Below are 57,341 nucleotides of genomic sequence, written 5' to 3' on the forward strand. Positions count from 1 at the left end.
AAGGCAGCGACTATCCCGACCCCACGGGCGCAAGGGACGAATACACCTATCACGTCAATGGCACAGCCCGCAGCATCAAACTCAATCCGACCGACACCCGCAGCATCCGGCAACGCATATCCGACAACCACAACAATCTCGGCAGCAATTTCTCCGACCGCGCCGATGAAGCCAACAAAAAAATGTTCGGGCACAATGCCAAGCTCGACCGCTGGGGCAACAGCATGGAGTTTGTCAACGGCATCGCCGCCGGCGCGCTTAACCCCTTTATCAGCGTGGGCGAAGCCTTGGGCATAGGCGACATACTGTACGGAACGCGCTATACCATAGACGAAGCCGCGATGCGCAACATCGCCCCCTTGCCCGCCGAGGGCAAATTCGCCGTCATCGGCGGCTTGGGCAGCGTGGCGGGCTTTGAAAAAAATACGCGCGAAGCCGTTGACCGGTGGATACAGGAAAACCCCAATGCCGCCGAAACCGTCGAAGCCGTCTTCAACGTTGCCGCCGCCGCCAAAGTCGCGAAGTTGGCAAAGGCGGCAAAACCGGGGAAAGCAGCGGTTAGCGGGGATTTTTCTGCTGCATACAATACAAGAACAACTAGAAAAGTTACTACAGAAACAGAGGGGTTAAATAGAATCAGACAGAACCAGAAAAATAGTAATATACATGAGAAAAATTATGGAAGAGATAATCCTAATCATATTAATGTTTTATCTGGAAATTCTATACAACATATACTGTATGGAGATGAAGCAGGAGGTGGGCATCTTTTTCCTGGCAAACCTGGTAAGACAACATTCCCCCAACATTGGTCAGCCAGTAAAATAACTCATGAAATTAGTGATATCGTTACATCCCCAAAAACGCAATGGTATGCACAGACTGGAACAGGCGGCAAATATATTGCTAAAGGAAGACCAGCCAGGTGGGTATCATATGAAACGAGAGATGGAATTCGTATCAGAACAGTTTATGAACCTGCAACAGGAAAAGTGGTAACTGCATTCCCCGATAGAACCTCTAATCCCAAATATAACCCTGTAAAATAATGAGTATTTGAAAGATGAAAACATTAGACGAACGAATAAAGAATTTAGGAAAATCTCTTGAAGATAGAATTGACGCTAATCTAATTGATGCCACACTAGAGTACATTACTTTTTCAGAACGTTTGCTAGCTTTTGAAACGCTATGTGATTATATTGAAGATTTCAATATCCAGCTTACGGAAAAAGAATCCCAAGAAATCTCTTTTATTAATAAGGAATTTGGAATTGAAAGTACATCAGATTAATAAATATTAGGTCGGTTTAAAAACCCAACAATCAAAAAGTCGTCTGAAACTGCTTTTAATTTTCAGACGGTATTTCCTTCATTTGAAACAGGATATTGAAAACTAAGTTCTTCAAAAATCCTACACCTGCTCCTTCCACGGCAGCACCTTGGTCAAAAAGGCAGACGGCTACAAAGCCATCGCCCGTATCCGGGCCGGCGAGAGCGTCCTTTCCAAGGACGAGGCAAGCGGAAAAACAGGATACAAACCCGTTACTGCCCGATACGGCAATCCGTATCGGGAAACCGTTTACATTAAAGTTTCAGACGGCATCGGCAACAGCCAAACCCTGATTTCCAACCTCATCTATCCGTTTTATTCGGACGGCAAATGGGTTAAAGCGGAAGATTTGAAAGCGGGAAGCAGGCTGTATTCCGAAAGCGGCAGAACCCAAACCGTCCGCAACATCATTGTCAAACCAAAACCACTCAAAGCCTACAATCTGACCGTTGCCGACTGGCATACTTACTTCGTCAAGGGCAATCAGGCGGAAACGGAAGGGGTTTGGGTTCATAATTCTTGTCCTCCCAAAAGAGCTCCCGAATACCATGCAGGAACTGTATCTGAATCTAATTTTTTAAATGCAGCTGAGAAATGGCTAGGGAAAAACTATCAGTCGTATCCAAATGGTCGATATGTATCACAAGATGGAATGCGGCAGGTACGATATGGTTATCATGAAACAAATTCATCTACGTATTATGGTCATTTTGAATCATATGACAAACCTAATGGACGTGTAATAGAAAATAGTACGGTAACAATTATTCGGGATTGAAGAATGATGAGTGTAAAAGAATTATTCAAAGTCATCTTAGATGAAAATAAAGATTTTCCTATTAGAACGATTCATCGTACCCCGATGGGGATACTTCCCAAACCTGTTGCTTTAAGTATTGTTCAATATGAAAATGATCCGGGATTTTATTTGTTTTATTTGAATGAAGTCGGTCAGGAACAAACGGATACTTATCATGACACATTAGATTCGGCATTTGAACAGGCGGAGTTTGAATTTGGAATTAGCAAAGAGGAATGGATGCAAAGTCCTTAGACGGCAAAATCAAGATGCCGCTTTATTTTTCAGACGGCGTTTCCGTCAATAAAAAAGGCGGTATTGGAGTCCAAACCAGCCTATGCCTTGCCGGAATAGGGATGAAAGGTTTAAGAAAAAATGATTACAGTCGAACATTTAGAGCATTATTTGGGTGAAATCGAAAGCGGTATAAAATGCTTGGATCGACGTTATCATCTCAGCGTTTCCGTCTTCCCATTACAACCATATAAAGGGGTAACTACTTTTTCTACTTTAGGCTTGAATCGATATGACTTGAACTATAAAAGTAGGTTTGAATTAATTTTTACCTGTTCTGAAGAATGGAATAAAGAAAATATTGCAGCTTTTCTATCAGGAGTGGCTGAATATTTGATTGACAATAGACAACCTATTTTAAGAGGTGAAATTATTCAATTACCCAGAGTAATTATCGAAGGTAGCAAAATGGATGCACTGTATGTTTCCGCTCCATTTTATTTCGACGATGATTTTCAGGTCTGTTATGGAGAACACTACAATATCGTTTTCCCTTTGCTTGTCCCGTTGTATAAACAGGAAGCCGAATTGGTAGAAAAGAAAGGTTGGAATGCTTTTGAACGGTTCTTGCTGGATAATGAAGTTGGCAACCTTTCGGATATGAATAGGAAACCGTTTACTTGGTAAGGGCTTTCTTAAATTTGATTAAAGGTCGTCTGAAATTAAGCTTGTTTTTCAGACGATCTTTCCTTCATTTATTGAATCAAAAGGCGGCATTGTTAAAACAAGTTTAGGAGATTAAACATGGCATCATATGTTTCCATAAAAGGATGGATTGAATGCTCTGACGATGATATAAAAATCATCCAAGAAAACATTAATAATTTTTGGAATAATTGTCCCTTCAATATCGAAGAGAAAGAATCTGCAAAAATATATAAAAATGGGTGGGTTTTCCCGACAAATAGTTTTAATTGGAGCAGCTATATTTTTTTTGGTGCATGCGTGAAATCTTATTTCATTATTTATTTTGAAAAATGTATTAAAACAATAATGGAATTGGATATTGAAATATCAGGTTTTTTTGAATTAGATTATTATGAAGATAGTTATAAAGTAAATTGGAAAATAAATAATGGCAATTTAATACAAACAACTGATTAAATGGACAAATATAAGTTAGATTGGACACCCAAACCTAACAACTGTCTGAAACTCAATTTAGTTTTCAGACGACCTTTCCCCGTATCGGCAGACTATGAATTTACAGCTATCGGGAAATTTAGGATAGAGAAAATTCCATACGCGAAGCCGTTGACCAGTGGATACGGGAAAACCCCAATGCCGCCGAAACCATCGGAGCCGACGCCAAAGCCGCGAAGTTGGCAAAAACGGTAAAACTGGGGAGATAAAAGCCAATGGCAGGAAAGTAAATGTGAGAATGGACAGTACGGATGGTAGACCTACTTTAGAAATCCAGCAGGGCAATAAGAAAACAAAAATCAGATATGGAAAATGATGATGAAGATTAAACCATTACAATTTTCTAACAATAATCACAGATTTTATGTGGACAAAATTTGTGTTACCGAACAAGATGTGAACATTTTGGCATCCGACCGAAATTATGAATTAAATATTGAAATATTTATCGACAATATAATTCATTTTCAAATAACGGATGAATCTTATAAAGTAAAATTTTCAGAATATTTATTCGAAAATAAAACAGAAAATAATTCGGATGGGAATCCTACTGCAAATTATTTTTTCGAGATAATAGACGACGGTTATATGGACTGGTTGAAAGAAGAAAGTTTTGATTTTTTTGAAAAGAAATATTATAAGGCTTATATTTTCTTTTTTAGCGATTCTGTAATAGAAGTTATCAGCTCGACAGAACCTGTATTTTATTCAAAATAACAAATTATCAAACAAAGCTCTGATTAAAAACCCAACAATCAAAATGCCGTCTGAAGCGGTATTCGACTTTCAGACGGCATTTTGATGAATGAAACAGGATATTGAGAACTAAGTTCTTCAAAAATCCTACACCTGCTCCTTCCACGGCAGCACCTTGGTCAAAACGGCAGACGGCTACAAAGCTATTGCCCGTATCCGAGCCGGAGACCGCGTCTTTGCCAAAGATGAAACCAGTGGAAAAACGGGATACAAACCCGTTACCGCCCGATACGGTAATCCGTACCAAGAAACCGTTTACATTGAAGTTTCAGACGGCATCGGCAACAACCAAACCCTGATTTCCAACCGCATCCACCCGTTTTATTCGGACGGCAAATGGATTAAGGCGGAAGATTTGAAAGCGGGAAGCAGGCTGTTTGCCGAAAGCGGCAGAACCCAAACCGTCCGCAACATCGTTGTCAAACCAACACCGCTCAAAGCCTACAACCTGACCGTTGCCGATTGGCATACTTACTTCGTCAAGGGCAGTCAGGCGGAAACGGAAGGGGTTTGGGTTCATAATGCGTGTCCGTATGGAGAAAAATATAGGACAGAAGTTGGTTCTTATACTAATACTCATGAAAGTGGTCGAACTTATTCTGGAAATGGCACAAGACAACGTTCCCAAATCTCTGGAGCAAGAGAAGCTAGGGTTAATAATGACCCTCATATAGCTACAGATTTTACTCCTGCCAAAAATAATCGAGAGGCATTCAAAGATGAATCTAGAAGAATTGACGCTCACGGTGGTTCCAAAAGTACCAATAATTACAATCGAATTGAAAGCCCGGGGAGAAAATACCGAAAACAAGATGGAGATTAAAAATGATTGTTGACGAAAAATCTACTTCAGATGTACTGAAACAATATCAAGAACTAGGGTTTGATTTGACAAAACCTATGATAATAGAGTTTTTTATAGGAGGTTCTCAAAAGAATCTGCAATCAATAGAAAGCCGACTCATTTCTTATCGGCAAGATTTTCAAATCAGTATTGAACAAGATGAATTCGGAGAAATGTGGACTTGCTATTGTTCCGTCAATATCGTCCCTTCCCTTGAAAACATTTTAGCTATTGAAACTACGTTATTTGGTATTGCACAAAAAAATGATTGTAATTATGAAGGTTTTGGTTCGTATGGGAACTAACAAAAAGTGTAGGTTGGGTTGAAAAAACCATATTCCCATTAAAGATTAGGGGATGTCTATGGAAATAAAATTCAATACTTTGGGGGTTATCCTGAATGGGGTCAATCCTGAAGAAAAATTCATAAAAATTATTGATGACCAGGAAAATACCGGTGGATTTCTGATACTGTTATCTTCAAATGACAAATTCTCATCATTTGACAGTTACGATGACTGGGTCGAAAACTTAGAAATATTAAAAGAATACCTGCAAGAATCTCATTGGATAATAAAGTGGACCGGATAGTCGGCAAACGTAGTCCGTCTGAAACACTTTTACTTTTCAGACGGACTTTCTATCAATGGGAACAAGGCGTTTTGTCTCAATCTGGTCTATGATTATTCGATACGATGATGGGAAGCTAAGAAAAATATGATTAATCATATTGAAAAATATATAGGCACTATTTCTCATGGCTCGAAAAGCGATTCGGGAAGTCAGTACAAATTAAATATCGCAGCTATTCCCTCTTCCCCTGACAGGGATTTAAAAACTTATATTACTTTAGGGTTAAGCAAACATGATCTGAATTATAAAAGCAGATTTGAAATACTTTTCGTATGTTCTTTAAAATATGATGAAAATCAGATTTTTCCATTTTTAAGATGGTTGGCAGAAACCATCATTGAGAACAAAAAAATCCTTCTTCGAGGATAGGTTGTTTATTTGCCTGGAAGCATTGTTGATTCAACAAAAATGGACGCTCTGTATGTTTCCGCCCCATTTTATTTCGACGATGATTTCCAGGTCTGTTATGGCGAACACTACAATATCGTTTTCCCTTTGCTTGTCCCGTTGTATAAACAGGAAGCCAAATTGGTGGAAAAGAAAGGTTGGAATGCTTTTGAACGGTTCTTGCTGGATAATGAAGTTGGCAACCTTTCGGATATGAATAGGAAACCGTTTGCTTGGTAAATACCTTCTTCAAACGGTCAATGCCGTCTGAAAAACCTTGTTTCAGGTTTCAGGCGACCTTTGAAAACAGGCTAAAAAGCATGGATTACAACCAAACTGTTTTATCTCACTTGCAAAAATTTTGGAAACATCATGATATTAAAGGATTTACTTGGACTTTAGGAAGGATTGTTGAAGAACTTCCCGATTTCCAAGTTTTCCAAGTGATTCCTAATCATGCAGATGAGCCCTGGGTTTATGTCAGCTCTGGGATAGGCTCATTTTTAGGACGGGAGTTTTTTATCGTCAGCCCGTTTGAAACGCCCGAACATATTGAGACCTTGGCAATGCTTGCATCGGCAAGTATGTATTATCCCGATCGATTTCAATTAGGGAAAACGGTCAATATCGGCAGACCGTGGGTTGAGCAATCATCCTTCCGGCATTTTCTGATTTCTCTGCCTTATCCTTATGGGCAAGAGTTGGAATATATGGATAATGTCCGATTTTTCCGGTTATTGCCAATTACTCATCAAGAGAGGCTTTTTCTAGATACTCATTCGGTAGAAGAATTGGAAACGAAATTCGATGAAGCGGGTATTGATTATTTAGATATAAATCGTGCGAGTACTGTCTGACAGGCCGGATGAAAATTCGGCAATCCGATGCCGTCTGAAACGATATTCGTCTTTCAGGCGGCATTTTTGTATTTAAAGCCGGGTAACGCTCAATACGCCTTTGACGTCGCCGAGGCTGGCGAGGACGCGCGGGAGGTCGTTGACTTGTTTGACTTCGAGCGTGAACCTCATGCTGGCTTCCAAGTCACGGGACTGGGTTTGCACGGCGGTAACGTTGAGTTTGTGGCGGGCGAGCGCGTCGGATACGTCGCGTAAAAGGCCCGATCGGTCTTGGGCGCGGATTTCGATATCGACGGCAAACACTTGCCCTTCCTGCAATGCCGCCCAGCTTGCGTCCAACACTTTTTCAGGCGCTTGTTCGGCGAGGTGTTGGAAAGACGGGCAGGTTTTGCGGTGGACGGAAATGCCGCGCTCGCGGGTAACGAAGCCCACAATATCGTCGGGCGGCGCGGGTTTGCAGCATTTGGCAAGCGTAGTCATCAGGCCATCTTCGCCGTCAATGAGCACACCTGTTTTGCCGCCTTTTTTGATTTTGGACTGTTTGACGATGGTAGTTTCGCTGACGGGCGCGGGCGGCGGTTCGTTCAGCGTGCCGCAGGCTTTCTGGATGGCGCGGTTGGAAATTTCGCCTTGTCCGACGGCGGTGTAGAGGTCTTCGGGCTTTTTGTAGCCGAGGTTTTCGGCAAGCTCTTGCAGGTTGGGCTTGGGCGTGAGTTTGGCAAGCTGTTTGTCGAGTTGGACGCGACCCTCTTCGCGCACGGTGTCGGCGTTTTGCTGGCGGATGTAGGCGCGGATTTTGCCGATTGCCTTGCTGGATTTGACCCAGCCTTCGTAGAGCCAGTTGACAGAAGGGTGCCCTTCTTTGGCGGTAATGATTTCGACGCGCTGTCCGTTTTCGAGCGGGGTGGACAGCGGCACGATTTGCCCTTCGACTTTCGCGCCGCGGCAACGGTCTCCGATGCTGCTGTGCAGGGCGTAGGCGAAGTCGATGGGGGTCGCTCCCGTAGGCAGGGAGAGGACTTTGCCATGCGGGGTCAAAACATAAATCGTGTCGTTGAACAGCTCGGTTTTGAAGGCGGCGGCGAGGTCTTCCTTGCCGCTTTCCGCCATGTTTTCACGCCAGTCCAAGAGTTGGCGCAACCAGGCGATTTTTTGTTCGTAGGCGGAATCGCCTTTGCCGCCCTCTTTGTAACGCCAGTGGGCGGCGACACCGAATTCGTTGAATTGGTGCATATCGAAGGTGCGGATTTGCACTTCCACGCCTTTGTCTTCCGGGCCGACGATGACGGTGTGCAAACTTTTATAGCCGTTGCCTTTGGGGTTGGCGATGTAGTCGTCGAACTCTCCCGGAATCGGCTGCCAGAGGCTGTGGACGATACCCAGCGTGGTGTAACACTCGGGAATGGTATCGACCAGAATCCGCACGGCGCGGATGTCGAACAAGCCGTCGAAGCTGAGCTTTTTCTTCACCATTTTTTTGTAAATGGAGTAGATGTGCTTTGGTCTTCCGGCAACTTCAAAATGAATATTGTATTTTTTCAGTTCCGTACGCAGGATATTGAGGAAGTTTTCGATGTATTCGAGGCGTTCGGTGCGTTTTTCGTCCAAAAGCAGGGCGATTTCGCGGTATTTTTCCGGCTCTTGATGACGGAAGCCCAAATCTTCGAGCTGCCATTTGAGTTGCCACACGCCCAAACGGTTGGCGAGCGGGGCAAAAATGTCGAGGGTTTCTTTGGCAACGGCGCGTTTTTCGGGGCTGTCGGGGGCGTTGCTTAAAAATTGCAGGGTGCGCGTACGCATCGCCAGTTTGATTAACACGACGCGGATGTCGGTAACCATCGCCAGCAGCATTTTCCGCATAGTTTCGGCCTGCTGGGCGCGTTCTTCGGGCGTGGCGAGGCTGTCCACGCGGGCGAAGTGGGTGAGCTTTTGTACTTCGTCCACACCTTTGACCAATTCGGCGACGGTGCTGTTGCAGCGTTCGGAAACCAATAGGTTCCAATCGGGGGCGTAGCGTCCGATGTCGGCAAGCAGGGTGGCGGCGACGGCATCGGGCAGCAGGTCGAGTTCATTGACCATCTGCGCCGCGCCGAGGAAGTGGTCGGGCAACGGCTCGCCGTACGGCGTGGCGGAATCGGCGGGATAATGTTCTTCCGCCAGCGAACGGGCGGCTAAGACCAGTTTTTTATCGTTGTCCGGCAGCGCGGCGCAGTAGCTGTCGAACCATTCGCGCAATTCTTGCGGGGTCGCGCTTTGCGTGTCTTGAATCGGGCTGATGGCGGTCATGATGGGGTCTTCCGTTCCGATAAAAACGAGTTTATTGTAACAGCTTATTTATTTACGGTGCATAGGCGGGAAGATATAGTGGATTAAATTTAAACCAGTACGGCGTTGCCTCGCCTTGCCGTACTATCTGTACTGTCTGCGGCTTCGTCGCCTTGTCCTGATTTAAATTTAATCCACTATAAACTTGTTTCGGGCGGCGCGGGGTGTTAAGGTAGCCGGTACCGACAGGTTGACGAGGAATATTTTGATGAAACTGTATATTTACGACCATTGCCCGTTTTGCGTGCGTACGCGGATGGCTGCCGGGCTGTTTGGCGCGGACGTTGAAGAAGCCGTGCTGGCAAACGACGACGAGGCAACGCCGATCGGTATGATAGGTGCGAAACAAGTGCCCGTCCTGCAAAAAGAGGACGGTTCGTTTATGGGCGAGAGTTTGGACATTGTGCGGCATTTTGACCGCGAAGGCCGTCTGAAAGACGAAGTCCGCCCCGAGATACAGGCGTGGCTGGACAAGGTGGGCGGATACAACAACAAACTGGTTCAGCCGCGCGTGATCAAAATCGGGCTGCCCGAATTTGCAACGCCGGAAGCGGTGAAATATTTCACAGACAAAAAAGAGAAAAGCATCGGCAGCTTTTCCGCCAATTTGAATAAAACCGCCCAATACCTCGAACGGATAAACGCAGATTTGCAAGAGTTGGAGAATTTGATGGACGGTACTTCAGACGGCATCAACGGCGGAATCGGCATGGAGGATATTTTGGTTTTTCCTATTTTGCGCAACCTGACCGTGGTGCGCGGCATCGCGTTCCCTCGGAAGACGATGGATTATTTAATCGGTATGAGTGAAAAATCAGGCGTGCCGCTTTATTTTGACAGGGCATTGTAAAACAGGAAAACGCGGCAGGGAAATATGTCCTGCCGCGTTTTTTGGAATGTTTATGCCGTCTGAAAACCAGTCAGACGAACATCTGCACAAACGCAATCACCAGCCGCACAATCGGTGCAATAAACGCACCCAATACGCCCGTCAGCATCAGCAGCAGGATAATCCACGTCCCATAGGGTTCGATTTTGCGGAACGCTTGCGAATATTTCGCCGGCAGGAAGGTATCGATAAAAATGCCGCCGTCCCAAGGCAGGATGGGGATGATATTGAGCGCGAACAGAATCGCATTAATCAGAATACCGTAGTTTGCCATTTGAGCCAGCGGCATCTGATACGCCCCGCCGACATACGGAGTCAGCACCAAAACCACGCCCCACAGAACAGCCATCGCCAAATTCGACAGCGGGCCGGACGCGGCAACGCAACGCCAGGCAAGACGCGGGTTGAGGAAGTTGCGCGAATCGATGGGAATCGGACGCGCCCAACCAAATAGAAACGGTGTGAACATCAAAGTAAGCAGCGGCACGATGATTGTGCCGACCAAGTCGATATGGGGCAGGGGGTTCAGCGTCAGCCTGCCGTATTGTTCGGCAGTGTTGTCGCCCCAGTAGCGCGCCGTATAGCCGCGCGCCACTTCCCTGACGGTAATGGCGAGCAGCACGGGCAGGACGGCAAGCAGGAACACGCCCAAATCAAAATTTTGAAACATAATTTTCCTTTATAACGGGTGGCACGCAGCCGTAATCGGCTGCCGGATGAAGGCGGCAATATATCATTTAACCCGATTTTGTTGGAATGGGAAAACAGGCAGATTCGCCCCGTTTGTCTGCCGGTATCTGATAATTTGTCATAAACATATTGTTTTAATACGGATTTAAAGAATATGAAAACAGTATTTAGATAAAGGTAAATAATAAAAATAGGTTGCAAATAGGAATTGTTGCTATTATTATGCCCGAATTATGGATAAAGAACGAATTTTAACCCCCACAGTCGTGTTTTCCGTCGCACTGCTGCATTTGGCAATGGTGGCATTGCTCTGGCAGGCGCACAAGCTGCCCGTGATAGAGTCAGGTAATGTTATTGAATTTGTCGATTTGGGCGACTTTGGCGGAGGGGACGGTGCACCCGAAGGCGCAGGCGCGCCTGCCGCGCCCGAACCGCAACCCGAGCCTGAGCAGCCCAAACCTGTCGAGCCGCCCAAACCGGTTTTGAAGCCGGTGGTTACAAAAAAGGCGGATGCAGATATTCGGCAGCCCAAGGAAAAGCCGAAACCCGAAGAAAAACCGAAGCCCGAACCCAAACCGGAAGCGAAGCCTGCCCCGAAACCGGCGGAAAAACCGGCAGAAAAGCCGTCTGAAAAACCTGCCGAACATTCTGGCAATGCTTCTGCCAAAGCCGGCAGCGAGCAGGGCAATGGGGAAGGTAAGGGAACCGGTACCAAAGGCGACGGAACGGGGCGCGGAGAAGGCAGCGGTAAAGGAAGCGGCGGCGCCAAAGGCGAACACGGGGAAGGAAGCGGCGGCAGCGGCGGCGGAACCGGAGCCGGCAGCAGCAAAGGCAACCCTTTACGCGCCAACGGCAGCATCCCGCGCCCGGCCTATCCCGCGCTTTCTATGGAAAATGACGAGCAGGGTACGGTTGTTTTGAGCGTTTTGGTTTCTCCGGGCGGTCATGTCGAGTCCGTCAAAGTGGTGAAAAGCAGCGGTTTTTCCCGTTTGGACAATGCGGCACGCAAGGCGGCGCAAAACGGGCATTTTCAAGCCAATGCCTGGACGGAGTTTAAAGTCCCCGTCAAGTTTGAATTGAATTAGGCGGTTGCCGCAGCGGTTTGCGGCAGCTTGGATGTTTGATTGGTTTTTTCAGTGTTGGAATCATTATGAATTTGAAATTAGTGTTTGAATCGGGCGATCCCGTCCTGATCGGTGTGTTTGTGTTGATGCTGCTGATGAGTATCGTAACATGGTGTCTGATTGTCTTACGCAGCATTAAGCTATATCAGGCTCGCAAAGGCAATACGCTTGTTAAGCGGCATATGCGCGATACTTTGTCGCTGAACGACGCGGTCGAAAAAGTGCGCGCCGTCGATGCGCCTTTGTCCAAACTGGCGCAAGAGGCGTTGCAGTCTTACCGCAACTACCGCCGGAGCGAAGCGTCCGAGCTGGCGCAGGCTTTGCCGTTGAACGAGTATTTGGTCATTCAAATCCGCAACAGTATGGCGCAGATTATGCGCCGGTTTGATTACGGGATGACCGCGCTTGCCTCCATCGGCGCGACCGCGCCGTTTATCGGGCTGTTCGGCACGGTTTGGGGGATTTACCACGCCCTGATCAATATCGGGCAAAGCGGGCAGATGAGCATTGCGGCGGTTGCCGGCCCGATTGGCGAGGCACTGGTGGCGACGGCGGCTGGCCTGTTCGTGGCGATTCCTGCGGTGTTGGCATACAACTTCCTCAATCGCGGCACGAAAATACTGGCTCAGGATTTGGATGCGATGGCGCACGATTTGCACGTCCGCCTGCTTAATCAAAAGGATAGCTGATTATGGCATTTGGTTCGATGAATTCCGGCGACGATTCTCCGATGTCCGACATCAACGTTACACCGCTGGTGGACGTGATGCTGGTGTTGCTGATTGTGTTTATGATTACTATGCCGGTGCTGACGCATTCCATCCCTTTGGAACTGCCGACCGCGTCCGAGCAGGCAAACAAGCAGGACAAACAGCCTAAAGATCCCTTGCGCCTGACGATTGATGCGAACGGCGGTTATTATGTCGGCGGAGATTCTGCAAGCAAAGTGGAAATCGGGGAAGTGGAAAGCCGTCTGAAAGCCGCCAAGGAGCAGAATGAAAACGTGATTGTGGCCATTGCGGCAGACAAGGCGGTGGAATACGATTATGTGAACAAAGCGTTGGAGGCTGCCCGTCAGGCAGGGATTACCAAAATCGGTTTTGTAACGGAAACCAAGGCGCAATAAAGTTCGACGTTTGAACGAATGCCGTCTGAAAGCCTTTCAGACGGCATTTTTGTATCGGTCGGTTTTATGGTTTGACTGCTGCGTCTTCCAAACGGGTTCTGAAGTTTTCCAGATTCACACCTGCCGCTTCTGCGCGGCGGATGATTTCGTCAACCAGCATACCTTCTGCTGCTCTGCGGAAGCCCCACAGGAGGGAGCAGCGCGTACCGGTTCGGCAATAGGCAAGGACGGGATATTCGGCTTGTCCGATGAGTTGGCGGAAGGTTTCGACATCGTGTTTTTGGATGTCGCGTGCGGTAACGGGTTGGTGATGGAATCCGGTAACGCCTGCTTGTTCCAACCACTGTTTGATTTGGGCGAAGTCGGGCTGCGATTCTTCTTCACGGTCGGGGCGGTTGCAGATGACGGTTTTGATGCCCAGTTGCGCGATTTGTTCCGCATCGGCTTTAGTCAGTTGTGGGGAGATGTAGAGATGTTCGTCAAGTTTTAGAATCGCCATTTTATTTCCTTTGCTTTGCGGTTGTTTTTCAGACGGCATTTTGTGTGCAATGCCGTCTGAAAGTTTAACCGAACAACCAGTTTTCCAACAGGTTCCGGTCTGTGATATGTAGGATGGCAGTATCCGCCGTCGCTGCCTGAACCGTCAAGACGGTTTGACGCAATATGCCGGCACGGAAGAAGTGGATATTGATTTTTGCCCCGACGGGGTATCGGGTCCATTGTGCGGCAAAGTCGGTGCAGGCATAACCGTCTAACGCAATGATTTTGTCTTGCGGACACAGTGCCGCAGATTCCGCGCTGCCGCCGTTGAAGACATGGGTCAGGACGATGTGGTCGGCGTTTTGTTTGAAACGTGCGCCGAAATCGCCTGTCGGCGGGACGGGGCAGATGTGTTCTGCGTATCCGCCGCCGTGTTGTCGGGGAAGCGGCAGGAAGGTCAGCCCCACGCCTACGGTAGACAGGCATTCGGCAAGCGGCAAATCTTCGGTGCTGTACAATGCCGTCTGAAAAAAATCTGTCAAATCCAAGCCGGTAATTTCCTGACAACGGATTTGCCAGTGTTTTTCCGGAATACCCGAGTGTGTGTCCCTCCACTCCCGATAGAGTTTGTCCATTACCGTATCAAGGGAATGTCTGCCGTTGCTTCGGTTGCGTATTATCAGATCAAGGCACAATGCGGCAAGTGCGCCTTTTTGGTAATAGCTGACGATAGCGTTCGGACTGTTTTCATCCGGTTTGTAAAATTTGTTCCACGCGGTAAAACTCGATTCCGCCAAGGTCTGCCTCAAACGGCCGCGGGTTTGTTGTACGCGCGTAATGCCTTGTGCCAGCAGGTTTAAATAAGATTCGGGCGAGATGGTGCGGCTGCGTGCCAAAAACAAATCGTCGTAATAGGATGTAATGCCTTCGAATGCCCATAGTTGTTCGGTATAGTTTTCTTTGTCGAGGTCATAAGGGGCGAACGCGGCAGGTTTGATGGATTTGACGTTCCACGCGTGAAAATATTCGTGGGAGAAAAGTCCGAGCAATGTGGTGTAGGCATCGTCGGCATCGGTCATACCGTACGGCGGAGGGCTGTGGCGGTCGGCGAGCAGGGCGGTGCTGTCGGCGTGTTCTAAACCGCCGTAAATATGGTCGCCGACGTGGAGCAGGAACAAATATTTCTCAAATGGGGCAGGGGAGGAAAACATCGCCAGTTCTGTTTCGCAGATTTCTTTGATGTCCGAAACCAGCCTGTCGCGGTCGAAATCGGGATAGATGCCGCTTAAGGCAATCGTGTGCGGAATGCCTGCCGCTTCAAAATCTAAAAATTCAATCAAGCCCATCTCGACAGGTCGGTCGATCAATTCGGCATAAGATGCCGTCTGAAAGACAAGCCTCCCTGTTTCCGGCAGCGTTGTGGTAATACGCCATTCGGGTGGAATGCCAGTCAATTCCAAGCGGTGCGGCAGCGTTTCCGTTCCTTCGACTTTCAAAAACAGGCACGACCCGTCAAAAAAACCGCGTTCTGTCGTCAGGAAAGAACCTCGAACCGACAAATCGAATGCATATACGGTGTAGCGGATTTGCCACTCGCCGCGTACGGCGGCAGCATGCCAGCGGTTTTTTGCAATTTGTTCGAGCGGCATGGACGTGCCGTTACAGGATGCATGGATAGAAGTGATGTGGCGGGAAAAATCCCGAATCAGATAGCTGCCCGGAACCCAGTTTGGCAGGCTTATTTCTATAGGAAAATCATCATTTTGTGTGAATGTCAGCAAGATGTGCCACTCATGGTCTAGAGGGGAGGGGGCAATTTCATAATTAATCATGGCTATTAAATATATCGTTAAATATTATTGATAAAATGTCTTTAAAATGCAGCTTAATCTACATCAATAAAGTGTTATAAAAAAGGAGGCTTGAAAAACAAAGCAATGTCAAACTGGTTGCAATTTATTATAACAATATGATTTATATATAATAAGAATGAATTTAAGAAAAATTTTCCTTTATGTTGCAAATGTAATTCCGCTTGGCGTAATAAGGCAGATATGTTAAATTTAGAAAAAATTACGCTTGCCCAAGTTGTACCTTAAGAGGTCGCAAAGGTGGGCAGGATAAAAAATTTTTATTCCCATAATTCATGGAGACTCTCATGGACACACAAACTTACAACTACAAAGTGGTGCGCCAGTTCGCCATCATGACTGTAGTTTGGGGTATCGTGGGCATGTTGGTCGGCGTTATCGTCGCAGCCCAACTGTTTGCTCCCGCCCTCGATTTGTCTAATATCGGACCTTGGTTCCACTTCGGTCGCCTGCGTCCGCTGCACACCAATGCGGTTATTTTCGCATTTGGCGGCTGCGGTCTGATCGGCACATCATACTACGTTGTCCAACGTACTTGTAATACCCGTCTTTTCGGCGGCTGGCTGCCGGCATTTACCTTTTGGGGCTGGCAGGCGGTAATCGTTGCCGCCGCCGTCAGCTTCCCTATGGGTTGGACTCAAGGTAAGGAATATGCCGAACTGGAATGGCCGATCGACATTCTGATTACTTTGGTTTGGGTGGCTTACGCCATCGTATTCTTCGGTACGATTGCCAAACGCAAGGTGAAACACATTTACGTTGCCAACTGGTTCTACGGCGGCTTTATTTTGGCGGTCGCACTTTTGCACATCGTCAATAACATCAGCATCCCGGCCGGTTTGATGAAATCGTATCCTGTTTATTCAGGTGCAATCGATGCCATGGTTCAATGGTGGTATGGGCATAACGCCGTGGGCTTCTTCCTGACTGCCGGCTTCTTGGGTATGATGTACTATTTCGTACCCAAACAAGCAGGTCGCCCCGTTTACTCCTACCGTCTGTCCGTCGTTCACTTCTGGGCGTTGATTTTTACCTATATGTGGGCAGGTCCGCACCATCTTCACTACACTGCGCTGCCTGACTGGACGCAATCTTTGGGTATGGTTTTGTCCTTGATTCTGTTCGCACCCTCTTGGGGCGGTATGATTAACGGCATTATGACCTTGTCCGGCGCGTGGGACAAACTGCGTACTGACCCAATTTTGAAATTCTTGATTGTTTCCCTGTCCTTCTACGGTATGTCTACCTTTGAAGGTCCGATGATGTCGATTAAAACGGTCAACGCATTGAGCCACTATACGGACTGGACTGTTGCGCACGTTCATGCGGGCGCATTGGGCTGGGTAGGCTTTGTAACCATCGGTTCTGTCTATTACATGATTCCCCGCCTCTTCGGTAAAGAACAGATGCACAGCACCAAGCTGGTGGAAGCGCATTTTTGGATTGCGACCATCGGCGTGGTTCTGTATATCGCCGCGATGTGGATTGCCGGCGTGATGCAGGGTTTGATGTGGGGTTCTTTGAATGATGACGGTACGCTGACCTACTCGTTTGTCGAATCCGTAAAACGCACCATGCCTTACTACATGATCCGTTTTGCAGGTGGTTTATTGTATCTGAGTGGTATGTGCATTATGGCGTACAACGTGTACCGCACAGCCATCGGTGGTAAAGCAGTCGATGCCGAAATCCCTGCGGTTTCCCAAACACAGCACCACTAAAATACTAAGAAAGATAGGCTACCAAAATGAAATTACAACAATTGGCTGAAGAAAAAATCGGCGTTCTGATTGTGTTCACGCTGCTTGTAGTCAGTGTCGGTTTGTTGATTGAAGTTGTGCCCTTGGCCTTTACCAAGGCGGCAACACAGCCGGCGCCGGGCGTGAAGCCTTACAATGCCTTGCAGGTTGCCGGACGCGATATTTACATCCGTGAGGGCTGTTACAACTGCCACTCGCAAATGATTCGTCCGTTCCGTGCGGAAACCGAGCGTTACGGTCATTACTCTGTTGCCGGGGAGTCGGTTTACGACCATCCGTTCCAATGGGGTTCCAAACGTACCGGTCCTGATTTGGCACGTGTGGGCGGCCGCTATTCCGACGAATGGCACCGCATCCACCTGCTGAATCCCCGTGATGTCGTGCCTGAGTCCAATATGCCGGCATTCCCGTGGCTTGCACGCAATAAAGTCGATGTCGATGCAACCGTTGCCAACATGAAGGCTTTGCGTAAAGTAGGTACTCCTTACAGTGATGAGGAAATTGCGAAAGCGCCTGAGGCTTTGGCAAACAAATCCGAGCTGGATGCTGTAGTCGCCTATCTGCAAGGATTGGGTCTGGCTTTGAAAAACGTAAGGTAACATCATGGATATTAACGGTATTCGCGCTCTTTTCACGGTATGGATCTTTATCTGTTTCCTGTTGGTACTCTATATCGTCTTCAACAGGCGGAATAAGAAAAATTACGATGATGCCGCAAACAGCATTTTTGATGAAAACCAAGATGCGCAAGATAAGAAAAGCGAAAACCGTTAATATTGTGATAACGGAGCAAAACAATGAACACAACATCCCAATTTACCAGTAACTTCTGGAATATATATATTGCAGTTATTGTCTTACTGAGCTTTATCGCTTTGGCTTGGCTGCTGCTGTCTCAAAATGTTGTCAAACGTCCGAAAAAAGGCGAAGAAGTACAAACTACAGGCCATGAGTGGGACGGCATTGCCGAATACGACAACCCGCTGCCGCGCTGGTGGTTTTGGCTGTATGTTTTGACATGGCTGTTCGGTATCGGTTATCTGGTTATGTACCCGGGTGTCGGCGACTACAAAGGCCTGCTGAAATGGACCAGCCACAACCAATATGAAAAAGAGGTCAAAAAAGCCGATGAGCAATACGGCAAATTGTATGCCAAGTTTGCGGATATGCCGATTGAAAAAGTGGCAAAAGACCCACAGGCCAAGCAAATCGCCCAAAACCTGTTTAACACTTATTGTATCCAGTGTCACGGTTCTGATGCCAAAGGCTCTAAAGGTTTCCCCAACCTGACTGACAGCGATTGGCTGTGGGGCGGCGATCCCGATAAAATCCACGAGACCATTGAAAAAGGCCGTGTTGCTACCATGCCTGCATGGGGTCCTGCTTTGGGTGAGGAAGGCGTAAAAGACGTTGCGCATTATGTGATGTCTCTTTCAAAACCCAAAGGCCAGTATGATGAGGAACGTGCTGCACGCGGACAAGCCTTATTCAGCGGTCCGCCTGCCAACTGTTTCACTTGCCACGGCGATAAGGGACAAGGTATTCAAGGTTTGGGTCCGAACCTGACTGATGACGTGTGGTTGTGGGGCGGTACGCAAAAATCCATTATCGAAACCATTACCAATGGCCGCAGCAGCCAAATGCCCGCGTGGGGACATTTCTTGGATAAAGACAAACTGCATATTATGACTGCTTATGTATGGGGTCTTTCCAATAAAGACGGTAAAGCTCCGGTGAAAAAAGCCGAGCCTGCACCGACTCCCGCACCGGCGGCAGAACCCGCAGCATCTGCTCCTGCAGAAGCAGCACAAGCCGCTTCTGAAGCCAAACCTGCCGCAGCAGAACCTAAAGCCGAGGAAAAAGCCGCACCTGCTGCCAAAGTGGACGGCAAACAGGTTTATGAAACCGTTTGTGCCGCCTGCCACGGCAATGCAATTCCAGGTATTCCCCATGTAGGCACCAAAGCCGACTGGGCCGACCGCATCAAAAAAGGCAAGGACACGTTGCACAAACACGCGATCGAAGGTTTCAATACGATGCCCGCAAAAGGCGGTCGCGGCGATTTGAGCGATGATGAGGTTAAAGCTGCGGTTGACTATATGGTCAACCAGTCAGGCGGCAAATTCTAACCGTTGTTTTCCGACTTTGTCGGACGCAGGAATCCGGATTCATATCGAATCCGGATTTTTTATTTTGAACGGAAATCCTGTTTTTGATTTATGCCGTCTGAAAGTGGGGATTTTGATGCTTAAGCGGTCAGACCGACTGATATTTTTGTATGGTTTAAAGAATGGTGCAACTGGGTGTCGGACAGCATTGTTTGATGCTTTCAGACGGCATATAGGTTTGTTTATTCAAAATTGAATCTTTTTTCATATGTTGCAAAAAATATTGATTTTAGTCATAAAGAATTAGTCTTTATTGTTTATAATCGCGCATCATCACGATAACCCTAATTTCAAAAGGACGATTAATGGATACACAAATCAAAACTGAAGCCGGTCAGCAGAATAACCGGCGTTATTTGACCGTTTGGCGGTGGCATTTTTATGCCGGTCTGCTGGTTATGCCTTTTCTGACCCTGCTTGCCGTTACAGGTTTGGGTATGCTGCTGTTTGCCAATATTACCGGCAAGGAGGGCGAGCGTATTCATATTACCCCTCAGGCAGTGGTGCAGCCCCTCTCTGTTCAGGCGGAAGCTGCACGCAGCGCCGTTAATCCGGACACTTCGTCCGTCGTTCAGTATATTGCACCGCGCGCCGATGATATGGTTGCCGTGTTCCGTGTCAACAATGAGGGTAAGGCAACCATGGTTGCGGTCGATCCTTATACGGCAAAAGTGGTCAACACCATGCCGCGTAATCAGGGTTGGTATCACACTATGGATGAAATCCACGGCGATATGATGCTCGGTGCGGCAGGCGATTATCTTTTGGAAACGGCGGCTTCACTGACCATTATTATGGTTGTCAGCGGCTTGTACCTTTGGTGGGTGAAACGGCGTGGCATCAAGGCGATGCTGCTGCCGCCAAAAGGCAGGGCACGTTCTTGGTGGCGGAATCTGCATGGTTCGTTTGGAACTTGGGTGTCGTTGATTTTGCTGTTGTTCTGTCTGTCCGGAATTGCTTGGGCAGGTATTTGGGGCGGCAAGTTCGTGCAGGCTTGGAGTCAGTTCCCGGCAGGCAAATGGGGTGTTGAACCGAACCCTGTTTCAGTCGTGCCGACCCACGGCGAGGTATTGAATGACGGCAAGGTTAAGGAAGTGCCGTGGATTTTGGAGCTTACGCCTATGCCTGTCTCAGGGACAACTGTGGGCAAAGACGGCATTAACCCTGACGAGCCGATGACATTGGAAACTGTCGACCGTTTCGCGCGGGAAATCGGTTTCAAAGGGCGTTATCAGCTGAATTTGCCCAAAGGCGAGGACGGCGTATGGACTTTGTCGCAAGACTCTATGAGTTACGATATGATTAGTCCGTTTGCCGATCGCACGGTGCATATCGACCAGTACAGCGGAAAAATTCTTGCCGATATCCGCTTTGACGATTACAACCCGTTCGGCAAATTTATGGCGGCAAGCATTGCGCTGCATATGGGTACTCTGGGCTGGTGGAGCGTGTTGGCGAACGTCGTGTTCTGCCTTGCCGTCATTTTTATCGGCATCAGCGGTTGCGTGATGTGGTGGAAACGCCGTCCGACCGGAGCGGTGGGCATGGTTCCGCCGGCGCAAAAAATCAAACTGCCTGTCTGGTGGGCAATGGCATTGCCGCTGCTGCTGATTGCACTGCTTTTCCCAACCGCGCTGCTTGCCATTGCCGTGATTTGGCTGCTGGATACCTTGCTGCTGTCGCGGATTCCTGTTTTGAGGAGATGGTTTAAATGACCCGATGCCGTCTGAAGCGTTCAGACGGCATTTTGTTTGAAGGCGGGCGGGGGAAAGGCTATATAATCCCGAATACTTATCCGCAACTTTTGTCGAAATCATGTTTTATCTGTATCAATCCAACCGTCTTGAAACGCTGGCGGCACTGTTTGCCCACATTCAAAAATTCAAACCGCTGAAATCGGCTTTACAGCCCGAACAGATTATTGTGCAGAGTCAGGGGATGCGCCGCTATCTCAACACCTGCCTCGCCCGCGATTTGGGCGTGGCGGCGAATTTGTCGTTCAGCCTGCCTGCCGGTCTGACATGGAAGTTGATGAAAAAACTGATTCCCGGTATTCCGGAACTCAGCCCGTTTGCCCCCGAAGTCATGCGCTGGCGGCTGCTGGATTTGTTCCGCAGTGAAGCATTCCGGAATACGGCAGAATTTGAAGATGTGAGGAATGTGCTGCAAGACTATCTGGGCAGCGGCGAATCGGCAGATTATCAGCTTGCTGGCCAGCTTGCAGACATATTTGACCAATACCTCGTGTATCGTCCGCAGTGGATAGACGCGTGGCAGCAGGGCAGGCTGCTCGGTTTGGGCGACGATGAAATCTGGCAGTCCAAACTGTGGCGTTATCTTGATGACGGCAGGCAGAGCGCGCCGCACCGTGTTGCGTTGTGGGAAAAGCTGTTGGAATCTTTGAGCAGTGATAAGCTGCCCGAGCGTTATTTCGTGTTCGGCATTTCCACTATGGCGCCGATGTATCTGCAGCTTTTGCACAAGCTGTCCGAACATTGCGATGTGTTCGTGTTTGCACTCAATCCGAGCGGGATGTATTGGGGCAACGTCATCGAAGCGGCGCAAATCCTCAAAGGCGGCGGCGATCCCGATTTAACTCAGGCAGGGCATCCGCTGCTCGCCTCATTGGGCAAGCAGGGGCGGGACTTTTTCGACTTTTTGAACGAAATGGAAATAGAAGGAGAAACGCCGGTATTTGAAGAAGGCGGGCGCGATACGCTTTTGCACGCCCTGCAAACCGATATTCAAAACTTGGATATGCCGTCTGAAACGGCGGGAAGCGTCAACACGGGCGACGGCTCGATACGCATCGTCTCCGCACACAGCCCTTTGCGCGAATTGCAGATACTCAAAGACAAGCTGTTGAAAATTCTGCATGAACATCCCGATTGGCAGCCGCACGATATCGCCGTATTAACCCCGAATATCGAATCCTATACGCCTTTTATCGAAGCCGTGTTCGGACAGGCGCAGCCCGGTGCGCAGGCATTGCCGTATTCCGTGTCAGACGTGAAAATCAGCCGCCGACAACCGCTGTTTCATGCTTTGTCATGCCTGTTCGACTTGTTGGAAAGCCGATTTGAAGTCGATAAAGTGTTTGTGCTTTTAGAAACCGCACCCGTGTTGCGCCGTTTCGGACTGACCGAGGACGATTTACCGCTTTTGCACGATATGGTTGCCGATTTGAACGTTCACTGGGGTTTGGACGGAGAAATGCGCGGCGGCACGGATCAGCTGTTCACCTGGAAGCAGGCGGTAGAACGCATGATATTGGGCTGGATGCTGCCCGAAGGCGGCAATCCGATGTGGCAGGATGTCAGCGCGTGGTATGCCGACGTGAATCAAACCGCCATGTTTGGACGTTTTGCCGCCTTCCTCGAAACCCTGTCGGATATGGTACGGATATGGCGGCAACCTGCGACGGTCGGCGAATGGGTGGCGCGTTGCCGGGATTTGCTTGAAATATTGTTCCAAGCTGAAGCCGATGACCAAAAGGCAGTCCAAAATCTCGAAAACGAATGGGTCAAATGGCAGGAAGAGAGTACTCTGGCTGGGTTCGTCGGACAGTTGCCGCAACAAACCGTCATCCGCCACATCCGCCGCTTCCTCGACAGCGAAAGTGAGGCAGGCTTTTTACGCGGCGGCATCACTTTTTGCAGTATGGTGCCGATGCGCAGCTTGCCGTTCAAAGTCATCTGCCTGTTGGGTTTGAACGACGGAGATTTTCCCCGCAATACCAAAGCCGCCGTATTCGACCTGATTGCCAAACATCCCGCCAAAGGCGACCGAGCCCGTCGCGATGACGACCGCTACCTGTTCCTTGAAGCTCTCATCAGCGCGCGCGAAATCCTGTATTTGTCCTACATCGGGCGCGACATCCGCAAAGACGAAGAGCTTGCCCCGTCTTCGCTGTTGGGCGGACTCATCGATACCGTTGCCGCTATGGCGGGCATCGGTAGCCGCCAACTTGCACAAAATTGGATAGAACAGCATCCGCTGCAAGCCTTCTCGCGCCGATATTTCCAAGAAGGCGGACGTTCAGACGGCATATTCGGCACGCGTACCGACTACGCCGCCGCGCTCGGACAAACGCCCGAACCGCCACAACCCTTTTTCGACCAATCCGTAGAAAACGCCGAACCTGTTGCCGAAATCGGACAGGACGAATTTATCCGCTTCTGGCGCAACCCCGTCAAAGTATGGCTTCAGCAGCAGCTTGCGTGGAGCGAACCCCATATCGGCGAAGCCTGGGAGCCTGCCGAACCCTTCGAGCCGCAACACGCGGAGCAAATCGCCGAAACCTACATCGAAGCACGGCGCGAAGGACGGGATTTTGCCCAAACCGCCGCCCGTATCGGGGCAGAAAGCCTGCTGCCGTCGGGAGAGTTGGGCAGACTTTGGCGGCAGTCTTTCCAACTTGCCGCCAAACAAATCGACACGGCTATTTTAAACAGCCCCAAACTGCCACCGCTTTCATACGCCATACCGTCGGACGGGCAAATCCTGAAAGGCAGTTTGAGCAATTTATACCAATGCGGACAAGTATTTTACGCCTACGGCAAACCCAATGCGCCGCAACGTGTGGCTTTTTTATTGGAACACCTGATATTTTGCGCCGTTATGCCGTCTGAAGCCGAAACGCGGCAAACCTTTATCGTCCAATCCGGAGAAACCGAAGTATTGGTGGAAATCGCGCAAGGCAGGGCATTGCGGCTATTGTCGGAATGGATGGCGTTTTTCAATATCGGGCAAAACCGCCCGCTGCCGTTTTTTGCCAAAACCTCGCTTGCCGCCGCCGAAGCGTTTACCCAAAAACAAGATTGGGAAGCCGCCCTGAAAAAAGCCCAAACCGCCTACCACGGCAACAAAGTCAGCAAAGGGCAGAAAGACTATACCGAAGTCGCCCTCGTGTTCGGCAACGCAAGCCAAAACCCGCTCGAACAGCCCCTGTTTGAAAACCTCGTCCGCCTGCTTGCCGACACGCTTGCCGCAGCGGAAAAAAAGGAAGAGGCCGGAGCAGCATAGAAAAAGCATAACAGGATGAAAAGGCAAATGCCGTCTGAAAGCGTTTAAGCATTTCAGACGGCATTTTTACTAAGGCTTGATTATTTCCGGCGCAGGCAGGGATGGTTTTCCAAGTTGTCTATCATTATCCCGATGATGCGTGGGGCGGTTTTGCCCAAATCGAAATTTTCACCGGAAGAGAGCCAACGCCAAATCAGCCCGTCCAACGTCGATTTGATGAAGATAACCGCCATTTCCTTGTCCAAATCGTCTGCCAAATCCTGATTTTCCACCGCTTCGGTCAAAACGGCGGTAATTTTCTCGCGCCAGATTGCCTGATGCTTGCGGGCAATGGCGATAACGGCGGCGTTTTGCTCCGTGTGTTCGCATTTTAAAAACAGGATGTTGTGGAATTTGTAGTGGATGTCGTTGCTTTGCAGCCGCTCGAAAAAGTGCAGCAGCGTGTGGCGGAATACCGTCCAAGACCCTCCTTCGGCATTTGCGGCATCTTGCGCGATGCAGTTTTCGATGTCGTCGCAGATACGTTGGAACAGCGCGTCGAACAAGTCTTCCTTATTTTTGAAATGCCAATAGAGCGCGCCGCGCGTTACGCCGGCGGCTTGGGCGATTTCGTTGAGCGATGTGCGCGCAATCCCTTTGCGGTAAAAGGTTTCCAAGGCGGCAAGCATCAGGTGTTCTTTGGTTTTTAAGGCTTCGGTTTTGGTTTTTCTCATAATGGCGTTTTTGTTCCGTCGCGGTTTGAATTATAAAAAAGACTTTGTATCCGTGCAATCGTGTATGTATAATAACGCCCCTGAAATTGAGACAGTTTCCCAGTGCCGAAGTGCCGAACCCACCTGCTTTGCAACCCGTTTGAATACAGGGATGCCGAAGCAGGCGGTTTTGTATTTTGAAACGGGAATTTCTGTTAAATCTAAAATCCTTTAATAAAATCATACAGATAGGATAGATAATGGCTTTTTATGCTTCTAAGGCGATGCGTGCGGCCGCGTTGGCTGCCTCTGTCGCGTTGGCACTGTCATCTTGCGGCAAAGCAGATGAAGCGGCACAGGGCGAGCAGCCTGCTGGTCGGGAAGCTCCGGCTCCCGTCGTCGGCGTCGTTACCGTCCATCCGCAAACCGTTGCGTTGACCGTCGAGTTGCCGGGACGTTTGGAATCGCTGCGTACCGCCGATGTCCGTGCGCAAGTTGGCGGCATTATCCAAAAACGCCTGTTCCAAGAAGGCAGTTATGTCCGTGCCGGACAGCCGCTGTATCAGATCGACAGTTCCACTTATGAAGCAAGTCTGGAAAGCGCGCGCGCGCAACTGGCAACGGCACAGGCAACGCTTGCCAAAGCGGATGCGGATTTGGCGCGTTACAAACCGCTGGTTTCCGCCGATGCCATCAGTAAACAAGAGTACGATGCTGCGGTAACGGCGAAACGTTCTGCTGAAGCAGGCGTTAAAGCGGCGCAGGCGGCAATCAAATCCGCCGGCATCAGCCTGAACCGTTCGCGCATTACCGCGCCGATTTCGGGCTTTATCGGCCAGTCCAAAGTTTCCGAAGGTACGCTGTTGAATGCGGGTGATACGACCGTACTGGCGACCATCCGCCAAACCAATCCGATGTATGTGAACGTTACCCAGTCTGCATCCGAAGTGATGAAACTGCGCCGTCAGATAGCCGAAGGCAAGCTGCTGGCGGCAGACGGTGCGATTGCGGTCGGCATCAAATTTGACGACGGCACGGTTTATCCTGAAAAAGGCCGCCTGCTGTTTGCTGATCCGACCGTCAACGAATCGACCGGTCAGATTACCCTGCGTGCCGCCGTACCGAACGATCAGAACATCCTGATGGCAGGCCTGTATGTGCGCGTGCTGATGGATCAAGTGGCGGTGGACAACGCATTTGTTGTGCCGCAGCAGGCGGTAACGCGCGGTACGAAAGATACCGTGATGATTGTGAACGCCCAAGGCGGTATGGAACCCCGCGAGGTAACGGTTGCACAACAGCAGGGTACGAATTGGATTGTTACGTCAGGTCTGAAGGATGGGGACAAGGTGGTTGTGGAAGGCATCAGTATCGCTGGTATGACGGGTGCGAAAAAGGTAACGCCCAAAGAATGGATGCCGTCTGAAAACCAAGCCTCTGCCCCTCAAGCCGGTGTTCAGACGGCATCTGAAGCCAAACCTGCTTCTGAAGCGAAATAAGGAAGGCATCGATGGCTAAATTTTTTATCGACCGCCCCATTTTTGCGTGGGTTATTTCGATTTTCATTATTGCGGCGGGTATTTTCGGCATTAAAAGCCTGCCTGTTTCGCAATATCCGTCTGTTGCCGCACCGAATATTACCCTGAGGGCTACTTATCCGGGTGCATCCGCACAAGTGATGGAAGACAGCGTGCTTTCCGTGATCGAACGCAATATGAACGGCGTGGAAGGTTTGGATTATATGTCCACTTCCGCCGATTCGAGCGGCAGCGGCAGCGTGAGCCTGACCTTTACGCCTGAAACTGACGAAGACTTGGCTCAGGTGGAGGTGCAGAACAAACTCTCCGAAGTATTGAGCATGTTGCCTGCTACCGTTCAACAGTACGGCGTGACCGTATCCAAGGCGCGTTCCAATTTCCTGATGATTGTGATGCTTTCGTCGGATGTGCAGTCAACCGAAGAGATGAACGACTACGCGCAGCGTAATATCGTTCCCGAGTTGCAGCGTATCGAAGGCGTGGGGCAGGTACGCCTGTTCGGCGCGCAACGCGCGATGCGGATTTGGGTCGATCCTAAGAAACTGCAGAACTACAATTTGTCGTTTGCTGATGTCGGCAGTGCGCTGTCGGCACAGAATATCCAAATTTCCGCAGGTTCCATCGGTTCGCTTCCCGCTGTTCAGGGGCAGACTGTTACGGCTACCGTAACGGCGCAAGGGCAGTTGAGTACGGCCGAAGAATTCGGCAACGTCATCCTCCGCGCCAATACTGATGGTTCTAATGTTTACCTGAAGGATGTAGCGAAAGTCGGATTGGGTATGGAAGACTATTCTTCCTCAACCCGTCTGAACGGGGTAAATACCACCGGTATGGCGGTGATGCTGTCCAATAGCGGCAATGCGATGGCGACGGCAAAGGCGGTTAAAGAACGCATGGCGACGTTGGAAAAATACTTTCCTCAAGGTATGAGCTGGAAAACCCCTTACGATACTTCCAAATTCGTCGAAATTTCGATTGAAAAAGTCATCCATACCTTGTTAGAGGCGATGGTGCTGGTTTTTGTCGTGATGTACCTCTTCCTGCAAAACATCCGTTATACGCTGATTCCGACCATCGTCGTACCGATTTCCCTGTTGGGTGGTTTCGCCTTCATCTCTTATATGGGGATGTCGATTAACGTACTGACCATGTTTGCGATGGTTTTGGTCATCGGTATCGTGGTCGATGACGCGATTGTGGTGGTTGAAAACGTCGAGCGCATTATGGCGGGCGAAGGCCTGCCGCCTAAGGCTGCAACCAAAAAAGCAATGGGTCAGATTTCCGGCGCGGTCATCGGTATTACCGCCGTTTTGATGTCGGTATTTGTGCCGCTGGCAACGTTCAGCGGGGCGACGGGCAATATCTATAAACAGTTTGCCCTGACGATGGCGGCATCGATAGCCTTCTCCGCCTTCCTTGCGCTGACACTCACGCCTGCTTTGTGTGCCACAATGTTGAAGACCATCCCGAAAGGGCATCACGAAGAGAAAAAAGGTTTCTTCGGTTGGTTTAACAAAAAATTCGACAACTGGACACACGGCTACGAAGGCTGGGTTGCCAAAGTCTTGCGCAAGACTTTGCGCATGATGGTTGTTTACGTTGGTTTGGCGGTTGTGGGCGTATTCCTGTTTATGCGCCTGCCGACTTCGTTCTTGCCGACCGAAGACCAAGGCTTCGTCATGGTCAGCGTGCAACTGCCTGCGGGGGCGACCAAAGAACGCACCGATGCGACTTTGGCACAAGTTACCCAATTGGCGAAAAGCATTCCCGAAATCGAAAACATCATCACCGTTTCCGGCTTCAGCTTTTCGGGCAGCGGTCAGAATATGGCGATGGGTTTTGCGATGCTTAAGGATTGGAACGAACGTACCGCCCCGGGCAGTGATGCCGTTTCGATTGCCGGCAAGCTGACGGGTATGATGATGGGGACGCTGAAAGACGGTTTCGGCATCGCCATCGTCCCTCCTCCGATTATGGAGTTGGGCAACGGTTCGGGCCTGACCATCAACCTGCAAGACCGCAACAACACCGGCCATACCGCATTGCTGGCGAAGCGCAACGAGTTGATTCAAAAAATGCGGGCCAGCGGTTTGTTTGACCCGAGTACCGTCCGTGCTGGCGGTTTGGAAGATGCGCCGCAGTTGAAAATCGACATCAACCGTGCCGCCGCAGCCGCACAAGGCATTTCGTTTGCCGACATCCGCACCGCATTGGCAAGCGCGCTGAGTTCGTCTTATGTCAACGACTTCCCGAACCAAGGCCGTTTGCAGCGCGTGATGGTTCAGGCGGATGCTTCGGCACGTATGCAGCCTGCCGACATCTTGAATCTGACTGTGCCGAACAGCTCGGGCATTGCCGTTCCGCTTTCTTCGATTGCTACCGTTTCTTGGCAGATGGGTACGGAACAGAGCGTTCGTTTCAACGGTTATCCCGCTATGGAACTGTCCGGTTCGCCCGCAACCGGTGTTTCCACCGGTCAGGCCATGGAGGCGGTTCAAAAAATGGTTGACGAATTGGGCGGCGGTTACAGCCTGGAGTGGGGCGGACAGTCGCGCGAAGAGGCAAAAGGCGGTTCGCAAACCATTGCCCTTTACGCGCTTGCCGCCGTTGCAGTCTTCTTGGTGCTTGCCGCACTTTATGAAAGCTGGTCTATTCCGCTGGCCGTTCTGCTTGTAATGCCTTTAGGCTTGGCAGGGGCGGCGGCAGGTGTAACCGGGCGCAACCTGACCGAGCTGATGTTGGGCGGTATTCCTGCATTTGCCAACGACATCTACTTCCAAGTCGGTTTCGTTACTGTGATGGGTTTGAGTGCGAAAAACGCAATTTTGATTATTGAATTTGCCAAAGACCTTCAAGCGCAAGGGAAAAGCGCGGTTGAAGCCGCTTTGGAAGCTGCTCGCCTGCGTTTCCGTCCGATTATCATGACCTCGTTCGCCTTTATTTTGGGCGTGGTTCCCCTGTATATTGCCGGTGGTGCGAGTTCTGCCAGCCAGCGCGCCATCGGTACAACCGTATTCTGGGGGATGCTCATCGGCACGCTTTTGTCCGTGTTCCTTGTTCCGTTTTTCTATGTGGTGGTGCGCAAATTCTTCAAAGAAACTGCACACGAGCATGAAATGGCGGTCAGACATGCATCAGAAGCGGGTATAACCGGTTCGGACGATAAACAATATTAAGCAACCATGCCGTCTGAACGCCCACAGGTTTTCAGACGGCATCAGGACTTTTTTATGAATACTACATTGAAAACCACCTTAACCTCTGTTGCAGCAGCCTTTGCATTGTCTGCCTGCACCATGATTCCCCAATACGAGCAGCCCAAAGTCGAAGTTGCGGAAACGTTTAAAAACGATACCGCCGACAGCGGCATCCGTGCGGTCGATTTGGGTTGGCACGACTATTTTGCCGACCCGCGCCTGCAAAAGCTGATCGACATCGCACTTGAGCGCAATACCAGTTTGCGTACAGCCGTATTGAACAGCGAAATCTACCGTAAACAATACATGATCGAGCGCAACAACCTCCTGCCCACGCTTGCCGCCAATGCGAACGGCTCGCGCCAAGGCAGCTTGAGCGGCGGCAATGTCAGCAGCAGCTACAATGTCGGACTGGGTGCGGCATCTTACGAACTCGACCTGTTCGGACGCGTCCGCAGCAGCAGCGAGGCGGCACTGCAAGGCTATTTTGCCAGCACCGCCAACCGCGATGCGGCACATTTGAGCCTGATTGCCACCGTTGCCAAAGCCTATTTCAACGAACGTTATGCCGAAGAAGCGATGTCTTTGGCGCAGCGTGTTCTGAAAACGCGCGAGGAAACCTACAAGCTGTCCGAATTGCGTTACAAGGCAGGCGTGATTTCCGCCGTCGCCCTGCGTCAGCAGGAAGCCCTAATCGAATCCGCCAAAGCCGATTATGCCCATGCCGCGCGCAGCCGCGAACAGGCGCGCAATGCCTTGGCAACCCTGATCAACCAACCGATACCCGACGACCTGCCCGCCGCTTTGCCGTTGGACAAGCAGTTTTTTGTTGAGAAGCTGCCGGCCGGTTTGAGTTCCGAAGTATTGCTCGACCGTCCCGACATCCGTGCCGCCGAACACGCGCTCAAACAGGCGAACGCCAATATCGGTGCGGCACGTGCCGCCTTTTTCCCATCCATCCGCCTGACCGGAAGCGTCGGTACGGGTTCTGCCGAATTGGGCGGGCTGTTCAAAAGCGGCACGGGCGTTTGGTCGTTCGCGCCTTCCATTACCCTGCCGATTTTTACTTGGGGAACGAACAAGGCGAACCTCGATGTGGCGAAACTGCGCCAACAGGCACAAATCGTTGCCTATGAATCCGCCGTCCAATCCGCATTTCAAGACGTGGCAAACGCATTGACCGCGCGCGAGCAGCTGGATAAAGCCTATGCCGCTTTAAGCAAACAAAGCCGCGCCTCTAAAGAAGCGTTGCGCTTGGTCGGCCTGCGTTACAAACACGGCGTATCCGGCGCGCTCGATTTGCTCGATGCGGAACGCAGCAGCTATGCGGCGGAGGGTGCGGCTTTGTCGGCACAACTGACCCGCGCCGAAAACCTTGCCGATTTGTACAAGGCGCTCGGCGGCGGATTGAAACGGGATACCCAAACCGGTAAATAACCGCCCGGGCAACCAAATGCCGTCTGAAACGATAAGGTTTCAGACGGCATTTCTTTCTTTAAAACGGTTTCCGGTACCTGCCTGCCTTTCAAGACGGCAGGCCGTATCCGTTTAGAAAGTATGTTTGACGGTTGCGGTCAGGCTGCGCGGCGTGCCGTAAACGTGAATATCCGGCATGGTGCGATAGCGTTTGTTAAACACGTTTTCAAAGTCCAAACTGATGCGGGTGGATTTGCCGATTTTGTAATGCGCGGTCAAATCCAGCGTGGCGTAGGGGCGTTGGGTCAATGCGGCTGCGGTGGCAGGGTTGATGTCTGCAGGGTATTCATCCAGCGTGTGGCTGCGGCTTTGCCAGTTGACGTTTGCACCCAGGTTCAAACGGTCGGTCACGTCATACGCGGTAAAGAGTTTGAACAGATGAACCGGATAAGACGGATGAAGTTGAACCCCTTTGCTGTCTTTGATTTTAGAACGTGCATAAGACGCATTCAGCAGCCATTTATCACTTAGGCGGCCGCCGACAGAGAGTTCCACGCCTTTTGTCGTGGTGTTGTTGACTGCACGGTAGTATTCATCGCCATTCGCGAATTCGCCTTCAACCACGCCCACATGGTCGCGTTTGTTCATAAACACAGACGCGGAAGCATTCAGACGGCCTTCAAACCACGAGGCTTTCAAACCGGTCTCGTAGGTTTTGCCGCGTTGCGGTTCGAGCGGTTTGCCGTCTTTGGTCAGGTTGCGCACTTGTGGGCGGAAGATGGTGGTGTAGGACACATAGGCAGTCAGGTTGTCGTCTAGATCATAAGTTACACCCAAATAAGGAATGAAAACGTTTTGTTTGTGGCTGCTGTAAGCGAATTTGTTACGGTCAGTGCTGTAACGGTACCGCCAATCTACAAAACGTCCGCCGCCTATCAATGCCAGCTTGTCGGTCAGTTTGAAACGGGTCGAGCCGTAAACCGACAGGTTTTTCATATCGGTAAAACCATCGCGCGAATACGGCATATCGGGTTTGGCAATGTTGCCGTTAAAGAGGCGCAAATCAGGAATTTTCGACTCGCCTTCTTCATAGAAAGACAGGTTTTCTTTGTTGTCCTGATAGCTGATGCCCGCATTAAATTCATGCGAGCGGCCCAATGCCGGATAGTCGCCGTCCAAGGTCAGGGAGAAATCTTGGTCGCGGTATTTGCTGCGGTCGCGGTCTGAAGTGAAAAGCGCGGAGTAGTCGGTATTGATTTTGTATGTACCGGCAATGCCTGAAACGATGTCGCTTTTACCTGTCAGATAGCTGTAATTGCCTGTCAGTTTCCAGCCGTTGTCAAATTCATGGCTGAGGGAAGTGAACACTTCGGCACTGGTGTCTTTGCCGTAAGCCCATTTTGCCGAGGAATTGCTACGCGGCGAAGCCTCAAACGGTATGAATCCGTCTTTCTTATTGCCTGCTGCCGTCAGATAGCTGAAACGCGAGCTGCCCTTATTGCGGAAACGGTGGATTTCCGTACCGATATTCCACTGAGTCTGAGGGGCAATGTCGTAGGAGAGAATGCCGTAGAACGTATGATTGTGGCGCGAAGTGTTCGGCAGGTAATCGCCGCCGTGGTCGCTGACCAAAATAGTGCGGCCGCGCAAGGTATTGTCTGCATTCAAAGGCTGATTGGCATCAAGGACGAAGCGGTAGTGCTTCCACGAACCGACACCGGCTTCTACGCTGACGGCAGGTTTGGCAGTCGGTTTTTTGCGTTCCAAAGCAACCGTGCCGCCCGGCTCGCCCATGCCGCCGTTGGACAAACCGCTTGCGCCGCGCACGACGACGACTTGGTCATACAATTCGCTGTCCAGATTGTTGGTGCCGCGGCGGATGGCTTTGTAGTCGTAAAGGAATTTGGGCGCGCCGTCCACGGAAATGCTGTCAATCGCCTGACTGCGCGAAATAAATTGGCTATGGCCGGAGACGTTGTTGCCCATTTTGCTGTGGAACACGCCCGGTGTTTGTTTCAATACGTCCTGCAGGCTGTCCAAGCCTTGGTCTTCGATTTGTTTTGCCGTTACGACAGACAGGGATTGCGGTGTTTCACGCTGGGTCAGCTTGATGCCTGTGGCGGCGGAAGAAGCGGGGATGGTGTAGTTGGAAGCCGTTTGTTTTCCCAGTTCTTTGACGTGTATTTCCGGAAGGGCGGCAATATCTGCGGCGGAGACGTGCGCGGCGCATAACAGCATGAGTGCGGATGATACGGCAAGCGCGGTGCGTGAAGGGCGGGGGGGGGTATGCATGATTTTTCCTTTTGGTGGTTTGGCGGCGGGATTTTAGCAAAATGTTGTAATTATACTAGTTAGTGTAAATATTATTTAGGATTAGTTTGACTGTTGTCAAAATATATCTAGTTATCTAGTTATAAAGATTTATATTAAACCGTGATATGAGGGGAAAAAGGAAATGTTAGCGGAACGACGGATTGTCGCACCTTACAAAAAATGCCGTCTGAAACGATAAGGTTTCAGACGGCATTTTAAAATGCAACCGTTTAGAACTTGGCTTGCAGCCTTAACCAGGCGGTGCGGCCGGGTTCGTTGACGCGGGTGGTTTTGATGCCGGCGGCAGGATCGACAAATCCTCCGCTTCTGCTGACAAATTCGGCATAGGTTTTGTTGAACACATTGTCCACACCAGCTTGCAGGGTGGCGTATTTGTTGAATTTCCAACCTGCATTGACGGAAAGCACACCAAAGCCTGCGGATGCGCCAATATCCTGACCGATGATGTTGCCCTGTCCTTTGGCGTAGCGGTTTTGTTTGGCAACGACTTTCCACAATGCGCCCGCGCTGAATTTGCCGTTGTCAAAGGCGAGGGTGTTGTTCCATTCGAGCGGCGGCGTTTGTGCCAACGGTTTGCCGTCGGTACGGTTTTTACCGTAGGTATAGGCTAAGTTGCCGGATACGCTCCAATTAGGAGCGAATTCCCATTTCACTTCAATTTCGCCGCCTAGACGGATGGCATCGATATTGCGCGCGATTGAGTCTGCACCATGATGATGGCCGGAGTCTCCGCCTGCTGCCGGAGCCGTCGGAGTATGGCTGCCGTGTCCGCCTGCTGCCGGAGCCGTCGGAGTATGGCTGCCGTGTCCGCCTGCTGCCGGAGCCGTCGGAGTATGGCTGCCGTGTCCGCCTGTTGTCGGAGCCGTCGGAGTATGGCTGCCGTGTCCGCCTGCTGCCGGTGCCGCCGAAGTATGGCTGCCGGCGGTATGATGCATCATCGGTTTTGTTTCGACAATGATGAAGTCGTCAACTTTGCCTGCAAATACAGAGGCGGAGACGTGCCAATTTCCGCTGTTCCAAATCAGCCCTGCATCAAGTTGACGGTTGGTCTCTTTTCGGAGGTTTTCAGATTTTTTGCGTTCCCAGTAGTCGGGAGAACGTTGTGCCACGCCTAAACCTGCGTAGTATTTGGTATCGCCCAGTTTTTGTTCAAATCGGAAAAAGCCCGAATTCAAGGGGTATTTGGTTTTTTTGAGGGGATCAGAGTCGGCCTTGTTTTCGTATGTGCCTGTTACTTGGTCATGACGGAAGCCGGCAATCAGTTTTTGTGCATCGTTACGTTGCCATGCTGCTTCGGCAAAGCCGCCCAGTTGGTCAAAGCTTTGTGTCGGAGCATATGCTTTTTCGGTGAATTTTTCATTGCCTGATCGTTCGGTATGGCGGTCGCGCATGTAGTCGATGCCGGTTTGAAGGTTGACGTTGTCCCAATCGAAAGTGGCTTTCAGATTGCCGGTATCGGTGCGGCGTTTGGGGTTAATGGCTGCCTTGCCCATTTTTCCGACAGGGCGCAGGCTGTAGGTGTCCATAACGTGGTCGATTTCGCTGGAACCGTAGCGTGCCTCGATTTCGCTCAACCACGGTGTGATATTGCGTTGGCTGATGCGGATATTCCATGCGTCGCGGTCGAATTTGCTGCCGTCCATCATACGGTCGGCGTAGGCTGCCTTACCTCGGCTGCGTTCGTATGTACCGGCGATGGTGGTGTTTTCGGTCGGGGTAACGCCCAACTGAACCATTTGGCTGTCGCGTTTGAAGTTGGAATGTACGCGGTTGCCTGCCCCGTCTTTATAGTCGCCGGATTCGTTGTGTGAGACATTGAGGCGGGCATAACCGTATTTGCCACCCGCACCTGCTTCAAAGGAGGCATCGCGTCTGCCGCTGCTGCCTAATGTGGTGCTGCCGTTGAAGGAGTAGGGTTGTTCGTGGAAGGTCGGATCTTTACGGACGAAATGAACCGAACCGCTGATCAAACCCATACCTTGGGTAACGGTTTGCGGACCTTTGGTTACGACAACTTCGTCAAAGGTGCTGGGGTGGATATAAGAAGTGGGCGGATCCATGCGGTTGGAACAGCCGCCGTAAACGAACTGGTCGTCTGCGTTGATGGCAAGGCGCGAGCCGCCCAAACCTCGGAACAACGGATCGCCCGAGCTGCCGCCTTTGCGGATGATGCTCATGTTGGGGACAGATTGCAGCAAATCCGCGCCGTCGCCTGCCGGTAGGGGCTGGAGGGTGGCTTTAGGATTGAATTTGACTGTATTGGCCTTTTGCTGCTGTGTTCCGGTAACGGTAACGGGCGAGAGTTCGGCGGTTTCTTCTGCAACGGGGGCTGCCCATGCTTGGCTTAGCGCGGCTGCGAGGGGAAGGAGTAGGAAGTGGGTAGTTTTCATATTTAATCTACTTAAATGGAGGGTTGTTGTGTTAGTTCTAAAGTAGTATATAAAACTAAACTGAACGATGTATCAGAAAATGCACTTTGTTTAACATACATCAATAATGAATGTACCGGCCCGATAAAAAAATGCCGTCTGAAGCGGAAAAGGCTTCAGACGGCATTTTGAGAGACGGGTTATTTATTAAAGAAAATCAGCGTCCACGGCAAAACATATGCCTGTAGGAGGGTGAGAAGACCGACAAAGGTACAGAAAATCAGGCTGTGTTTCACGGTAAAGCGGAACAGGTTGGATTCCTTGCCCTCTAAGCCTACTGCCGCACAGGCGATGGCGATGGATTGAGGGGAAATCATTTTGCCTGTTACGCCGCCGGTCGTATTGGCGGCAACGGTCAGCTCGGGGGTAACACCGATTTGATGCGCCGTGCTTGCCTGCAAAGAACCGAATAAGGCGTTTGCGGAAGTGTCCGAACCGGTCAGGAATACGCCCAACCAGCCGAGGAACGGCGAGAAGAACGGGAACACGGCACCGGTAGCGGCAAGGACGAGTGCCAATGTAGATGACAGTCCTGAATAGTTTGCCACGAATGCGAAGCCTAGTACCAAACCGATGGACAGGATGGACAGACGCAGTTCTTTGAGCGTTTCAAAGAACGTGCCGACGGCTTCGGAAGGTTTCATTTTCAGTAAAGCGGCGGAAACGATGGAAGCAAACAGGATTGCCGTACCGACTGCGCCGAGGAAGTCAATTTTGAATACGGCGGCGTAAGGTGTCGGTTCGCTGACGATGGGCGCGGCTTTTTGTACCAAGTTGTGCAGCATCGGCCAGTCGAATTTGACGGTGGCAACGCCCAAAGCCTCTTTTACGCCCTTAATCGTCCACACGCTGACGAAAACGGTCAGAATGGCAAAGGGCGACCAGGCTTTGATGATTTGTCCTGCCGTGTATTCGCCCGCTTTGCGTTCGGACGGTTTTTTCATGCCGTTGAACGTGAAGATTTCTTTAGGCTGCCATTTTTTCAAGAAGGCGGACAGGCAAATCAGGCTGACCAGTGCGGAGGTTACGTCGGGCAATTCTGGGCCGATGAAGTTGGCGGTAATGAATTGGGTAACGGCGAAAGACACGCCCGCCACCAAGACGGCGGGCCAAGTTTGGCGTATGCCGCGCATACCGTCCATCATGGCAACCAGCCAGAAGGGGACGATAACCGACAGGATAGGAAGCTGGCGACCTGCTACCTGACCGATATGGTAAGGGTCGAGATTGGACACTTGGCCGGCAACCAGAACCGGGATGCCCATCGCGCCGAAAGCCACGGGCGCGGTGTTGGCAATCAAACACAAACCGGCGGCGTAGAGAGGATTGAAGCCCAAGCCCACCAGCAAAGCGGCGGTAATCGCCACCGGCGCGCCGAAGCCTGCCGCGCCTTCGAGGAATGCGCCGAAGGAGAAGCCGACCAGCAGCATTTGCAGGCGTTGGTCTTCGGTAATCGAAACCACGGAAGCGCGGATAATGTCGAACTGCCCTGTTTTTACGGTAATTTTATACAGGAATACGGCGGTAACGATAATCCAGGCAATCGGCCATAAGCCGTAAGCGAAGCCGTACAGCGCGGAAGAAACCGCCATACCCGCCGGCATCCCGAAGCCGAATACGGCAACGGCAAGCGCAATCAGCAGCGTATAAAGCCCCGCCTGATAGCCTTTCAGCTTCAGGACGGTCAGCGCGGCAAAGAAAAAGACGATGGGTAAGAGTGCGGCGGCGGCAGTCAGATACAGGCTGCCGCCGATTGCCGTGTAGTTTTGAACCCAAGTTTCCATAATTGAACATCTCCGAAAATATTTTTCTAATCGTCGGCAATAGTGGTCAAACCAATTAAAGCAACGTTGCATTACTTTACGAAACTTTAATATTCAGGTCAATATATTTTTGGGCGGTTCGGCAGATTTGAATCGGAGCTTTCGTTTAAATCCTGTCAAAACAAATATTTGCATGAACAAAAATTGTAGTTTGGTGTAGTTTTTTCCTGTGTTTTGGGAGCGGTGCGAGGTAAATGCCGTTGACGGCGAGAACGGCGTGTCATTAGAATCCGCCCTGATTGGTCAGTCCAATTTGATGTTTGATGTATTTCGGAAGGGTTCTGCAGGGAATCTTTATAAAGGAGGAGTGATGAAACTGGTAAGGCCTCAGAAAATCAGCGATCAGGTATTGTCGGTATTGGAGGAGCGCATTGCGGAAGGGGTTTACGCGGAAGGGGGCAAGATTCCGCCCGAACGCGTTTTGGCGGAAGAGTTCGGCGTTTCGCGCCCGTCGGTCAGGTCGGCATTGAATGTTTTGGTCGCCCGTCAGGTTTTGGAAGCGAGGCAGGGAGACGGTTATTATGTTTCGGTCAAGCCGCAGCAGGATTTTTTGCAAAGTTGGCAGGAGCTTTTGGGCAAACATTCCAATTGGGAACAGGATGTTTTTGATTTCAGCTGCCACATCGAGGGCTGTATGGCGGCATTGGCGGCAGAACGCCGGACGGATGCCGATTTGAAGCGGATTCGGTTTTGGCTTGAAAAGTTTGAGGAAGCGTGCGGAAGCGGCAATTTGGAACATCAGAGCGAAGCCGATGTCAGCTTTCATCAGACGATTGCCGATGCGGCGCACAATTTGTTGTTCAGCCATTTGTCGGGCGGTTTGTTGAAAATGCTGTACCGGCAGACGCGCAGCAGCCTTATTTATCTGAATCAGGAAGAAGATCCGCGTCCGAAACTGATGGCGCAGCACCGCGTGCTGTATGAGGCGATATCGAACCGCAGACCGGTCGAGGCTTCGGAGGCGGCAAAGGCACATTTGAATTATGTGGCGAGCAGCATATTGAAAGACAGGGAATATCAGAGCCGTAACCGCCACGCGGATACTTTGGCGCAAAACGATTTGAAGCGCGTGCAGGATTGGGCGGTGTGAATGCCGTTCAGATGGCATAGCGCGCCAACAATCGGACAGCCTTTATTCAATGGAGTTGGTTTGCGCCCAAACGGAAATAAGCGGCTTTTCACTTGCAAACGGATGGAATCGGCCGGGTATCCAAACACAGGAAAAAAGGTTTGAAATGCCCTGGATAATGAAATGCCGTCTGAACAGCATTTGCGGTTCAGACGGCATTTTGTTTGCGGGTCGGCGACGTTTACTTAGAAGCCTTGCGCCAACATCGCATCGGCAACTTTGACGAAACCGGCAATGTTCGCACCATTGACGTAGTTTACTGTGTCGCCGACTTTGCCGTATTTCAGACAGGATTCGTGGATGCTTTGCATGATGCCGAACAGGCGGCTGTCCACTTCTTCGCGCGTCCAAGACAGGCGGATGGCGTTTTGGCTCATTTCCAAGCCCGAAGTCGCCACGCCGCCGGCGTTGGAGGCTTTGCCCGGGGCGTAGAGGATGCCCGCTTTGATAAATTGCTCGACCGCGCCCAAAGTCGACGGCATGTTCGCACCTTCGGCAACAACGTAGCAGCCGTTTGCCAACAAGGTTTTGGCGGCTTCTTCGTCCAATTCGTTTTGGGTCGCGCAGGGCAGGGCGATTTCGGCGGCAACGCCCCACGGTTTTTGGTTTTCAAAGTATTGCAAACCTTGTTCTTTGGCGTAGGTGGAAACCCGTTCGCGGCGTATTTCCTTCAGCTCGATCAAGGCGGCGAGTTGTGCTTCGGTCATACCGCTGTCGGGGAAGAGGACGAAGCCGTTGGAGTCGGAAACGGTCAGTACTTTCGCGCCCAGTTGGATGGCTTTTTCGGCAGCGTATTGCGCCACGTTGCCGGAGCCTGAAATCAGTACGCGTTTGCCTTCAAAGCCGTCATTACGGGTTTGCAGCATGGCTTGTGCGAAATAGACGCAGCCGTAGCCGGTCGCTTCGGGGCGGATGAGGCTGCCGCCCCATTCCAAACCTTTGCCGGTCAGGACGGAAGTGAATTCATTGCGGATTTTTTTGTATTGTCCGAACAGGTAGCCGATTTCGCGTCCGCCTACGCCGATGTCGCCGGCTGGAACATCGGTGTCCGCGCCGATGTGGCGGTAGAGTTCGGTCATAAAGGCTTGGCAGAAGCGCATCACTTCGGCATCGGATTTGCCTTTGGGGTCGAAATCCGAACCGCCTTTGCCGCCGCCCATAGGCAGGGTGGTCAGCGCGTTTTTGAAGACTTGTTCAAAAGCGAGGAATTTCAACACGCCCAAATCGACGGTCGGGTGGAAGCGCAGGCCGCCTTTGTAAGGGCCGATGGCGGAGCTCATTTGCACGCGGTAGCCGCGGTTGACTTGAACCTGACCTTTATCGTCCTGCCAGGTTACGCGGAACATCACGACGCGTTCGGGTTCGACGATGCGTTCCAACAGGCTTTGCTGGGTGTATTTCGGATTTTGTGCCAAAAACGGATCGAGGCTCATGAAGACTTCTTCAACCGCCTGATGAAACGGCTCTTGATTGGGGTTGCGTTGTTTGAGGTTGGCAAACAGGGTGTTCAAGTCAGTCATTCGGATACTCCTTTTGATTGATGTTGTACTAATGGGAAAACGAATTTGTAGTTGGCAATATAAACCTATTTTTTTCTGATGCCAAGTCTGATTTTGCACAAATTGTTGACATTATTTTTTCCATATTTTTGATATTTGATGTTTATTGCCAATAATTAATCAATAATCATAAATTAATTTTGAAAATAAAAATATTATTGGAATTTTATTTCAAGTAATTAAACTGGATTTTTTGATTCCAATCAAGGTAATTTTGTTTTCACGCCTGCTTTTACTGTGGAAAAGGATTGAGATTGTCAACAATCCTGCCTGCCTGAACCTGTGTTTTGGGCATTATCCGGAAATGTTATAATATGCTCCGTTTAATTTGATGAAAGATGATGATGAAGGCCTATTTGGACTTGATGCGCCACGTCCTCGACAACGGTACGGACAAATCAGACCGCACCGGTACGGGCACGCGCTCCGTATTCGGTTATCAGATGCGTTTTGACTTGGGCAGGGGCTTTCCGCTGCTGACGACCAAAAAGCTGCATTTGCGCTCGATAATCCACGAGCTGCTGTGGTTTCTCAAAGGCGATACCAATATCAAATACCTGAAGGACAACAATGTTTCCATTTGGGACGAATGGGCGGACGAAAATGGCGATTTGGGCCCGGTTTACGGCTACCAATGGCGCAGCTGGCCCGCACCCGACGGCAGGCATATCGATCAAATCGCCAATGTGGTGGAACAAATCAAGAAAAATCCCGATTCGCGCCGCCTGATTGTGTCGGCGTGGAATCCGGCTTTGGTCGATGAGATGGCCTTGCCGCCTTGCCACGCGCTGTTTCAGTTTTACGTTGCCGACGGCAAACTGTCCTGCCAGCTTTACCAGCGTAGTGCGGATATTTTCCTTGGCGTACCGTTCAACATCGCCAGCTACGCATTGTTGACCATGATGATGGCGCAAGTGTGCGGATTGGAAGCCGGTGAGTTTATCCATACGTTTGGCGATGCGCATTTGTACCGCAACCATTTCGAGCAGGCAGAGTTGCAATTGGAACGCGAACCGCGCACCTTGCCTGTGATGAAAATCAATCCTGAAGTCAAAGATTTGTTTGCCTTCAAATTTGAAGATTTTGAGTTGGAAGGTTACGATCCTCATCCGCATATCAAGGCGGCAGTGTCGGTTTAGGAGGCGGTATGGGCAGGCATTTCGGGCGCAGGCGTTTTTTGACGGCTGCCGCCGTTGTTGTGGCGGGCGCGGCGGTTTCTTTTTTGCCGAATCCTTTTGCCGCCGGCGGCGAAAAACGCAACGGGGATGAAAAACGCGATGAAAATGTGTTTTTCTGGAAAGGTGTCACGCTGGGTTCCGGCGCGGAGCTGCGCCTGTTCGGTGTGGACGACAGACAGGCGGCAGATTTGGTCAACAAGGTTTTGGCGGAAGTGGCGCGTTTGGAAAAAATGTTCAGCCTTTACCGTGAAGACAGTTTGATCAGCCGTCTGAACAGGGACGGTTATCTGATTTCGCCGCCGGCGGATTTCTTGGAACTGTTGAGCATTTGTCGGGATATGCATACTTTGACCGGCGGGGCATTTGATCCGACAGTTCAGGTTTTGTGGAAACTGTATGCCGATTATTTTGCCGCCCATCCTGATGCGGAAACACCGCCATCGGAAAATAGCGTGAAGGAAGCCTTGAAGCGGGTCGGCTTTGACAAATTGGTGTTTGACGACCGTGAAATCCGTTTTGCCGAAAAGGGTATGGGTTTGTCCTTGAACGGCATCGCGCAAGGCTATATTACGGATAAGGTCGTCGCGTTGCTGAGGGCAAACGGCGTGCCTGCTGCTTTGGCCGATATGGGTGAAATCCGCGGGTTTGATACAAACGGTAAACGGACTTGGAATGTCGGTATCCGTAACCCAGATAACGAAGAAGGCGTGTTGGCGACGGTTGTCATGAAAGACAAAGCGTTTGCCACTTCGGGCGGCTATGGGACGGTGATGGACAAAGCGGGCAGGTTTACCCATTTGTTCGATCCGCGAACCGGCGTGAGTACGCCGCGTTATAAAAGCATGAGCGTAATGGCGGATGATGCGGCGGTTGCCGATGCCTTGTCGACGGCGTTTTCCGTGATGGATTTGCCGCTGATACGGTCGGTTGCCGAAAGCAGGCGGCTTAAGGTTTGGCTGGTCATGCCGGACAATACTTTGAACGAAATAGGCTGAACCTGAAGCAAAATGCCGTCTGAAAGGCTTTCAGACGGCATTTTGCTGTTTGGATGGCTTTTAAAGGATGCCCAAAGAATTGATGAAAACAATAATAATGGCGATCGGGGCAAGGTAGCGCAAGGTATTCAGCCACAGCAGCAGCACTGCCCGGGGTACGGTGCTGCCCGATCCGGCATCTTTCAACACAGACTGCCTGTCCTGAATCCAGGCGGTAAATACGGCAACGCCCAACGCGCCGACAGGCATAATGACCGCTGAAATCAGGTAGTCCCACAAATCAAAAATGGTTTTGCCGAAAACCTTAAACTCACCCCATACGCCGAAAGACAGCGCGGATGGGATGCCGACAATGAAAATGGCTGTGCCGATAAGCCAAGTGTGTTTTTTGCGTTTGCGCTCGTCTTGGCGGATGGTTGCGGCGATGACCGTTTCCAACATCGAAAATGCCGAAGTCAGCGTGGCGAAAACGACCAGCAGCATAAATACCGCAAACAAAACCGTACCGAACGGCATCTTCATAAACACTGCGGGCAATACGATAAAAATCAATCCCGGCCCCTGGCTCGGTTCAAAACCGAAGGCGAATACCGCTGGAAAAATCACCAGACCGGCAAGCAGGGAAACCAAGAGGTTCATCCACATAATCGTATGGCCGGAACGGAACATATCCTGATCTTTTCCCAAATACGAAGCGTAGGTAATCATGGCGGAAACGCCGATGCTCAAGGCAAAAAACGCCTGTCCCAAAGCCGTAATCATCGTATCGGCTTTAAAGTACGACCAATTCGGTTTGAGCAGGAAAGACACGCCCTCCATTGCACCCGGCAGCGTCAGCGAACGGATTGCCAGCGCAATAAAGAGGATAAACAGCCCTGGCATCAGATAACGGTTTGCCTTTTCAATGCCGTCTGAAATGCCGCCTTTGACCACCCAAACCGTAATCAGCATAAACAGTGCCTGATAAAACAGCGAACCTGCCGGATTGGAAATCGTTGTGCCGAACAGGGCTTCAAAGTCCGCGCCGGTATGAACCGCCCCCGTGAAACTGTGGACGACATAATTCAATACCCATCCGCCGACTATGCTGTAAAACGACAGCAAAATAAAGCAGGCGGCAACGCCCATGCGCCCGACCCAAAGCCATTGCGTGCCCGGACGCAGAACCCTGAAGGAATCGACGGCATTTTTACCGCCCGTGCGCCCGATATAAAATTCGGCAAGCTGAACGGGTAGGGCGACCAAGATAGTAAATATCAAAAACAGCAGGAAAAACACCGCGCCGCCGTTGGTGCCTGCCGTATAAGGAAATTTCCAAATCGCGCCCAAACCGATGGCCGAACCTGCCGCAGCAAGTACGAAACCGATTTTGGACGACCAAGAAGTATGGTTACTCATAAAATTTATTAAGAAATGTGAAGGTAGTGCATTGTAACAAAGCACTTGACGCGGCGGCACAAGCCGGGGAAGACGCTGCAAAACTTTGCCAATAGGCTGCGCGATATCGGGGGATATTGGGATTTTCTTATTTTGAAGGATATATTTCAGGTTTTTTTTTTCAATGAGTGAATATAATTTGGCGGTTTGTTGCATGATGGGCTTTCAGACGGCATATGCCGTCTGAAAGCAGTTTATATTGCATCCAATAATTTGTCGGCGGTATGGTTGATGGTGAAACGGGCGGCGACGCATTGATGCCCTGCCGTTGCCAGTGCGTTTTTTGCTTCGGGGTTTAAGACGAGGCATTCGATTTCATCCGCCAAAGATTCAGGTGTCAGCCTATCCAGCAGAATCCCCGATTGATGATGTTCGATAATTTCCTTTTGCGCACCCAAAGTATTGGAAATCACCGCCGTTCGGCAGTACATCGCCTCGCATAATGATAAACCGAATGCCTCCGGGACGAGGCTGGGCAAAACCACGACATCGCTTTGGCGGTAAAACGAAGCAAGTTTTTCGGTAAACCCTTCAAAAGAAACAAATGGTTCTGCTCCCGAAGCAGATACGTCCCGCTTCAGGCGGCACATATAATCCGGATGTCCGTGCCCTGCCAATTTGAGCCTGATTTGAGGATATTTCCGATGCAATATCACACAGGCTTCAATCAGGTTTTCCAATCCTTTTTCCGGGCTGATCCTGCCGGCGTAGGCGACGGTAAAAAAACGGCTGTCGGGTTTTTCTTGAGAGGGAGGGAAACGGCCGGTATCGATACCGTTATGAACAATCCGGTATTTTTCTTTAAAGGGATTGTCGGCGGTTTGCACATCATAAACCAGACGGGAAACGCAAATAAAGCGGTCAGTGTTTTTCTGTATCAGGCGGTGGTAAAAATCGGTTTTGTTGGCGACGACATTATGTTTGACAAATATCAGGCGCACCCCGGTCAGTTTTTTCAAAAGTATGGATAAGGCGGCAATTTTGCCGGTGTGTATCATTAGGTGGGAAATGCGGTTTTTCCGGATAAAGCGGGTAAGTGCGTAGAGCGAAAACAGTCCGTTGAGCGTGTGAAGGCGCGTTGTGAAAACGGAAGAAACTTCGGAAAAGTGTCTGTGCATCAACTCATTATTTTTATTGATGGCGGTAAACATGGTGCAGCCCCGAAGTCCCAATGCTTTTGAAACATCATAGACATATTGTTCGCCCCCGCCCCAAATCTTGGCCGATACGATATTTAATATCCTGAATTCTTTTTCCATTTAAAATTTTCCGCCGGATTTGTACAGATAATATAGTTTGACATATTTAATCATCGTGTAATAGCTGTGGTTGACGGACATAATCCAACCCATTTTTCCATCAAGAAACCCTTTGTTCAGGATATAAATTTTGAAAAAACCCCAAATCGGACGGAGGATAATGTCCCTAACAAAACTCACGGGCTTTCCCTGCTCCCGGTATTTCTCGGCTGAGATGGAAGTGTATTTGTTGAACTTGTTGAAATATTGTTCCCAGTTGTCGTACGTGTAATGGTACATAAAATGTTTCAGACGGCGTTTGGGGTAGGGGGTTTGTACGGTTTCGTGTACTTTGCCTTGCACCGAACTGTCTTTCTTCGGCATCAAACGGCATACGCTGTCGGGACGCATCGCGCCGTGTGTGGCGGGATGGTTAGGGAAAAGGTTGCGGCGCTCGACAAAATAGGCGGCATAATCGCCGGTTTGGACAATTTTTGAGATTTCATCAGATAGTTCTGGCGTGCAGCGTTCGTCTGCATCAATCAGGAAAACCCATTCTCCGCCTGCCTGTTCGATGGCAAATGTTTTTTGCGCTCCGAAATCCCCGTTCAAATGCCGTCTGAAGACTTTTGCACCCAAATTCTCGGCAATTTCGGCAGTATTGTCGGTGCTGTGGTCGTCGATAACGATAACTTCTTTATCGAAACGGCAACTTTCAATACATTCCCGAATGTGGTTTGCTTCATTTCTAGCAACAATCAATACGCTGACTTTTTTCATTATCAAGGTTTCTCAAGGCATTTTGGTTTCACAGGGCGGCAAAAAAGCCCAAACATACGTCTGGGCTTAGGAATTGGTGGGTCCGGTGGGGTTCGAACCCACGACCAAGGGATTATGAGTCCCCTGCTCTAACCCCTGAGCTACAGACCCGTCAAGAGTAGGCGCGTATTGTATAGCATAGCGGTGGGATTGACAAACTTATTTCATCCGATGAGTAAAACGCAGTTGCTTCCTCCGAAGGCAAACGACGAGCTGGCGGCAATGTGTTTTTCCGTTGTCCAGAAGTTGTTGCCGCCGGTAAGGTTGATGGCGGGCAGGTCGGGGTCGTTCTGCCCGTCCCAAAGCTGGGGCGGAAGTTTTCCTTCGGGATTGCTTTGCCGGTCGGCAATGCCCCACGCGAACGCGGCTTCGATTGCGCCCGCCGCGCCCAGCGTGTGTCCGGTTTGCGGCTTGGTGGACGTGCAGGGCGTATTGTTGCCGAAAACCGCTGCAACGGCGCGGCTTTCCATACTGTCGTTGTGGTGCGTCCCAGTGCCGTGCAGATTAATCCAGCCGATGTCTTCGGGCGCAAGGTCTGCGTGTTGCAATGCCGTCTGAAAGGCGAGGATTGCGCCTTGAGCGTCGGGGCGCGGCGTGGAAATATGGTAGGCATCGCTGCTTGCGCCATAACCCAGAAGCCGCATACCGCCGGAAAAATCCGCATCGCGCGTCATGATGAATACGGCTGCGCCTTCGCCGATATTGATGCCGTCACGGTTGGCGGAGAAAGGATTGGCAATGTTTGGGGACAAGACTTCCAGTGAGGCGAATCCATTGACGGTCAGCGGCGAGAGTGTGTCTGCGCCGCCGCAGACGACCGCATCGCACATACCGGCGCGAAGCAGGCGTGCGGCACTGATTAATGCGCGCGCGCCGGAAGTGCAGGCGGTGGAAACGACATAACGCAGACCGTTCAGCCCGTAAGCGTCGGCAATGAAATCGGCGGGCGCGTTCATAAGGTGTTGGCATTGGTTGAACGTGAGGTCTTGCCAGGCTTTTCCCTGTACTGCCTGTTCGAACATCGGGATGTTTTCGTCCGCGCCGCCGGTGGATGTGCCGATAACGACGGCAATTCTGTTTGCGCCGTATCGTCGTATGGCGGCGCGGATTTGCGGTTCGATTTGTTCGAGCGTGTGCCAAAGCAGCCGGTTGGTGCGGCTGCGGCAGTGTGCGGGCGTGCCGTCTGAAAAGGGGCGCAGGGTTTCTTTTACCATACCGAAGGCAAGGTTTTTGCCGTCAACCCAGTCGGATGAAAATGTCAGTGCCGGTTTGGAAGAAGGGGACAGCAGGGCATCGATGTGGGTGTGCAGTCCGCTGCCCAATGCGCTGGTGAGTGCAGGGCTTCCGAGGTAAACAGGTATGTTCATAATGGTTCAATCGGTGTAACCGACCAGCGGGTTTGGTCGGGTAGGGTAATCAAAAATTGCCCGCCGGTATGGTTGACGCACCATATGTCTCGATTGCGGTAACGGAACAATGTTCCTTCTTTGCAGAAGGATGCGCCGCCGTCTGCCTGTTTGAGGCCGGGATAGGGGGGCGCGGCATTTTCGGCAGTTATCAGCGGGAGCAGTGCGGCAAACAGGCGGCGGGACGGCATATTGGGCATCACGAACCCGTCATTTTTCCAGCCGCCGCTGTTGATAGTCTGGCGTGAAACCGGTGCGCCCAATATGTCGGTTTGTACAAACCGGATGCCGTCTTCAAGCTGTTCGGCCGCCAGTATGCCGGTTTGTACCGGTTCTTGCCCCTTATTGTAGCGTTCCCATTTGAACCATTGTACGTCTTCGACAAGACGTGGTTGGGTTTGGGGGACGGGTAGGGTGTATGAGGAGCAGGCGGCGAGCAGTTTTGCGGTCAATAGGGCAAGCAGGGTTGTGGTCGGGCGCATAAGTTCCTTTCAAGAATGCCGTCTGAAGCGGCGGCAGGGCGGTTAACGGCGTGGATGTTGCGTATCGGGGACGGAGTACATCAGCCGTGCCGCCAGCCACAGGTTCAATATGACCCCGATGCCGACGGTTATGCCGAATGCGGCGACGGCCGGTGTGCCGCTGAAGGCAAGCAGGACGAAGGAGATGCCGGTCGTGAGCGCGGCAAGCAGCATACCGCCCAGCCGCGCATCGGTGCTGTGTCCGGCATTGAGCGCGTAAACGGCATAATCGATGCCGATGGCGGAAACCAGCAGCAATCCGAACATGGCAAACAGGCTGACGGGAATGCCCAGCCAACCCAATACGGCAACAGTGCCGATGGCGGCAGCGACGGGTACGGCGAGGATTTTCCCACCCTGCCGCGCGCCAAACAGCCGCCACAGCAGCAGCCAGGCCAGCAGGTAAGACGACAATTTCAGCCAAGCCGCCTGATTGCGCGTATGGCGGAACAGTTCGTTGAGCCTGCCGCGCTTGTCCGCCCATTTGATTCCCGGAATGGTTTCTGCCGTTTTGCGGACGGTTTCCGGTTCGGTCAAGCCGTTCAGACGGATAACGGAGGCATAACGGTGCGGTTCGACTTCGCCGAGATATAGGGGTTTCCAAGCCTGCGCCAGAGGCAGGGCGATGCCGTCTGAAAGCGTGAGGGCGGGCGTGTCGGCCGCTTGCAGCAGGGCGGATTTCAGCGTGTCTTCGGGAATGCCCAATTCGTGCAGGGCGCGGTAGTTGCCGGGTTTGTCTGCAATGGTGCGTAAATGTTGTTTCAGGCGGTTTTGTTCGGCGGCCGACAGGATGAACTGATCCAGCGATTGGATGCCTTTCAGTTTGCCTTGTCGAATCAGGGGGGCGAGGACGCGGCGCAGTTCGGCATTTTTTAACAGCAGCGCGTCTTCGCTTGCGGCTTCGGCAACCAGATATTGACCGCTGAAATCGGTTCCGCCCAATGTGCCGATTTTTTGTATTTGCGACAACAGTCCGGACGGCATATTCACCCATTGGCGGATGTCGTCGCGCCAGTTGCCGCGCCACAGTCCGACGGCGGCGAAAACCATCAGGAAAACTGCTGCGGGATAAGTGAAGGACGGGGGAAGTTGTTTTTGGATGCGTTTGCCGAGCGCGGCACTCAAGGCGGCAAAAGGTACGGGTTTTGCCTGATAACGGGCAAACAGGGGCGGCAGCCAGCAGATGGTCGCGCCGAATGCGCCAAGTAGCGAAAAGCCGGAGAAAACGGCAGTTTGCTGTAAAACCGGCAAAGGTGTGAACCAGAGCAGCGCGTATCCCGAAACGGTAATCAGCAGGCTGACGGCAAAGGTGGGCAATACCTGCTTCATCGCCGGTTTCGCCTGCCATGATGAGAATACCGACGGGGTCAGCCAGTGCAGCGGGAAATCGGCCAGCATCCCGATCAGGCTTGTGCCGATAACCAGCGTCAGGGCGTGGATATGCCCGAATACCGCCAGCGTCGCCGCCAAACCCGCCAGCATGCCTGCCGCAGGCGGCAGCAGCAGCCAAAAGGTGCGCGCGCTGCGGAAAACCCACAATATGAGGGTTATGGTCAGGACGGTGCCGGCAAAACCCATTATCCGGCTTTCTTTTTCTGCATCGGCTTTGGCGGCTGCTGCAAAAAGTGCGCCGCCCCCGGTCAGGATTTCGGTGTGCCTGTCGGATGCCAATGTCTGTGTTTTTTGGAGCAGGTTTGCCAAAGCATCTTGAGGCAGGGCATTGTCGGGCAGCTTGGCGCGTATCCAAACCCAGGTTTTCCCGTTGTCTTCGTTGAACAGCATACCGTTTTCGGGATGCCATTGCAGACGGGTTTGGGGATTGATTTTGCCGGCAACGAAACGTCCGAAACCCAGCCAGTCCTCATCTAAGGGCAGGGGGGATACGGCAAACGGGTTGGCGGCATCTTCGGCGCGTTGGCGGAAATAGTCGGCGGGTTTTTCGGTCAGCAAACGCCGTTGGGCTTCGGGTAAGACGGCTAAACTGATTCTGCCGATGTCTTGGCGAATTTGTGCAAGGTCGGGGCTAATTTGGCTGTTTACTTCGGAAAATATCCCGCTTTGCCGCCATAAGGCGGCGATTTCCGATGCCGTCTGAAATGCGGTTTCGGGTCGGAGGCTGCCGGCAAGCAGGATGATTTGACTGTTGATTTGTGCGTCACCGGCGCGTTCCGCCGCCTGCAAAACGGTATCTTGGCTGCTTTGGGGCAGCAGTTCGGTCAGGTCGGTCTGCAGCCAGGCGCGCGTTGTCATGCTGTAACAGACAAAGACGGCAAGTGCAGACATCAACAGGGTGTAAATCAGGCGGATCATAGCGGTTCGGACGGTATCAGAGTGATTGTTCGGCAAACTTGTCCGGCGGGTTGCCGACGGTGATGCCGTTAAACTGCATATCGGTTTTGTCGCCTTGTTTTTCATGCAGTTCGATACGGCGCACGACGCTGTCCCCGCTGATGTCGATATGGTTGAAGATTTGTTTCATCACCAGTGTTTTCGGTGTGAGTTGCAGCGTCCATTTTTGCGCCGACCCTTCGAGTTTCAAATCGAACTGTTTTTCCAGCCCTTGCGTATCGCCGCCGATCAAGTCGAGAAAGAGTTTGATTTGCCTGCTTTGTCCGGAAAATTTTCCGGTGTCGGGCATTATCCAGCCTTTACCGTTCCATTGGCTGATGCCGTCTGAACGGACGCGCAGGGTGGCGGCAAACGGTTTCTGCATCTGCCAGAGCAGCCCGCGTTTGGGCATCAGTACGAATTTTCCGGTTGCAGCCATCGGTTTGGATAGGGATTTCAGATGGCGGTATTGGATAAAGCTGCCTTGGATGTTGTCGGGTTTTTGCAGTATCCGGGCCAGTTCGGCAGTGGAAAATGCCGAGGCGGAAAGGGCGGTTGCGGCAAGGAGTGCGGCAAGCAGGTATTTTTTCATAGTTGTCTGTCGGTGTGGCAATAATGGGGCGGAAAATGCCGTCTGAAAGCGGACGGCAGGGCTTATGCGGCTTGGAAAGTCGGATGACTCCGTACGGCTTCGAGCCAGCTTTCCGGCGTTTGGAACTGTATTTCTCCGGTTTCCAAGGATACTGCCGCCTGCGTGGTCGATGCGCGGGTCAGTTTTTCGCCGGTTTGCTCATCGGACAAAGTGTAGTCGATACGCAGGCAAGTGTCGATTTCGACGATTGCCATATCGATGCGGATGGTTTGTCCGAACCGTGCGGGGCGTATGTATTTCAAGTCCATTTTGAGGATGGGCCAGCCGAAGCCGCGCCGCCCCATTTCACCGTAGCCGTAGCCTATGCTGTCGAGGAAGGCACAGCGTGCGACTTCGAGGTATTTGACGTAGTTGCCGTGCCAGACGATCCGCATCGGATCGACATCGAAAAACGGGACTCGGACGGTGTGGCTGTGGCGGCAGAAAATGTGTTTTTTGTTCATCTGGGATGGTGCTCCGTGTGCCAAAAGTCGTAAAAATTGAACCATTGCAGCGGGTTCAGACGGCATTCTTCTTCTAAAATGCGGGCGAAATGTTGCGCGGATTCTTTGATTTTTTGCGTGCGTTCCGCCCGCGTCCAATCCGATGTGTCGGTCATAGGGCGAAGTTTCAGGCGGTAGCGTCCGTCCTGTTTGATGCAAAACAGCGCGTTGACCTTGGTTTTCAGCAGCGATGCCAGAATCCACGCCCCTTGCGGTATTTCGGTACGGTGTTGCAAAAAATCGACGGTTACGGTTTTTTCGCCCCGGACGGGGATACGGTCGGCGGCGATTGCCAGCCATTCCCCTGCTTCAATGCGCCGGCTGAGCGTCATCATCAGCGATGCGTCCAAGTCGCTTACCTGTATCAGTTGGATTTTGTCCGCCCCCGCCTGTTGCAGGGCTTCGTTGAACATTTGTGCGTGGCGGCTGTGTACGAGGACGTTGAGTTTGAAATTTCGGTGGTGGGAAACCAGTGCGCGGCAGATTTCCGTATTGCCCAGGTGCGAACAGGCAAAAATCTGCCCGCGCCCGTTTTGATACATGGCGGCGGTCAGGTTGTCGGGGTCTTCGATAATCAGGTCTTCGTAACGTATTTTGCGCTGCCATACGGCAAACCGGTCGCAAACGGCTTCGCCGAATGCCAAAAACTGCGCGAATATGCGGTTTTCAGACGGCATAGCGTCGGGAAAGGTGTGCCGTAGGCGGTTTTGGTAGGTATGGAGGTTTTTCCGCGACCGGGGCGAGGTCAGGTAGAAATACAGGACGACAAACCAAATACACGGTTTCATCAGAAAGGGAGGCAGATAACGGACAATCACCGCCGTCAGCTTGAGGAACAGGCGGTTGCCGCGTTCGTTTTGTTCCGCCCAGTGCCGGGACGCGCCGTTCATCGGAATATGCCTTTCAAGATGCGCCAACGCCATTTGAGCATACCGAAAAACAGCCGTGTGTGCATTTGGCTGATAAGGATGTTGTCGGCAAGGGTGCGGAAGTGGGAAATGCCGTCTGCGGCGTAACGGACGGGCGTGGGTATCCACACGGTTTTGATGCCGCGCCAATATAGCCGGATCAGGATTTCGATGTCGAAGTCCATACGGTTGCCGACGTATTCTCCGCGTATGACCGCCAACGCAGGCGGCAACGGATAAAGGCGGAAGCCGCACATACCGTCTTTAATATCGGACGACCAGGTGTGAACCATATTCCAAAAGTCGGTAATTTTGCGCCCGTACAATCGGGATTTGGGCGCGTCGCCGCCGTATTGCGGCTGACCGCAGATGAGGGCTTCGGGATTGAGTTGCGCGGCACGGACGAACTTCGGCACGTCGTCCAAACAGTGTTGCCCGTCGGCATCGATTTGCAGGACGTGGCTGTATCCCAGATCCGCCGCCGCCTCGAAACCTGTGCGTACTGCCGCGCCTTTGCCGCCGTTGCTTGTGCGGCGGATGACGCGGATGCCGTCTGAAGCCAGATTTTCTAAAACGGGTATGCAGTCGGGGCGGGAGCAGTCGTCCACGACCAACACGTCCAAACCGCAGGCGCGCAGGCCGCGCGCGACCGCGCCGACGGTTGTCGGGTGGTTGTAATGGGGGATGAGGGCGAGGATGTTCATATTTATATCAAGTTAAGGCTGTAATCTTATAGTGGATTAACAAAAACCAGTACGGCGTTGCCTCGCCTTAGCTCAAAGAGAACGATTCTCTAAGGTGCTGAAGCACCAAGTGAATCGGTTCCGTACTATTTGTACTGTCTGCGGCTTCGTCGCCTTGTCCTGATTTTTGTTAATCCACTATATTTGTCTTTGCGAAGGCGGTTCATCGTTCTTCCCTTGCGGTTGGGTTGGGGCTGTCCTGCGGCGCGTCGAATACCAGCTTCCCCGAGGCGCAGGCGGCATCCTGTTTTCGGATGGTAAACGACAGTTTGTTTTTATCGGCATCGTATCCGAGTTCTACGGAAATGTCGTCATACGGACGGATAAATTGCTGGTATTTCAGGTTTTCGATACGGATAATGTTTTGCCTGCCGAAGGGGTGCCGTGCGGCAAGCCGACGTACCCATTCCAATTCGACTGCGCCGGGGACGAGTGGGAAGGTGGAAAAATGTCCGCCGAAATAGGGTAAATCCAGCGGTATGCGGGTTTGATAGCGCAACCGGTTTCCTTCGGGCGGCAAGATATGCCATCGGGGGGCTGCGGGTTCTGTCAATGCCGTCTGAAAGTCCGCTGCGGTAATTTTTCCTTGTCCGTTGCGCGGCAGACGGTCTGTAAAACGCCAGTAGCGCGGAAGGGCGGCCGTGTCTTGCGTTTGGGCAATGTGTTGCTTGAGTGCGGCGATAACGGCGGTGCGCCCCTGTTCCAGCCACGCCGTGATGCCTTCCGTATCGAGTGCCGCCCAAACGGCAATGCGCCCGTGTTCCGGATGCAGGGCGCAATGTGCGTCGGCAATCCAGGGGTGTTTCAGCAATTCGTGTTCGATTTGGTTGAGCGAAATGCGTTTGTCTGCCAGTTTGACGATTCTATCCTGCCTGCCCAGCAGGGCAAAACCGTCTTCGTGGGTTTCGATGCAATCGGCAATGTATTGCACGCCGTTTGTCCACGGCGAGGATATTTCCACCGATTTGCCGGTATTGCGGACGGAGACGTTGGGGAAGGGCTGCCACAAGCTTTGTTTTTGGCGGCAGGCGATGATGCCGGTTTCCGTGCTGCCGTAAACTTCATAAGGGCGGACTGCATATTGTTCCAACAGGGCGGCGGTTTCCGATGGGAGTTCCCCGCCTGCGGAAACGATGCCGGCCATCCTTCCGTTTAACGCCGCCCAATCCCGATTTTCGCCGAAACGGTTGAGCAGGGCGGGGCTGGCAATCCAGACATTTTGATAATCGGACGGCACGTTCAGGCTTGCCGACAGCAGTAGTTCGGGATAGGCGTTTTGCCTGCGGATCATTGCCCACCCCATCAGCAGCGGAAGCGCGAAGCGGAAGGTCAGTCCGTACATATGTTGCGGCGATACGCTGCCGAGGACGGCGGTTTTGCCGCGTCCGAACGGAATTGCCGAAGCCAGCGCGCGGGCTTCCGATTCGATTTGCGCGGCGGTTTTGACGATTGTTTTGGCTTCCCCGCCGGAGCCTGATGTACGCAAATGCACTTCTGATTCGGGCGGGATGTCCAATGTTTTCGGTATGCGGTTTTCAGACGGCATACCGCCGCAAGGATCCAGTATTTGCCAAACGCTGATGCCGTCTGAAACAATATCGGTGTCGGTCAGCAGGATTTGTGCGGATTCCGCCCAAGTCAGGTTTCCGGGCGCGGTATTCGGCAGCAGCAGGGCTTTGCCGCCGCTGCGCCAAACGGCAAGCAATGCGGCTGCGAACAGCGCGGCATCGTCAAACCACAATGCCGCCGAACGGATGTTGTTTTGCTTTAATTTTAACGACAGGGTGTGTACCGTGCGTATAAAATCGGCGCGGGTCCACAGCGGGTCGAGGGCAATCGGCGTATTGTCGGAGAAGTTGATGTCAAACATTCGGGTCATATATTCAAAGTGGCAGAACGGAGGGTGTCGTGCCGGATAAAAAAACAGTATTGCAGTGCCGCCTTGCCGATGCGTCGGCCGCCGCTGCTTATCGGGAATCCTGTCTGGACGATGCGGACAGGGCGCGCCTGCTGCGCGCGCCGGAATTGGCAGGGCGGACGGATTGGCGGGTCAGCCGCTTCCTGAAGCAGCAGGGCGGCAAGATATGTTCGCTTTCGCACAGCAAAGGGCGGGCGGCGGTTTTGGTCTGCGGCGGCGGCACGGTTTGCGGTGTCGATATTGAAACGGTCCGTCCGCGCAATTTTCAGGCACTTGCCGAATGGGTTTGTTCCCCTGAAGAACGGGTTTTTTTGGCACGTTCCGGTTGGCAGGCAGAGGCTTTTTACCGCCTGTGGTGCATTAAGGAAGCACTGCTCAAAGCCTGCGGTTTGGGTTTTCCGCAAGATATGGCGAAAGTCGGTTATCTGACCGACGGTTCGGCGGTTTGCGGCTTGCGTGCGGATGGCGGAACCGGTTGGCACGCCGTCAGCGCAATCTGGTGCGGCGACGCGGTTGTCGCCTGCGTGTGGCGCGGAGCTGCCGAATTGGATTGGCAGTATTGCGGAACGGATGCCGTCCGGACGGTTTGCCATATCGAGCGGATAGGCGGCAAGGAAGTCTGAAAGGGCAGTTTGTTGTTTTATTCCGTTTTAAATCAATATGATGTAATCGGATTGTGCGGCTTTATCCGTTTTTCCAACGTTTGAACACCAGTGAAGTGTTCACGCCGCCGAAGGCGAAATTGTTGCTCATCACATAATCCGTTTCGATTTCACGGCCGCCGCTTAAAATATAGTCCACCTTGCCGCAGCGCGGATCAATGTCGTTCAAGTTCAGGGTCGGCGCAAACCAGCCGCCGTTCATCATTTCAATCGAGAACCACGCTTCCAGCGCGCCGCACGCGCCGAGGGTGTGCCCCAAATAGCTTTTTTGCGAACTGATGGGCACAAATCCGAATACAGCTTCAGTCGCCAGTGTTTCGGCGATATCGCCTTTTTCGGTTGCTGTGCCGTGCCCGTTCACATAGCCGATTTTGTCGGGCGTGATACCCGCGTCCTGCAGCGCGAGTTCCATACATTTCTGCATCGTATCTTTTTGCGGCTGGGTAACGTGGCTGCCGTCGCTGTTGGCGCCGTAGCCGACGAGTTCGGCGTAAATTTTCGCACCGCGCCGTTTGGCGTGTTCCAACTCTTCCAGCACAAAAATCCCCGCGCCTTCTCCGATGACCAGACCGTCGCGGTTTACGTCGTATGGGCGCGGGGTTTTTTCCGGTTCGCCGTTGCGGCGGCTGGCGGCATAAAGCGAGTCGAAAACATACACTTCGGACGGGCAAAATTCTTCGCCGCCGCCCGCCAGCATCATATCGGTCAGCCCGTATTTGATGGCTTCGTAGGCATAACCTATGCCTTGGCTGCCGGACGAACACGCGCTCGATGTCGGGATGATGCGCCCTTTCAGCCCGAAAAAGATGCCGATATTGGCGGCGGTAGTGTGCGGCATCATACGCACATAGGTGTTGGCACTGAAGTTGCGCGACGTGCCGGTCAGCAACAATTCGCCCACATCGCCGATGTCTTTGGTGCTGCCGCTGGAAGAGCCGCAGGCAACGCCCATCCGTCCGTCGGTAATGCTTTCGTCCCCGAGCAAACCGGCATCCGCCAGCGCCTGCTCCGCCGCATCGACGCACAGGTACGACACGCGCCCCATACTTCTGAGCTGCTTGCGCGTCCAATGTTTCGGCGGCGCGTAATTTTCAATCGGCGCACCCAGTTGCGCTTCCAATTCGGGGAAACGTTCGTGCCAATCCATATATTTGACGGCGTTTTTTTCGGCTTTGAATGCTGCCTGTATGCTTTGCCAATCCCGGCCGAAGGCGGTAATGCCGCCTATGCCCGTTACTGCGACCCTTCTGGTATTCAACACAAACCTCCGTTCACCGCAATCACCTGGCGCGTGATGTACGCCGCTTTTTCATCCATCAGGAAACGCACCGCGTGCGCCACTTCTTCCGGCAGCCCCATACGCGCGGCAGGGACGGCCTTTAAGATTTCTTCGACGGGTACATTTTCATCGACAATCTCCGTATCGATTA

Annotated in this window: 52 protein-coding genes, 1 tRNA gene and 3 pseudogenes (1 of these 56 running past the window's edge); 30 read left to right on the forward strand and 26 right to left on the reverse strand. The window is 51.5% G+C overall.

Annotation, left to right across the window (positions count from 1 at the left end):
• The 13 genes and pseudogenes from mafB to DBY86_RS07180 form a co-directional block, all read left to right on the forward strand.
• Positions 1 to 1,049, forward strand: a 1,049-nt coding sequence (gene mafB / locus DBY86_RS07120; RefSeq protein ID WP_107819457.1) for a polymorphic toxin MafB class 1, incomplete at its 5' end; no start/stop codon positions are given.
• A gap of 14 nt (positions 1,050 to 1,063) precedes the next feature.
• Entirely contained in the window at positions 1,064 to 1,294 is a 231-nt protein-coding gene (locus DBY86_RS07125; RefSeq protein ID WP_013448465.1) for a MafI family immunity protein, read from the forward strand.
• A 148-nt stretch (positions 1,295 to 1,442) separates the two neighbouring features.
• Positions 1,443 to 2,111, forward strand: coding sequence for an HINT domain-containing protein (locus DBY86_RS07130; protein WP_107819458.1), 669 nt, complete (start codon positions 1,443 to 1,445; stop codon positions 2,109 to 2,111).
• 3 nt (positions 2,112 to 2,114) lie between these two features.
• Positions 2,115 to 2,387, forward strand: a complete 273-nt coding sequence (locus DBY86_RS07135; protein ID WP_107819459.1) for a hypothetical protein — start codon at positions 2,115 to 2,117, stop codon at positions 2,385 to 2,387.
• Positions 2,369 to 2,545, forward strand: a complete 177-nt coding sequence (locus tag DBY86_RS13360) for a hypothetical protein (protein WP_199901064.1) — start codon at positions 2,369 to 2,371, stop codon at positions 2,543 to 2,545. The genes DBY86_RS07135 and DBY86_RS13360 overlap by 19 nt, the downstream gene beginning before the upstream one ends.
• Positions 2,508 to 3,053, forward strand: a complete 546-nt coding sequence (locus DBY86_RS07140) for a suppressor of fused domain protein (protein WP_061728928.1) — start codon at positions 2,508 to 2,510, stop codon at positions 3,051 to 3,053. The genes DBY86_RS13360 and DBY86_RS07140 overlap by 38 nt, the downstream gene beginning before the upstream one ends.
• Before the next feature lie 117 nt (positions 3,054 to 3,170).
• Positions 3,171 to 3,530, forward strand: coding sequence for a hypothetical protein (locus DBY86_RS07145; RefSeq protein WP_107819460.1), 360 nt, complete (start codon positions 3,171 to 3,173; stop codon positions 3,528 to 3,530).
• A gap of 357 nt (positions 3,531 to 3,887) precedes the next feature.
• Positions 3,888 to 4,289 (forward strand): hypothetical protein, encoded by a 402-nt coding sequence (locus DBY86_RS07155; protein ID WP_107819530.1) that lies wholly within the window; start codon positions 3,888 to 3,890, stop codon positions 4,287 to 4,289.
• A 154-nt stretch (positions 4,290 to 4,443) separates the two neighbouring features.
• On the forward strand, positions 4,444 to 5,151 hold the full coding sequence (locus DBY86_RS07160; protein WP_107819462.1) for an HINT domain-containing protein: 708 nt from the start codon (positions 4,444 to 4,446) through the stop codon (positions 5,149 to 5,151).
• Positions 5,152 to 5,153: 2 nt separating this feature from the next.
• The gene (locus DBY86_RS07165) at positions 5,154 to 5,477 is read left to right on the forward strand and encodes a ribonuclease E inhibitor RraB (protein ID WP_002231823.1); all 324 of its coding nucleotides are present in this window, start codon (positions 5,154 to 5,156) and stop codon (positions 5,475 to 5,477) included.
• A 58-nt stretch (positions 5,478 to 5,535) separates the two neighbouring features.
• Entirely contained in the window at positions 5,536 to 5,763 is a 228-nt protein-coding gene (locus DBY86_RS07170) for a hypothetical protein (protein ID WP_107819531.1), read from the forward strand.
• 126 nt (positions 5,764 to 5,889) lie between these two features.
• Positions 5,890 to 6,432, forward strand: a pseudogene (locus DBY86_RS07175) (suppressor of fused domain protein).
• 80 nt (positions 6,433 to 6,512) lie between these two features.
• Positions 6,513 to 7,049: a suppressor of fused domain protein gene (locus tag DBY86_RS07180; protein ID WP_107819532.1), complete on the forward strand. Its 537-nt coding sequence runs from the start codon at positions 6,513 to 6,515 to the stop codon at positions 7,047 to 7,049.
• A gap of 72 nt (positions 7,050 to 7,121) precedes the next feature.
• Here the strand turns inward: DBY86_RS07180 and DBY86_RS07185 are convergent, their stop codons facing one another.
• Positions 7,122 to 9,335, reverse strand: coding sequence for a RelA/SpoT family protein (locus DBY86_RS07185; protein ID WP_107819463.1), 2,214 nt, complete (start codon positions 9,333 to 9,335; stop codon positions 7,122 to 7,124).
• A gap of 70 nt (positions 9,336 to 9,405) precedes the next feature.
• Positions 9,406 to 9,525 (reverse strand): annotated as a pseudogene (locus DBY86_RS13050) (IS5/IS1182 family transposase); the annotation flags it as partial.
• A 57-nt stretch (positions 9,526 to 9,582) separates the two neighbouring features.
• Here DBY86_RS13050 and DBY86_RS07190 point away from each other — a divergent pair.
• Complete coding sequence (locus DBY86_RS07190; RefSeq protein WP_107819464.1) at positions 9,583 to 10,224, forward strand: GrxB family glutaredoxin; 642 nt, start codon at positions 9,583 to 9,585, stop codon at positions 10,222 to 10,224.
• Positions 10,225 to 10,294: 70 nt separating this feature from the next.
• Here the strand turns inward: DBY86_RS07190 and DBY86_RS07195 are convergent, their stop codons facing one another.
• The gene (locus DBY86_RS07195; RefSeq protein WP_107819465.1) at positions 10,295 to 10,933 is read right to left on the reverse strand and encodes a site-2 protease family protein; all 639 of its coding nucleotides are present in this window, start codon (positions 10,931 to 10,933) and stop codon (positions 10,295 to 10,297) included.
• 253 nt (positions 10,934 to 11,186) lie between these two features.
• Here DBY86_RS07195 and DBY86_RS07200 point away from each other — a divergent pair, with 253 nt between their 5' ends.
• The 3 genes from DBY86_RS07200 (at position 11,187) to DBY86_RS07210 (ending at position 13,203) form a co-directional block, all read left to right on the forward strand.
• A complete protein-coding gene (locus tag DBY86_RS07200) occupies positions 11,187 to 12,038 on the forward strand; it encodes an energy transducer TonB (RefSeq protein WP_107819466.1) in 852 nt (283 codons plus the stop codon).
• Between the two features lie 65 nt (positions 12,039 to 12,103).
• On the forward strand, positions 12,104 to 12,766 hold the full coding sequence (exbB, locus tag DBY86_RS07205; protein ID WP_107819467.1) for a TonB-system energizer ExbB: 663 nt from the start codon (positions 12,104 to 12,106) through the stop codon (positions 12,764 to 12,766).
• 2 nt (positions 12,767 to 12,768) lie between these two features.
• The gene (locus DBY86_RS07210) at positions 12,769 to 13,203 is read left to right on the forward strand and encodes an ExbD/TolR family protein (protein WP_003706998.1); all 435 of its coding nucleotides are present in this window, start codon (positions 12,769 to 12,771) and stop codon (positions 13,201 to 13,203) included.
• A 64-nt stretch (positions 13,204 to 13,267) separates the two neighbouring features.
• Here the strand turns inward: DBY86_RS07210 and DBY86_RS07215 are convergent, their stop codons facing one another.
• Positions 13,268 to 13,702 (reverse strand): TIGR01244 family sulfur transferase, encoded by a 435-nt coding sequence (locus DBY86_RS07215; RefSeq protein ID WP_199901066.1) that lies wholly within the window; start codon positions 13,700 to 13,702, stop codon positions 13,268 to 13,270.
• Positions 13,703 to 13,766: 64 nt separating this feature from the next.
• Positions 13,767 to 15,515: a M61 family metallopeptidase gene (locus tag DBY86_RS07220; protein WP_107819469.1), complete on the reverse strand. Its 1,749-nt coding sequence runs from the start codon at positions 15,513 to 15,515 to the stop codon at positions 13,767 to 13,769.
• A gap of 326 nt (positions 15,516 to 15,841) precedes the next feature.
• On the opposite strand from DBY86_RS07220, the gene ccoN reads away from it, so the two are divergent.
• The 6 genes from ccoN (at position 15,842) to recC (ending at position 24,507) form a co-directional block, all read left to right on the forward strand.
• Entirely contained in the window at positions 15,842 to 17,275 is a 1,434-nt protein-coding gene (gene ccoN / locus DBY86_RS07225) for a cytochrome-c oxidase, cbb3-type subunit I (protein WP_192883297.1), read from the forward strand.
• A 26-nt stretch (positions 17,276 to 17,301) separates the two neighbouring features.
• On the forward strand, positions 17,302 to 17,913 hold the full coding sequence (gene ccoO, locus DBY86_RS07230) for a cytochrome-c oxidase, cbb3-type subunit II (protein WP_002212596.1): 612 nt from the start codon (positions 17,302 to 17,304) through the stop codon (positions 17,911 to 17,913).
• Positions 17,914 to 17,917: 4 nt separating this feature from the next.
• Positions 17,918 to 18,088 (forward strand): CcoQ/FixQ family Cbb3-type cytochrome c oxidase assembly chaperone, encoded by a 171-nt coding sequence (locus DBY86_RS07235; protein WP_003752303.1) that lies wholly within the window; start codon positions 17,918 to 17,920, stop codon positions 18,086 to 18,088.
• A 23-nt stretch (positions 18,089 to 18,111) separates the two neighbouring features.
• A complete protein-coding gene (gene ccoP / locus DBY86_RS07240) occupies positions 18,112 to 19,443 on the forward strand; it encodes a cytochrome-c oxidase, cbb3-type subunit III (protein WP_107819471.1) in 1,332 nt (443 codons plus the stop codon).
• 344 nt (positions 19,444 to 19,787) lie between these two features.
• Positions 19,788 to 21,197, forward strand: a complete 1,410-nt coding sequence (locus DBY86_RS07250; RefSeq protein WP_107819473.1) for a PepSY-associated TM helix domain-containing protein — start codon at positions 19,788 to 19,790, stop codon at positions 21,195 to 21,197.
• A gap of 100 nt (positions 21,198 to 21,297) precedes the next feature.
• A complete protein-coding gene (recC, locus tag DBY86_RS07255; RefSeq protein ID WP_107819474.1) occupies positions 21,298 to 24,507 on the forward strand; it encodes an exodeoxyribonuclease V subunit gamma in 3,210 nt (1,069 codons plus the stop codon).
• Between the two features lie 80 nt (positions 24,508 to 24,587).
• Here the strand turns inward: recC and mtrR are convergent, their stop codons facing one another.
• On the reverse strand, positions 24,588 to 25,220 hold the full coding sequence (mtrR, locus tag DBY86_RS07260) for a multidrug efflux system transcriptional repressor MtrR (RefSeq protein ID WP_107819475.1): 633 nt from the start codon (positions 25,218 to 25,220) through the stop codon (positions 24,588 to 24,590).
• Between the two features lie 239 nt (positions 25,221 to 25,459).
• On the opposite strand from mtrR, the gene mtrC reads away from it, so the two are divergent.
• Genes mtrC through mtrE form a run of 3 tightly spaced genes read left to right on the forward strand, consistent with a single transcriptional unit; the run spans position 25,460 to position 31,371 of the window.
• A complete protein-coding gene (gene mtrC / locus DBY86_RS07270; RefSeq protein ID WP_107819477.1) occupies positions 25,460 to 26,698 on the forward strand; it encodes a multidrug efflux RND transporter periplasmic adaptor subunit MtrC in 1,239 nt (412 codons plus the stop codon).
• Positions 26,699 to 26,709: 11 nt separating this feature from the next.
• Complete coding sequence (mtrD, locus tag DBY86_RS07275; protein WP_107819478.1) at positions 26,710 to 29,913, forward strand: multidrug efflux RND transporter permease subunit MtrD; 3,204 nt, start codon at positions 26,710 to 26,712, stop codon at positions 29,911 to 29,913.
• A gap of 54 nt (positions 29,914 to 29,967) precedes the next feature.
• Entirely contained in the window at positions 29,968 to 31,371 is a 1,404-nt protein-coding gene (mtrE, locus tag DBY86_RS07280) for a multidrug efflux transporter outer membrane subunit MtrE (protein ID WP_107819479.1), read from the forward strand.
• A 111-nt stretch (positions 31,372 to 31,482) separates the two neighbouring features.
• Here mtrE and DBY86_RS07285 read toward each other — a convergent pair whose 3' ends face one another.
• From DBY86_RS07285 to DBY86_RS07295, 3 genes are all read right to left on the reverse strand, one after another.
• Positions 31,483 to 33,642, reverse strand: coding sequence for a TonB-dependent siderophore receptor (locus DBY86_RS07285; protein ID WP_107819480.1), 2,160 nt, complete (start codon positions 33,640 to 33,642; stop codon positions 31,483 to 31,485).
• 251 nt (positions 33,643 to 33,893) lie between these two features.
• A complete protein-coding gene (locus tag DBY86_RS07290) occupies positions 33,894 to 36,074 on the reverse strand; it encodes a TonB-dependent receptor domain-containing protein (protein ID WP_107819481.1) in 2,181 nt (726 codons plus the stop codon).
• A gap of 179 nt (positions 36,075 to 36,253) precedes the next feature.
• Complete coding sequence (locus DBY86_RS07295) at positions 36,254 to 37,897, reverse strand: lactate permease LctP family transporter (protein WP_159068569.1); 1,644 nt, start codon at positions 37,895 to 37,897, stop codon at positions 36,254 to 36,256.
• Between the two features lie 349 nt (positions 37,898 to 38,246).
• On the opposite strand from DBY86_RS07295, the gene DBY86_RS07300 reads away from it, so the two are divergent.
• On the forward strand, positions 38,247 to 39,026 hold the full coding sequence (locus DBY86_RS07300; RefSeq protein WP_107819483.1) for a FadR/GntR family transcriptional regulator: 780 nt from the start codon (positions 38,247 to 38,249) through the stop codon (positions 39,024 to 39,026).
• A gap of 42 nt (positions 39,027 to 39,068) precedes the next feature.
• Here DBY86_RS07300 and DBY86_RS13055 read toward each other — a convergent pair whose 3' ends face one another.
• Positions 39,069 to 39,224, reverse strand: coding sequence for a hypothetical protein (locus DBY86_RS13055; RefSeq protein WP_159068570.1), 156 nt, complete (start codon positions 39,222 to 39,224; stop codon positions 39,069 to 39,071).
• A 26-nt stretch (positions 39,225 to 39,250) separates the two neighbouring features.
• Positions 39,251 to 40,585 carry an NADP-specific glutamate dehydrogenase gene (gdhA, locus tag DBY86_RS07305; RefSeq protein ID WP_107819484.1) on the reverse strand — a complete coding sequence of 445 codons (1,335 nt, stop codon included), beginning with the start codon at positions 40,583 to 40,585 and terminating at the stop codon, positions 39,251 to 39,253.
• 383 nt (positions 40,586 to 40,968) lie between these two features.
• Here gdhA and DBY86_RS07310 point away from each other — a divergent pair, with 383 nt between their 5' ends.
• Positions 40,969 to 41,763 (forward strand): thymidylate synthase, encoded by a 795-nt coding sequence (locus DBY86_RS07310; protein WP_107819533.1) that lies wholly within the window; start codon positions 40,969 to 40,971, stop codon positions 41,761 to 41,763.
• A gap of 8 nt (positions 41,764 to 41,771) precedes the next feature.
• Complete coding sequence (locus tag DBY86_RS07315) at positions 41,772 to 42,797, forward strand: FAD:protein FMN transferase (protein WP_107819485.1); 1,026 nt, start codon at positions 41,772 to 41,774, stop codon at positions 42,795 to 42,797.
• A 60-nt stretch (positions 42,798 to 42,857) separates the two neighbouring features.
• Here DBY86_RS07315 and DBY86_RS07320 read toward each other — a convergent pair whose 3' ends face one another.
• The 13 genes and pseudogenes from DBY86_RS07320 to DBY86_RS07380 all read right to left on the reverse strand — a co-directional run bounded on the left by DBY86_RS07320 (position 42,858) and on the right by DBY86_RS07380 (position 55,210).
• A complete protein-coding gene (locus tag DBY86_RS07320) occupies positions 42,858 to 44,195 on the reverse strand; it encodes a sodium-dependent transporter (protein WP_107819534.1) in 1,338 nt (445 codons plus the stop codon).
• A 233-nt stretch (positions 44,196 to 44,428) separates the two neighbouring features.
• A complete protein-coding gene (locus DBY86_RS07330) occupies positions 44,429 to 45,493 on the reverse strand; it encodes a glycosyltransferase family 4 protein (protein WP_107819486.1) in 1,065 nt (354 codons plus the stop codon).
• A complete protein-coding gene (locus DBY86_RS07335; protein WP_107819487.1) occupies positions 45,494 to 46,252 on the reverse strand; it encodes a glycosyltransferase family 2 protein in 759 nt (252 codons plus the stop codon).
• 74 nt (positions 46,253 to 46,326) lie between these two features.
• Positions 46,327 to 46,402, reverse strand: a tRNA-Ile gene (locus DBY86_RS07340).
• 53 nt (positions 46,403 to 46,455) lie between these two features.
• A complete protein-coding gene (locus DBY86_RS07345) occupies positions 46,456 to 47,658 on the reverse strand; it encodes a beta-ketoacyl-ACP synthase (protein ID WP_107819488.1) in 1,203 nt (400 codons plus the stop codon).
• The gene (locus tag DBY86_RS07350) at positions 47,655 to 48,179 is read right to left on the reverse strand and encodes a hypothetical protein (protein ID WP_107819489.1); all 525 of its coding nucleotides are present in this window, start codon (positions 48,177 to 48,179) and stop codon (positions 47,655 to 47,657) included. The genes DBY86_RS07345 and DBY86_RS07350 overlap by 4 nt, the downstream gene beginning before the upstream one ends.
• 42 nt (positions 48,180 to 48,221) lie before the next feature.
• Positions 48,222 to 50,528, reverse strand: coding sequence for an MMPL family transporter (locus tag DBY86_RS07355; RefSeq protein WP_107819490.1), 2,307 nt, complete (start codon positions 50,526 to 50,528; stop codon positions 48,222 to 48,224).
• Positions 50,529 to 50,544: 16 nt separating this feature from the next.
• Positions 50,545 to 51,138: an outer membrane lipoprotein carrier protein LolA gene (locus DBY86_RS07360; protein WP_107819491.1), complete on the reverse strand. Its 594-nt coding sequence runs from the start codon at positions 51,136 to 51,138 to the stop codon at positions 50,545 to 50,547.
• A 62-nt stretch (positions 51,139 to 51,200) separates the two neighbouring features.
• Positions 51,201 to 51,641, reverse strand: a complete 441-nt coding sequence (locus tag DBY86_RS07365; protein ID WP_107819492.1) for an acyl-CoA thioesterase — start codon at positions 51,639 to 51,641, stop codon at positions 51,201 to 51,203.
• The gene (locus tag DBY86_RS07370; RefSeq protein WP_107819493.1) at positions 51,638 to 52,570 is read right to left on the reverse strand and encodes an LpxL/LpxP family acyltransferase; all 933 of its coding nucleotides are present in this window, start codon (positions 52,568 to 52,570) and stop codon (positions 51,638 to 51,640) included. The genes DBY86_RS07365 and DBY86_RS07370 overlap by 4 nt, the downstream gene beginning before the upstream one ends.
• Positions 52,567 to 53,292 (reverse strand): glycosyltransferase family 2 protein, encoded by a 726-nt coding sequence (locus DBY86_RS07375; protein ID WP_107819494.1) that lies wholly within the window; start codon positions 53,290 to 53,292, stop codon positions 52,567 to 52,569. Before DBY86_RS07375 ends, DBY86_RS07370 begins: the two co-directional genes overlap by 4 nt.
• A 120-nt stretch (positions 53,293 to 53,412) precedes the next feature.
• Positions 53,413 to 53,549, reverse strand: a pseudogene (locus tag DBY86_RS14125) (IS5/IS1182 family transposase); the annotation flags it as partial.
• Positions 53,495 to 55,210, reverse strand: coding sequence for an ApeI family dehydratase (locus DBY86_RS07380; protein WP_107819495.1), 1,716 nt, complete (start codon positions 55,208 to 55,210; stop codon positions 53,495 to 53,497). The gene DBY86_RS07380 and the pseudogene DBY86_RS14125, both read right to left, overlap by 55 nt.
• A gap of 29 nt (positions 55,211 to 55,239) precedes the next feature.
• On the opposite strand from DBY86_RS07380, the gene DBY86_RS07385 reads away from it, so the two are divergent.
• Complete coding sequence (locus DBY86_RS07385; protein ID WP_107819496.1) at positions 55,240 to 55,872, forward strand: 4'-phosphopantetheinyl transferase superfamily protein; 633 nt, start codon at positions 55,240 to 55,242, stop codon at positions 55,870 to 55,872.
• Between the two features lie 61 nt (positions 55,873 to 55,933).
• Here DBY86_RS07385 and DBY86_RS07390 read toward each other — a convergent pair whose 3' ends face one another.
• Both DBY86_RS07390 and fabG read right to left on the reverse strand, forming a co-directional pair.
• Complete coding sequence (locus DBY86_RS07390; protein ID WP_107819497.1) at positions 55,934 to 57,172, reverse strand: beta-ketoacyl-ACP synthase; 1,239 nt, start codon at positions 57,170 to 57,172, stop codon at positions 55,934 to 55,936.
• Positions 57,166 to 57,341, reverse strand: partial view of a 3-oxoacyl-ACP reductase FabG gene (fabG, locus tag DBY86_RS07395; protein ID WP_107819535.1) — the final stretch only. The gene runs 553 nt beyond the window's last position; only the last 176 of its 729 coding nucleotides appear in the window; its start codon lies beyond the right edge, outside the window — the gene reads right to left on this strand; it ends in the stop codon at positions 57,166 to 57,168. The genes DBY86_RS07390 and fabG overlap by 7 nt, the downstream gene beginning before the upstream one ends.

The sequence above is a fragment of the Neisseria bergeri genome (genome assembly GCA_003044455.1).
Lineage (GTDB): Bacteria > Pseudomonadota > Gammaproteobacteria > Burkholderiales > Neisseriaceae > Neisseria > Neisseria bergeri.

What these genes read in the sequence shown, in the direction of transcription:
- DBY86_RS13055 (WP_159068570.1), bottom strand. Translation starts at nt 39,224, where the DNA reads ATGCCGTCTGAACCGCAAATGCTGTTCAGACGGCATTTCATTATCCAG.
- DBY86_RS07365 (WP_107819492.1), bottom strand. Translation starts at nt 51,641, where the DNA reads ATGAACAAAAAACACATTTTCTGCCGCCACAGCCACACCGTCCGAGTC.
- DBY86_RS07200 (WP_107819466.1), top strand. Translation starts at nt 11,187, where the DNA reads ATGGATAAAGAACGAATTTTAACCCCCACAGTCGTGTTTTCCGTCGCA.
- DBY86_RS07290 (WP_107819481.1), bottom strand. Translation starts at nt 36,074, where the DNA reads ATGAAAACTACCCACTTCCTACTCCTTCCCCTCGCAGCCGCGCTAAGC.
- DBY86_RS07185 (WP_107819463.1), bottom strand. Translation starts at nt 9,335, where the DNA reads ATGACCGCCATCAGCCCGATTCAAGACACGCAAAGCGCGACCCCGCAA.
- DBY86_RS07215 (WP_199901066.1), bottom strand. Translation starts at nt 13,702, where the DNA reads ATGGCGATTCTAAAACTTGACGAACATCTCTACATCTCCCCACAACTG.
- DBY86_RS07300 (WP_107819483.1), top strand. Translation starts at nt 38,247, where the DNA reads ATGAAACTGGTAAGGCCTCAGAAAATCAGCGATCAGGTATTGTCGGTA.
- DBY86_RS07335 (WP_107819487.1), bottom strand. Translation starts at nt 46,252, where the DNA reads ATGAAAAAAGTCAGCGTATTGATTGTTGCTAGAAATGAAGCAAACCAC.
- gdhA (WP_107819484.1), bottom strand. Translation starts at nt 40,585, where the DNA reads ATGACTGACTTGAACACCCTGTTTGCCAACCTCAAACAACGCAACCCC.
- DBY86_RS07180 (WP_107819532.1), top strand. Translation starts at nt 6,513, where the DNA reads ATGGATTACAACCAAACTGTTTTATCTCACTTGCAAAAATTTTGGAAA.
- DBY86_RS07295 (WP_159068569.1), bottom strand. Translation starts at nt 37,897, where the DNA reads ATGGAAACTTGGGTTCAAAACTACACGGCAATCGGCGGCAGCCTGTAT.
- DBY86_RS07350 (WP_107819489.1), bottom strand. Translation starts at nt 48,179, where the DNA reads ATGCGCCCGACCACAACCCTGCTTGCCCTATTGACCGCAAAACTGCTC.
- mtrE (WP_107819479.1), top strand. Translation starts at nt 29,968, where the DNA reads ATGAATACTACATTGAAAACCACCTTAACCTCTGTTGCAGCAGCCTTT.
- exbB (WP_107819467.1), top strand. Translation starts at nt 12,104, where the DNA reads ATGAATTTGAAATTAGTGTTTGAATCGGGCGATCCCGTCCTGATCGGT.
- DBY86_RS07285 (WP_107819480.1), bottom strand. Translation starts at nt 33,642, where the DNA reads ATGCATACCCCCCCCCGCCCTTCACGCACCGCGCTTGCCGTATCATCC.
- DBY86_RS07210 (WP_003706998.1), top strand. Translation starts at nt 12,769, where the DNA reads ATGGCATTTGGTTCGATGAATTCCGGCGACGATTCTCCGATGTCCGAC.
- DBY86_RS07370 (WP_107819493.1), bottom strand. Translation starts at nt 52,570, where the DNA reads ATGAACGGCGCGTCCCGGCACTGGGCGGAACAAAACGAACGCGGCAAC.
- DBY86_RS07170 (WP_107819531.1), top strand. Translation starts at nt 5,536, where the DNA reads ATGGAAATAAAATTCAATACTTTGGGGGTTATCCTGAATGGGGTCAAT.
- DBY86_RS07330 (WP_107819486.1), bottom strand. Translation starts at nt 45,493, where the DNA reads ATGGAAAAAGAATTCAGGATATTAAATATCGTATCGGCCAAGATTTGG.
- DBY86_RS07235 (WP_003752303.1), top strand. Translation starts at nt 17,918, where the DNA reads ATGGATATTAACGGTATTCGCGCTCTTTTCACGGTATGGATCTTTATC.
- DBY86_RS07155 (WP_107819530.1), top strand. Translation starts at nt 3,888, where the DNA reads ATGAAGATTAAACCATTACAATTTTCTAACAATAATCACAGATTTTAT.
- DBY86_RS07140 (WP_061728928.1), top strand. Translation starts at nt 2,508, where the DNA reads ATGATTACAGTCGAACATTTAGAGCATTATTTGGGTGAAATCGAAAGC.
- DBY86_RS07190 (WP_107819464.1), top strand. Translation starts at nt 9,583, where the DNA reads ATGAAACTGTATATTTACGACCATTGCCCGTTTTGCGTGCGTACGCGG.
- DBY86_RS07135 (WP_107819459.1), top strand. Translation starts at nt 2,115, where the DNA reads ATGATGAGTGTAAAAGAATTATTCAAAGTCATCTTAGATGAAAATAAA.
- DBY86_RS07380 (WP_107819495.1), bottom strand. Translation starts at nt 55,210, where the DNA reads ATGACCCGAATGTTTGACATCAACTTCTCCGACAATACGCCGATTGCC.
- recC (WP_107819474.1), top strand. Translation starts at nt 21,298, where the DNA reads ATGTTTTATCTGTATCAATCCAACCGTCTTGAAACGCTGGCGGCACTG.
- DBY86_RS07375 (WP_107819494.1), bottom strand. Translation starts at nt 53,292, where the DNA reads ATGAACATCCTCGCCCTCATCCCCCATTACAACCACCCGACAACCGTC.
- mtrD (WP_107819478.1), top strand. Translation starts at nt 26,710, where the DNA reads ATGGCTAAATTTTTTATCGACCGCCCCATTTTTGCGTGGGTTATTTCG.
- ccoN (WP_192883297.1), top strand. Translation starts at nt 15,842, where the DNA reads ATGGACACACAAACTTACAACTACAAAGTGGTGCGCCAGTTCGCCATC.
- DBY86_RS07310 (WP_107819533.1), top strand. Translation starts at nt 40,969, where the DNA reads ATGAAGGCCTATTTGGACTTGATGCGCCACGTCCTCGACAACGGTACG.
- DBY86_RS07165 (WP_002231823.1), top strand. Translation starts at nt 5,154, where the DNA reads ATGATTGTTGACGAAAAATCTACTTCAGATGTACTGAAACAATATCAA.
- DBY86_RS07220 (WP_107819469.1), bottom strand. Translation starts at nt 15,515, where the DNA reads ATGATTAATTATGAAATTGCCCCCTCCCCTCTAGACCATGAGTGGCAC.
- DBY86_RS07250 (WP_107819473.1), top strand. Translation starts at nt 19,788, where the DNA reads ATGGATACACAAATCAAAACTGAAGCCGGTCAGCAGAATAACCGGCGT.
- mtrC (WP_107819477.1), top strand. Translation starts at nt 25,460, where the DNA reads ATGGCTTTTTATGCTTCTAAGGCGATGCGTGCGGCCGCGTTGGCTGCC.
- DBY86_RS07145 (WP_107819460.1), top strand. Translation starts at nt 3,171, where the DNA reads ATGGCATCATATGTTTCCATAAAAGGATGGATTGAATGCTCTGACGAT.
- DBY86_RS13360 (WP_199901064.1), top strand. Translation starts at nt 2,369, where the DNA reads ATGGATGCAAAGTCCTTAGACGGCAAAATCAAGATGCCGCTTTATTTT.
- DBY86_RS07320 (WP_107819534.1), bottom strand. Translation starts at nt 44,195, where the DNA reads ATGAGTAACCATACTTCTTGGTCGTCCAAAATCGGTTTCGTACTTGCT.
- DBY86_RS07125 (WP_013448465.1), top strand. Translation starts at nt 1,064, where the DNA reads ATGAAAACATTAGACGAACGAATAAAGAATTTAGGAAAATCTCTTGAA.
- DBY86_RS07195 (WP_107819465.1), bottom strand. Translation starts at nt 10,933, where the DNA reads ATGTTTCAAAATTTTGATTTGGGCGTGTTCCTGCTTGCCGTCCTGCCC.
- mtrR (WP_107819475.1), bottom strand. Translation starts at nt 25,220, where the DNA reads ATGAGAAAAACCAAAACCGAAGCCTTAAAAACCAAAGAACACCTGATG.
- DBY86_RS07345 (WP_107819488.1), bottom strand. Translation starts at nt 47,658, where the DNA reads ATGAACATACCTGTTTACCTCGGAAGCCCTGCACTCACCAGCGCATTG.
- DBY86_RS07315 (WP_107819485.1), top strand. Translation starts at nt 41,772, where the DNA reads ATGGGCAGGCATTTCGGGCGCAGGCGTTTTTTGACGGCTGCCGCCGTT.
- ccoP (WP_107819471.1), top strand. Translation starts at nt 18,112, where the DNA reads ATGAACACAACATCCCAATTTACCAGTAACTTCTGGAATATATATATT.
- ccoO (WP_002212596.1), top strand. Translation starts at nt 17,302, where the DNA reads ATGAAATTACAACAATTGGCTGAAGAAAAAATCGGCGTTCTGATTGTG.
- DBY86_RS07355 (WP_107819490.1), bottom strand. Translation starts at nt 50,528, where the DNA reads ATGATCCGCCTGATTTACACCCTGTTGATGTCTGCACTTGCCGTCTTT.
- DBY86_RS07360 (WP_107819491.1), bottom strand. Translation starts at nt 51,138, where the DNA reads ATGAAAAAATACCTGCTTGCCGCACTCCTTGCCGCAACCGCCCTTTCC.